Source organism: Ruegeria sp. CE8 (assembly GCF_056537465.1).
In genome coordinates this window covers 1-57671 of the sequence record NZ_JBQFRP010000018.1, presented here as the reverse complement: position 1 = coordinate 57671, position 57671 = coordinate 1, and the positions used below count along the sequence as shown (strand labels likewise).

Annotated in this window: 48 protein-coding genes and 2 pseudogenes (1 of these 50 running past the window's edge); 30 read left to right on the top strand and 20 right to left on the bottom strand. The window is 57.0% G+C overall.

Translation table 11 applies throughout. The annotated features are described in order from the left end of the window. Positions 1-603, top strand: the 3' portion of a protein-coding gene (locus ACR0AA_RS21965) for a LysR family transcriptional regulator (RefSeq protein WP_480665889.1). The gene continues 285 nt to the left of window position 1, outside the view; the window shows 603 of its 888 coding nt (coding positions 286-888); its start codon lies off the left edge, out of view; the stop codon is at positions 601-603. A 19-nt stretch (positions 604-622) separates the two neighbouring features. Here ACR0AA_RS21965 and ACR0AA_RS21960 read toward each other — a convergent pair whose 3' ends face one another. Next, positions 623-1516: a LysR family transcriptional regulator gene (locus ACR0AA_RS21960; protein ID WP_480665890.1), complete on the bottom strand. Its 894-nt coding sequence runs from the start codon at positions 1514-1516 to the stop codon at positions 623-625. 148 nt (positions 1517-1664) lie between these two features. Between ACR0AA_RS21960 and ACR0AA_RS21955 the strand changes: the two genes are divergently transcribed. From ACR0AA_RS21955 to ACR0AA_RS21895, 13 genes are all read left to right on the top strand, one after another. Beyond that, complete coding sequence (locus ACR0AA_RS21955; RefSeq protein ID WP_480757427.1) at positions 1665-2681, top strand: TRAP transporter substrate-binding protein; 1017 nt, start codon at positions 1665-1667, stop codon at positions 2679-2681. Positions 2682-2753: 72 nt separating this feature from the next. Further along, positions 2754-3359 carry a TRAP transporter small permease gene (locus ACR0AA_RS21950; protein WP_480665892.1) on the top strand — a complete coding sequence of 202 codons (606 nt, stop codon included), beginning with the start codon at positions 2754-2756 and terminating at the stop codon, positions 3357-3359. Continuing rightward, a complete protein-coding gene (locus tag ACR0AA_RS21945; RefSeq protein WP_480757425.1) occupies positions 3356-4636 on the top strand; it encodes a TRAP transporter large permease in 1281 nt (426 codons plus the stop codon). The genes ACR0AA_RS21950 and ACR0AA_RS21945 overlap by 4 nt, the downstream gene beginning before the upstream one ends. Before the next feature lie 22 nt (positions 4637-4658). Next, positions 4659-5624 carry an agmatinase gene (gene speB, locus ACR0AA_RS21940; RefSeq protein WP_480757422.1) on the top strand — a complete coding sequence of 322 codons (966 nt, stop codon included), beginning with the start codon at positions 4659-4661 and terminating at the stop codon, positions 5622-5624. Between the two features lie 298 nt (positions 5625-5922). After that, the gene (locus ACR0AA_RS21935) at positions 5923-8136 is read left to right on the top strand and encodes a hybrid sensor histidine kinase/response regulator (RefSeq protein ID WP_480757420.1); all 2214 of its coding nucleotides are present in this window, start codon (positions 5923-5925) and stop codon (positions 8134-8136) included. 138 nt (positions 8137-8274) lie between these two features. Continuing rightward, positions 8275-9381, top strand: a complete 1107-nt coding sequence (locus tag ACR0AA_RS21930; protein ID WP_480757418.1) for a cytochrome-c peroxidase — start codon at positions 8275-8277, stop codon at positions 9379-9381. An 11-nt stretch (positions 9382-9392) separates the two neighbouring features. Next, complete coding sequence (locus tag ACR0AA_RS21925; protein ID WP_480757416.1) at positions 9393-10580, top strand: cytochrome-c peroxidase; 1188 nt, start codon at positions 9393-9395, stop codon at positions 10578-10580. 5 nt (positions 10581-10585) lie between these two features. After that, complete coding sequence (locus ACR0AA_RS21920) at positions 10586-11155, top strand: arsenate reductase (azurin) small subunit (protein WP_480757414.1); 570 nt, start codon at positions 10586-10588, stop codon at positions 11153-11155. An 18-nt stretch (positions 11156-11173) separates the two neighbouring features. After that, positions 11174-13855 (top strand): arsenate reductase (azurin) large subunit, encoded by a 2682-nt coding sequence (locus tag ACR0AA_RS21915; RefSeq protein WP_480665900.1) that lies wholly within the window; start codon positions 11174-11176, stop codon positions 13853-13855. Between the two features lie 166 nt (positions 13856-14021). Beyond that, positions 14022-16229: a HEAT repeat domain-containing protein gene (locus ACR0AA_RS21910; protein ID WP_480757411.1), complete on the top strand. Its 2208-nt coding sequence runs from the start codon at positions 14022-14024 to the stop codon at positions 16227-16229. A gap of 14 nt (positions 16230-16243) precedes the next feature. Then, positions 16244-16732: a plastocyanin/azurin family copper-binding protein gene (locus ACR0AA_RS21905; RefSeq protein ID WP_480757409.1), complete on the top strand. Its 489-nt coding sequence runs from the start codon at positions 16244-16246 to the stop codon at positions 16730-16732. Continuing rightward, entirely contained in the window at positions 16725-17969 is a 1245-nt protein-coding gene (locus tag ACR0AA_RS21900; RefSeq protein ID WP_480757407.1) for a molybdopterin molybdotransferase MoeA, read from the top strand. Before ACR0AA_RS21905 ends, ACR0AA_RS21900 begins: the two co-directional genes overlap by 8 nt. Positions 17970-18075: 106 nt before the next feature. Further along, positions 18076-18825, top strand: coding sequence for a response regulator (locus ACR0AA_RS21895; RefSeq protein ID WP_480665904.1), 750 nt, complete (start codon positions 18076-18078; stop codon positions 18823-18825). A 31-nt stretch (positions 18826-18856) separates the two neighbouring features. On the opposite strand, the pseudogene ACR0AA_RS21890 reads toward ACR0AA_RS21895, so the two are convergent. Beyond that, positions 18857-19683, bottom strand: a pseudogene (locus ACR0AA_RS21890) (IS5 family transposase). Between the two features lie 63 nt (positions 19684-19746). Beyond that, positions 19747-20124: a YkgJ family cysteine cluster protein gene (locus ACR0AA_RS21885; protein WP_480665905.1), complete on the bottom strand. Its 378-nt coding sequence runs from the start codon at positions 20122-20124 to the stop codon at positions 19747-19749. Between the two features lie 172 nt (positions 20125-20296). Here ACR0AA_RS21885 and ACR0AA_RS21880 point away from each other — a divergent pair, with 172 nt between their 5' ends. After that, the gene (locus tag ACR0AA_RS21880; RefSeq protein ID WP_480665906.1) at positions 20297-20506 is read left to right on the top strand and encodes a hypothetical protein; all 210 of its coding nucleotides are present in this window, start codon (positions 20297-20299) and stop codon (positions 20504-20506) included. Between the two features lie 29 nt (positions 20507-20535). On the opposite strand, the gene ACR0AA_RS21875 is transcribed toward ACR0AA_RS21880, so the two are convergent. Both ACR0AA_RS21875 and ACR0AA_RS21870 read right to left on the bottom strand, forming a co-directional pair. Continuing rightward, entirely contained in the window at positions 20536-21234 is a 699-nt protein-coding gene (locus tag ACR0AA_RS21875) for a hypothetical protein (RefSeq protein WP_480757402.1), read from the bottom strand. Between the two features lie 418 nt (positions 21235-21652). Further along, positions 21653-24988 (bottom strand): adenylate/guanylate cyclase domain-containing protein, encoded by a 3336-nt coding sequence (locus tag ACR0AA_RS21870; RefSeq protein ID WP_480665908.1) that lies wholly within the window; start codon positions 24986-24988, stop codon positions 21653-21655. Positions 24989-25551: 563 nt separating this feature from the next. Between ACR0AA_RS21870 and ACR0AA_RS21865 the strand changes: the two genes are divergently transcribed. Both ACR0AA_RS21865 and ACR0AA_RS21860 read left to right on the top strand, forming a co-directional pair. Continuing rightward, positions 25552-26397, top strand: coding sequence for a trypsin-like serine peptidase (locus ACR0AA_RS21865; protein ID WP_480757400.1), 846 nt, complete (start codon positions 25552-25554; stop codon positions 26395-26397). Positions 26398-26424: 27 nt separating this feature from the next. Then, positions 26425-27174, top strand: coding sequence for a M35 family metalloendopeptidase (locus tag ACR0AA_RS21860; RefSeq protein WP_480665910.1), 750 nt, complete (start codon positions 26425-26427; stop codon positions 27172-27174). Between the two features lie 73 nt (positions 27175-27247). On the opposite strand, the gene ACR0AA_RS21855 is transcribed toward ACR0AA_RS21860, so the two are convergent. From ACR0AA_RS21855 to ACR0AA_RS21830, 6 genes are read right to left on the bottom strand one after another with little or no spacing between them, the layout of a single operon-like run. After that, positions 27248-28246 (bottom strand): hypothetical protein, encoded by a 999-nt coding sequence (locus tag ACR0AA_RS21855; protein WP_480757398.1) that lies wholly within the window; start codon positions 28244-28246, stop codon positions 27248-27250. Positions 28247-28269: 23 nt separating this feature from the next. Beyond that, the gene (locus ACR0AA_RS21850; RefSeq protein WP_480757396.1) at positions 28270-28608 is read right to left on the bottom strand and encodes a helix-turn-helix domain-containing protein; all 339 of its coding nucleotides are present in this window, start codon (positions 28606-28608) and stop codon (positions 28270-28272) included. After that, the gene (locus ACR0AA_RS21845) at positions 28608-29711 is read right to left on the bottom strand and encodes a hypothetical protein (protein WP_480665913.1); all 1104 of its coding nucleotides are present in this window, start codon (positions 29709-29711) and stop codon (positions 28608-28610) included. Before ACR0AA_RS21845 ends, ACR0AA_RS21850 begins: the two co-directional genes overlap by 1 nt. Before the next feature lie 34 nt (positions 29712-29745). Beyond that, positions 29746-30852: a hypothetical protein gene (locus tag ACR0AA_RS21840; RefSeq protein ID WP_480665915.1), complete on the bottom strand. Its 1107-nt coding sequence runs from the start codon at positions 30850-30852 to the stop codon at positions 29746-29748. A gap of 3 nt (positions 30853-30855) precedes the next feature. After that, on the bottom strand, positions 30856-32133 hold the full coding sequence (locus ACR0AA_RS21835; RefSeq protein WP_480665917.1) for a hypothetical protein: 1278 nt from the start codon (positions 32131-32133) through the stop codon (positions 30856-30858). Continuing rightward, on the bottom strand, positions 32118-33002 hold the full coding sequence (locus tag ACR0AA_RS21830) for a trypsin-like serine peptidase (protein WP_480665919.1): 885 nt from the start codon (positions 33000-33002) through the stop codon (positions 32118-32120). Before ACR0AA_RS21830 ends, ACR0AA_RS21835 begins: the two co-directional genes overlap by 16 nt. A 1135-nt stretch (positions 33003-34137) precedes the next feature. Between ACR0AA_RS21830 and phnA the strand changes: the two genes are divergently transcribed. Beyond that, positions 34138-35382 (top strand): phosphonoacetate hydrolase, encoded by a 1245-nt coding sequence (gene phnA, locus ACR0AA_RS21825; protein ID WP_480665920.1) that lies wholly within the window; start codon positions 34138-34140, stop codon positions 35380-35382. A gap of 14 nt (positions 35383-35396) precedes the next feature. Next, positions 35397-36845 (top strand): phosphonoacetaldehyde dehydrogenase, encoded by a 1449-nt coding sequence (gene phnY, locus ACR0AA_RS21820; RefSeq protein ID WP_480757390.1) that lies wholly within the window; start codon positions 35397-35399, stop codon positions 36843-36845. Between the two features lie 24 nt (positions 36846-36869). Here phnY and ACR0AA_RS21815 read toward each other — a convergent pair whose 3' ends face one another. From ACR0AA_RS21815 to ACR0AA_RS21780, 8 genes are read right to left on the bottom strand one after another with little or no spacing between them, the layout of a single operon-like run. Then, a complete protein-coding gene (locus ACR0AA_RS21815; protein ID WP_480757389.1) occupies positions 36870-37712 on the bottom strand; it encodes a fumarylacetoacetate hydrolase family protein in 843 nt (280 codons plus the stop codon). 17 nt (positions 37713-37729) lie between these two features. Next, a complete protein-coding gene (locus tag ACR0AA_RS21810) occupies positions 37730-38485 on the bottom strand; it encodes an SDR family oxidoreductase (protein WP_480757387.1) in 756 nt (251 codons plus the stop codon). A gap of 8 nt (positions 38486-38493) precedes the next feature. Then, a complete protein-coding gene (locus ACR0AA_RS21805) occupies positions 38494-39996 on the bottom strand; it encodes an aldehyde dehydrogenase (NADP(+)) (protein WP_480757385.1) in 1503 nt (500 codons plus the stop codon). A gap of 12 nt (positions 39997-40008) precedes the next feature. Then, on the bottom strand, positions 40009-41121 hold the full coding sequence (locus tag ACR0AA_RS21800) for a fumarylacetoacetate hydrolase family protein (protein WP_480665929.1): 1113 nt from the start codon (positions 41119-41121) through the stop codon (positions 40009-40011). Position 41122: 1 nt separating this feature from the next. After that, complete coding sequence (locus ACR0AA_RS21795) at positions 41123-41953, bottom strand: amidohydrolase family protein (RefSeq protein WP_480665931.1); 831 nt, start codon at positions 41951-41953, stop codon at positions 41123-41125. Beyond that, positions 41950-42378, bottom strand: a complete 429-nt coding sequence (locus tag ACR0AA_RS21790; protein ID WP_480665933.1) for an RbsD/FucU family protein — start codon at positions 42376-42378, stop codon at positions 41950-41952. Before ACR0AA_RS21790 ends, ACR0AA_RS21795 begins: the two co-directional genes overlap by 4 nt. Continuing rightward, entirely contained in the window at positions 42368-43420 is a 1053-nt protein-coding gene (locus ACR0AA_RS21785) for an aldo/keto reductase (RefSeq protein WP_480665934.1), read from the bottom strand. Before ACR0AA_RS21785 ends, ACR0AA_RS21790 begins: the two co-directional genes overlap by 11 nt. Beyond that, the gene (locus tag ACR0AA_RS21780) at positions 43417-44154 is read right to left on the bottom strand and encodes a GntR family transcriptional regulator (protein WP_480665936.1); all 738 of its coding nucleotides are present in this window, start codon (positions 44152-44154) and stop codon (positions 43417-43419) included. The genes ACR0AA_RS21785 and ACR0AA_RS21780 overlap by 4 nt, the downstream gene beginning before the upstream one ends. Before the next feature lie 84 nt (positions 44155-44238). On the opposite strand from ACR0AA_RS21780, the gene ACR0AA_RS21775 reads away from it, so the two are divergent. The 6 genes from ACR0AA_RS21775 (at position 44239) to ACR0AA_RS21750 (ending at position 52062) form a co-directional block, all read left to right on the top strand. Further along, a complete protein-coding gene (locus ACR0AA_RS21775) occupies positions 44239-45792 on the top strand; it encodes a UxaA family hydrolase (RefSeq protein ID WP_480665938.1) in 1554 nt (517 codons plus the stop codon). A 42-nt stretch (positions 45793-45834) separates the two neighbouring features. After that, on the top strand, positions 45835-47361 hold the full coding sequence (locus tag ACR0AA_RS21770; RefSeq protein WP_480665940.1) for a sugar ABC transporter ATP-binding protein: 1527 nt from the start codon (positions 45835-45837) through the stop codon (positions 47359-47361). Continuing rightward, on the top strand, positions 47358-48365 hold the full coding sequence (locus tag ACR0AA_RS21765; protein WP_480757380.1) for an ABC transporter permease: 1008 nt from the start codon (positions 47358-47360) through the stop codon (positions 48363-48365). Before ACR0AA_RS21770 ends, ACR0AA_RS21765 begins: the two co-directional genes overlap by 4 nt. Positions 48366-48410: 45 nt before the next feature. After that, a complete protein-coding gene (locus ACR0AA_RS21760) occupies positions 48411-49355 on the top strand; it encodes a substrate-binding domain-containing protein (RefSeq protein ID WP_480757378.1) in 945 nt (314 codons plus the stop codon). 200 nt (positions 49356-49555) lie between these two features. Next, entirely contained in the window at positions 49556-50197 is a 642-nt protein-coding gene (locus ACR0AA_RS21755) for a GNAT family N-acetyltransferase (protein WP_480665944.1), read from the top strand. A 95-nt stretch (positions 50198-50292) separates the two neighbouring features. Then, positions 50293-52062, top strand: coding sequence for a tetratricopeptide repeat protein (locus tag ACR0AA_RS21750; protein ID WP_480665945.1), 1770 nt, complete (start codon positions 50293-50295; stop codon positions 52060-52062). A gap of 218 nt (positions 52063-52280) precedes the next feature. Here the strand turns inward: ACR0AA_RS21750 and ACR0AA_RS21745 are convergent, their stop codons facing one another. Next, complete coding sequence (locus tag ACR0AA_RS21745) at positions 52281-52910, bottom strand: response regulator transcription factor (RefSeq protein ID WP_480665946.1); 630 nt, start codon at positions 52908-52910, stop codon at positions 52281-52283. A gap of 220 nt (positions 52911-53130) precedes the next feature. Here ACR0AA_RS21745 and ACR0AA_RS21740 point away from each other — a divergent pair, with 220 nt between their 5' ends. The 5 genes and pseudogenes from ACR0AA_RS21740 to glyA all read left to right on the top strand — a co-directional run. After that, positions 53131-54372: a pyridoxal-phosphate-dependent aminotransferase family protein gene (locus tag ACR0AA_RS21740; protein ID WP_480665947.1), complete on the top strand. Its 1242-nt coding sequence runs from the start codon at positions 53131-53133 to the stop codon at positions 54370-54372. Positions 54373-54400: 28 nt separating this feature from the next. Further along, complete coding sequence (locus tag ACR0AA_RS21735) at positions 54401-55597, top strand: malate--CoA ligase subunit beta (protein WP_480665948.1); 1197 nt, start codon at positions 54401-54403, stop codon at positions 55595-55597. Beyond that, positions 55597-56487, top strand: coding sequence for a succinate--CoA ligase subunit alpha (gene sucD / locus ACR0AA_RS21730; protein WP_239338317.1), 891 nt, complete (start codon positions 55597-55599; stop codon positions 56485-56487). Before ACR0AA_RS21735 ends, sucD begins: the two co-directional genes overlap by 1 nt. Beyond that, a complete protein-coding gene (locus ACR0AA_RS21725; protein ID WP_480665949.1) occupies positions 56487-57458 on the top strand; it encodes a 2-hydroxyacid dehydrogenase in 972 nt (323 codons plus the stop codon). Before sucD ends, ACR0AA_RS21725 begins: the two co-directional genes overlap by 1 nt. Positions 57459-57525: 67 nt before the next feature. Beyond that, positions 57526-57671 (top strand): annotated as a pseudogene (gene glyA / locus ACR0AA_RS21720) (serine hydroxymethyltransferase); the annotation flags it as partial.

Here is a 57671-nt window from a genome sequence, read left to right as displayed (position 1 = left end):
GGTGAAATCGTCCGTGTGCAATGCAACATGGCTTTCTCGGTGTTTTGGCTTACCCCGCGCCTGCATCGGCTGTATGCCCAACACCCCTGGCTGGTGCTTGATATCATAACGCCGATTTGGGACCCGGAACGGCATGCATCGCAAGCTGCGTTGGAAATTCGGTTCGGCCGCCCCGATGAGATGACCGAACCAGCTGAAAGGTTGACCACAGATCGGTTTTACCCGGTCTGTGCGCCCGAATATCAAGGCGGAGAAATCGATCTGGAAACAGCGGTTCTATTTGACTGTGCCGGCACCACGGGTACGTGGGAATCCTGGTGCCAGGCCAGCGGGGTTGCCTTTGAGAGGTCAGGACAGGTCAATCTGACGTCGACTTATGTCATTGCGATCAATGCGGCGCTGAATAATGCCGGAATTACCATGGCGCATGACACTCTGGTGTCTGACCTGTTGGCAAAAGGGCAACTCACGCGCCCATTTGCGGATTCAGCGGAACTGGTCGAAGGGTATTACCTCCTCCCACCTTCGCCCCATTCACTGACTCCCGCCCGCGAAGCATTTCTCAGTTGGCTGCGAGAGGAAGCTGAACTGACCGCGCTTTAGCCGAGAAACTGGGTTTCAATTACGCCGTTTTCGGTTCGGAACCACAGATATCCTGCACAAACAACTCGACCGCGCGGCGATGTGCCCGGGGCGCCCGGGTTGCGAGATAGAATGTCGACGTCCAGTTCAACATGTTTGGTGCAAGTTCTCGCAGTCTGTCGCGGCGCCCCCAGTTTTCGACGAAGTGAACCGGCAACATGCCCAGATAGTGCCCGGTTTCGATCATGGTCGCCATTGCTTCCATGTTGGCGACAACAGCCTTTGGATGTCTGGCCTGAAGTTCTGGCGAAACCAGCATATCGTAGTTTCTTTGGCACATTTCAAAGCCCGAGATAACGTCGAGATCGATCTGATCATTGGGCAATTTGTAAAGAGGGTGATCGCGGCCACAGTACAAGTGGTGCTCTTCGTGGCACAGTTCGGTGTAGACCAGATCAGCTACCTTATTTCGAAACGGCGCAATTGCGACGTGCAGGTCGCCGGTGATCAGGCGTTGCGTTAGTTCGGTTGGTGATGCCACCACGATTTCCAGCCGGACTTCGTTGGGCCGGTCTAGGAACCGCTTTAGCGACTTTGCCAGCTTAAGGTCCGCAAGTGTGTTGACCGCATCGACAAGTCCAATGCGCAGATCACCGGTTATGGTGTCGCGCAGTTCCAGCAGTTCCGCATCAAAATCACGAGCGCTGCGCAGGATGTCGCCAGCTTTACGATAGGCGATCTCACCCCGCTCGGTCAGGTGAAATCCTCCGCGGCCACGTTCGCAGATCCGGTATCCAAGCGCGGCCTCAAGATCGCGGATTCGGATGCTGATTGCCGACTGGGTTATGCCCAAAGCGTATTGCGCATCGGTAAACCCGCCGCATTCGACCACGGTCACGAAAGTCTCTAACAGAGTATTTCTGAGCAGTTTCAACGAGTATCCGCCCCACAGGAATTTCCACGCAGTTTACATGAAAAATCTTTATGTGAACATAATCAATATGATATTTTTTCGTGTAAATTTCTGTGTTGTCCTGCCTCTCGATCTCCAAACCGCAAAAGATCTATGGGAGGAAACCAACATGACATTTACCCTTAGGCAACTCAGGAACACAGCTGCAGTTGCTCTGCTTAGCCTGACGCCACTCACCGCTTTGGCCGAGGACTGGAAATTCGCCATCGAAGAGATTCCTGGCTCGATCATGGATGCCTATGCGCAAGAGTTTAAATCGCGCATCGAAGCCGCCACCAACGGCGACGTCACCGTCACTGTTTACCCAATGGGCACTTTGGGTACGCCGACCGAAACCGTTGAGCAAGCTGCCGACGGTATCATCCAGTTCACCAATGTTTCGATCGGGAACCTCGGAACCATCGTTCCCGAAAGCCAGGTCTTCTTGCTACCTTATCTGCTGCCGTCTGATCCGGTCGCGATTTCGGAGATCCTCAGCAGCTCGGAAACCATCTACGGCCCGCTGAACGACGATTTCCGCCAGCGTGGTCTGGAAGTGATGACCATGTATTCCGAGGGTCCTCAGGTCTGGACCACCAATCGTGAAATCCGTACGCCTGATGACTTCGAGAACTTCAAGATGCGGGTGATGGTGTCGCCGATCCTGCTGGAAACCTACAAGAACATGGGTGCCAGCCCGACGCCGCTACCGTTCGGCGAAGTATTTGGCGCGCTGCAGCTGGGTGCGGTCGATGGTCAGGTCAACCCGATCCCTACCATCGAAGAAATGAAGTTCTACGAAGTCACCAGCCACCTGATCTGGGCCGGCGAGCAGGAACTTGTCACCACCGTTGTTGCTGGTTCGGACTGGTTCGAAACCCTCAGCCCGGACCGCCAACAGTTGGTGCGTGACACAATGGCCGACATGACTGGGTTCATTGACGGTGTGGTCACGGATTTCAACCAGAAACGTCTGGACATCATCAAAGAAGCCAAGCCTGACATCGGTCTGGTCGTTCTGACCGAAGAAGAGCGGGACGCGTTCCGCGAGCGCAGCACCGGCACCTCGGCGGCTTATGTCGACACCGTTGGCGGGCGCGGTCAGGAATTGCTGGACGCGCTGCAAGCGGAACTGGCGGGCAACTGATCCCTACCCAAACCACTCACTCAACACGACCTCACGCGCCCTGCGCGTGAGGGCTTTCAAAGGGAGGACACCATGCAAAGCGGCACCGCCACTCCCTTCGGCTTTTTGGGAAAGATCGACGCCGTCATCGGACGGATCGAAGTCTGGATCCTGGGCTGGGGGATCATCCTGATGGCCACGAACACAATCGCCAACGTCTTTGGCCGGTATGTGTTCAACCAGTCCATCTATTTCTCGGAAGAACTGAATGAGTTCTTGATTGTCATCGTTACCTTCATGGGGCTGGGCTATGCCACGCGCAAGGGTATTCACATCCGCATGTCGGCGATCTATGACGCGCTGCCGATCAAGATACGCAAAGGTCTTATGGTCGTGATCGCGGCCACCACGGCGGTCGTGATGGCGGTTCTGGCCTGGTACGCGCTGGAATATGTGCAGAAAGTCGCCTCTCGCGGGCGGATCACCCCGGCGCTGCAACTGCCACTGTACCTGACATACGTCTGGGTGGTGGTTGGGCTGACGCTCGCCTCGTTCCAGTATCTGCTGACTGCGATCCGCAATCTGAATTTCGCCGAGGAAGACGTCTACGTCTCGTACCTCGAAGTCGACAGCTACGAAGATCCCGAAACCGCAGCCGCAATCCAACGCTACGAAGATTCCACGGAGGCAGACAAATGACCGAGTTGATGCTGGTCGTGATGATCGTCCTGCTGCTTGCAGGCTTCCCGATGAAAATGCCGCTGATCTCGGCGGCGGTACTGGGCTTCCTTGTCTATTTCCCCGACATGAACATGCAGATCCTGATCCAGCAGATGATCGGGGGTGTGAAACCTGCCGCGCTGATCGCGGTGCCCATGTTCATTTTGGCCGCCGATATCATCACACGCGGACATTCTGCCAACCGCCTGATCGATTTGGTGATGAGTTTCATGGGTCACATCAAAGGCGGGCTGGCGATCTCGGTCACGTCTGCCTGCGCGCTGTTCGGCGCGGTTTGTGGTTCGACCCAGGCAACCGTTGTGGCCATCGGCGGAGCGATGCGGCCCCGGATGCTGAAATCGGGCTATAGCGACAGTTTCTCGATCGGGCTGATCGTGAATGCCGCTGACCTTGCCTATCTGATCCCGCCTTCCATTGGCATGATCATCTATGGCGTGGTTTCCGGAACCTCGATCTCGCAGTTATTCATTGCCGGAATCCTGCCGGGCCTGCTGATCGTGGTGCTGTTTTCGGGCTATTGCATGGTCTACGCCTATCGCCATGACATCCCCGTCCTGCCACGCGAAGGCTGGGGGCAGCGCTTTACTGCATTGCGCAAAGCGCTGTGGCCGATGGGCTTCCCAGCTATCATTGTGGGCGGCATCTATGGTGGCATCTTTTCACCAACCGAGGCGGCCGCGATCTGTGTGCTCTATGCAGTCGTGCTCGAAGTGGTGATCTTCCGTTCGATCAAGTTAGGTGACCTGTTTGATATCGCGCTGTCCACGGGTGCCATAACGTCGGTGGTGTTCATCCTGATTGCCGCAGGTGCCGCGTTCAGCTGGACGCTCAGCTTTGCGCAGGTGCCACAGACCATCATCGCCGCGCTGGGTCTTGAACAGGCCGGACCGCTGATGGTGCTGCTTGCCATCAACGTCGCCTTCTTTGTCGGCTGCATGTTCGTGGACTCGATCGTTGTGATCCTGATCCTGGTTCCGATCTTTGCACCCATGATCAAGGCCAGCGGTCTTGACCCGGTTCTGGTCGGTGTCCTCATCACGTTGCAAGTCGCCATCGGTGCCGCCACGCCTCCATTCGGCTGTAACTTGTTCACAGCTATTGCTGTGTTCCGCCGACCCTTCGTGGAAGTTGTGCGCGGAGTGCCTCCATTCCTGATCATTTTGTTGATCGTGACGGGCTTACTGATAGCCTTCCCTCAAATTGCCCTGTTCCTGCCGGAACTGGCCTATCGCTAAACCATAAGAAACGGAGAAAATCATGTCGGGACATGGGTATGAATCTGGTCGTCTGAACCTGCCTTTTGTCGGCATCGCGACCTTTGGCAAGAAACCTTACGTCGAAAACTGGGACGCCATCGACGCCGATGTGGCGATCCTGGGCGCGCCGTTTGACTTTGGCTGTCAGTTCCGCTCTGGCGCCCGGTTTGGCCCCCGTTCGGTGCGCGAGGCCTCGACCCTGTTCAGCTTTGGTCATGCCGGGGCATATGACCACGAGGACGACGCCACCTATCTGGGCAGCGATGTACGTATCGTCGATCTGGGGGACGCAGATATCATCCACACCAAGACCGAAGAGAGCCACGCGAACATCGAATACGGAGTAAAAAAGATCCTCGATGCTGGCGCGATGCCGGTCACGATCGGTGGTGATCACTCGATCAACATCCCTTGCATTCGGGCTTTTGAAGAAGACTGCGCCAAGAACGGACCCATCCATGTGATCCAGATCGACGCGCATCTGGATTTCGTCGATGAACGCAAAGGCGTCACCGACGGTCATGGGAACCCGATGCGCCGCGCGATCGAGAAAGACTATGTTTCAGGCATGACCCAGCTGGGTATCCGCAACGTGTCTTCGACCGCGAAAGAGGGCTATGAAGACGCCCGCGCCCGTGGCTCGGACATTCTGTCGGTGCGACAGGTACGGAAGTTGGGAACCGAAGCGGTTCTGGATCGTATTCCCGACGGCGCTCGCTACTATGTCACCATCGACATCGACGCGTTCTGCCCCTCGATCGCACCCGGCACGGGGACGCCCAGCCATGGTGGATTCCAGTATTACGACGTGCTTGAAATTCTCCAGGGTCTGAGCAAACGCGGCGACGTCGTGGGCATAGATCTGGTCGAAGTAGCCCCGGCCTACGACCCGTCGGAAAGCACTCAGATCCTTGCGGCGCAACTGCTGTTGAACTTCGTCGGGTTTATCTTCCACAACAAGAAATAAGCTCCCTCCCCGTGGCATTCTTCAGGAGAGATTGCCAATCCCTGCCAGCTTGCGGTCCATCTGCGAGCTGGCTCTTTTGCCTGGTTTTGCAAATAATTGCGGTGTTCGTTATTGCGGTGCACCTCTGGTGGCGACGCGCAATCCATCAACGTCACTGAATCTTGTGGCTTTGAACGCGAGTACTGGTTTCAGAGCTTCTCTGATACCAAAGCAACACGGTTCAAACAGCCCAAACTGTCGCAGCAGATTTGAATCGATCCGGGTTGAGATTCGATCATCGGATGCGTTTAGTACCGAAATGACGAAATCTCAGGCTTCCTCGCCCAGCTACACCAAACGCGCTTATTCTGTCGCTTTTGGCATTGGCGTGGCCCTTGCCGTAATTCTGTCGGTGTTTCTATACATTTCGCGTGAGACGGGAAACCGTATCGGTGACATGCATGAGGCGTGGCGGGACTATTCGGCTGATACCACGCCACGGGGCTACTTGATTTCGGATATACGCGCGTACTTTGGCTACGGCGGCCTGATCCATAACTTCAAAAACTACGTGCTGCGCCACAGCCCGGAATATGGGCCGACACTCCGGCGACAATCGCGCAACCTGTTGACCACGATTGAAGCCTACCGTGGCACCACGCCTTCCATAGCCGAACTGCAAGCGCTGCTGCAGATCGAAGAGGTTGCGCGCGAATATACAGACAACATCCCTCGCATCGAGGCCGGTATCGCCGCCGGATTGAGCGCGGAAGAAATCGACGCCATTGTTCGCGTCGATGACAGTGACGCCTTGACCGCGCTGGCCGAGCTTGAATCCCTGTGGATCGCCGAGCGGGACCAGAGTCTGTTGGGCATGGTGCAAGCCTTCTCGGAGGGCGAACGTTTTGTCCGACACTTCTCGGTTCTGCTGGTCGGCCTGATTATCGTGATCGGTGTAATTGCCATTCTGACGACCCTTTTGATTTCTTCCATCCTACGCACAAACCAACGACTGAAATCTGAGCTTGCTTTGCGTGAACAGGTGGAATTGGCCGAACGCAAACTGGCCCGCGCGGTCGAGCAAAGCCCGGCGTCAATCATCATCACCGATACGGACCTCAAGATCGAATACGCAAACCGCAAGTTCTTTGAACTCAGCGGTTATGAGCCGGATGAGATCTACGGGCATACGCCGAAGATATTGCAGTCCGGGCATTCGGGGCGGGGTGTTTACAGCGAACTGCAAAGCAGCCTTCAAAAAGGTCAAAGCTGGTACGGTGTGTTTCGGAATTTGCGCAAAGACGGCAGCCACTATTGGGTGTCCAATGCGATTTTTCCACTGGTTGATCAGAATGGCGCTATTACGCACTACATCGGAATTGGCGAAGACCTGACCGAAAGCCGCCGCACCAATGAACAATTCGCTCAGGTCCAGAAGATGGAGGCCGTCGGCATTCTGGCCGGTTCAGTCGCGCACGATTTCAACAATGTCTTGATGAGCGTGACCGGCAATGCCGATCTGATCGAATTGGATGCCGCCGGAAACGAAGACATTCAAACATCGGTTGACCATATACGCATCGCAGCCCGCCGTGCTCAGGCGCTGGTGCGTAAAATGCTGACCTTCGCCCGACAGCGCCCGCGGAACCCTCAGCGCGGGGACATGGTGAAAGCGGCCAAAGAGGCGTTGGAACTTATCCGAGTCTCTGCACCGCCCAACGTGGAAACCCGTTTCGAGATCAATGTCGATACTGCCTTCGTGGATTTTGACGGCACACTGTTCTTCCAGACACTGCTGAACCTCTGTCACAACGCGTTCGAAGCGATGGGCGATAAATCAGGTGAGGTTGTTTTGCGCATCGGCCTTGCGGACAAGAGCGTTCTGGATGATCTGCCGGATGACGCAATCGGCGTTATCCGGCTGGACATCAGTGATACCGGGCCGGGCATGTCCAAAGAACTGCAGGACAAGGTGTTCCAGCCCTTCTTTTCTACAAAGCCGGTTGGAAAGGGTACGGGGCTGGGGCTGACCATCGTTCACAACAGTGTTGAAGAGTGCAGGGGACGTGTAGAGTTGCACTCTGAACCCGGAAAAGGGACCCGTTTCAGCCTGTACTATCCATTGATGCCTGCGCTTAGCCCGGAAGAGCAGGCGGACGTCGAGGCAGTCGCGGGCGACGAACATATCCTGCTGGTCGACGATGATGAGAACGTGTTGTACGTCACGCGCCGTCTGCTGACGCGCTTTGGCTATCGTGTAGAGGCATATTCTGATCCTGTACGCGCCATTGAGGCTTTCAATTCCAATCCGGATGCCTTTGACGCGATCGTGACGGACCTCATGATGCCAGCACTTGTCGGCACGGAACTGATCGAGGCCGCCCGTACGGTCAGAGCCGATATTCCAGCCGTGCTGATCAGCAGCTATTTCGAAAACGCACAGGTTTTGAATGCCGATGACGCTCCGGTCATGGTGCAAAAGCCGGTTGAAGTGCGAAACCTTGCACGGATCATTCGATCCCTGCTTGGCTGAGTCTTCGTTACAAAATTTAACATCTCTTCACAGACCTTAATCTGGATCAAATCACCACGAAACAACTGCCCTCTACAATTTGGACAACCGGTCCTCGGCCACCCGGAGAGACCGGTCCAGCGACAAAGGGGCATTTAGATGATGACCAAAGCCAGAACATGGTTCTCGGCGCTATCGACAGTTTCGCTGCTGACGATCTGTGCCGCGTTACCGGTTCACCAGGCCCAGGCGGAAGAACCGGGCCCGGTGGAAGCAATTGAATTTGATCCAGCCAAGGCGGCTCTTGGGAAGCGATTGTTCTTTGATCCACGCCTGTCCGGCGACACCGAGCTGTCCTGTGCCAGCTGCCACCAGCCGGAATTGGGTTTCACTGACGGGCAGGCTCTGTCGGACGCCTATGCAGGGAACCTGCATTTCCGCAACGTTCCGACGTTGATTAACAGCGCCAAGCGCGCGGCGTGGTTCCATGATGGACGCATCGGCACCAACCTCAACGACGTGACCCGCGAAAGCATCACCGAGACCTATTCCATGAACATGGACATGCGTCTGATGCAGGAACGCATCAAGCAGGATCCGGTTTATGTCGAAATGTTCGAAGCTGCCGGATTTGGCGAGCCTTCAAACGGTGGTGTCCGAAACGCGATCCCCGAATATCTGAAAACGCTGATCTCGCGTGGCGCACCCTTCGACACCGGCGAGATGTCGGAAGAGGCCATGGCGGGCTATGAACTGTTCAACGCCAGCGGCTGCAATTCGTGCCACTCGGGCGAGCGGTTCACCGATGACCTGCCGCATAATATTGGTGTTCCGGACAACCCGGACATTTGGGCGACGCCCGAACGCCACATCACTTTCGTGGCCATGATGAAGTTCCTCGGTGTTGCGAACTACATGAACCTGCGCGCCGATCCGGGCGCTTACATCCGTACCCACACCGCCGACACGTTCGGCACCTTCATGACCCCGACGCTGCGCGAACTGACCTACACCGCGCCGTATATGCATAACGGCACGATGGCGACGCTCGAAGATGTGGTGTCCTTCTACAACGCCGGTGGCGGTGACGATGAAAACAAGGACCCGCGCATCAAGCCGCTGAACCTGAGCGAGACCGAGCAAGCGCAGCTGGTGGCCTTCCTCAAGGCGCTGTCTGGCGAGCCGCTGACCGGTCCTGAATTCATCGCCGAGGACATCGATACGGACTATGCGCCGATCGAGAACTGGCAAGACGCGACAAACTGAGGAGTGGACCCATGAAAGACCTTAAGTCTTACCTTTCAGGTACAATCGCCACCGCTGCTCTGGTTGCCGCCCTTGGTTCGTACGCCTTTGCAGAGACCAGCATGGAGATTGAGGCCGGTATCGGCGGGGCAGACCCCGATCCGGATGCGCCATTGGTGGCGCTGGGCGAGCCTCCAATTCCGCTGGACAACCCCCAAACCGATGCCAAGATCGAACTGGGCAAGATGCTGTTCTTCGATCCGCGTCTGGGCGGCAATCCATCGACGCCCTGTTCGGCCTGTCACATGCCGGACGTCGGGTGGGACGTCGAAGCACCAATCTCGTTCGGATATCCCGGCACGACCCACTGGCGCAACAGCCAGACCATCGTGAACTCGGCCTATTACGGCAAGCTGTTCTGGGCGGGCTCAAGCAAAAGCCTGGAAAGCCAGGCCAAATCCGCCGCAGGCGGCGCGGTTGCCGGGAACGGCGAGGCCGACATGATGGAGGCCCGTCTGGCCTTCGTCCCCGAATATGTCGAACGCTTCAACGATGTCTTCGGTGACCAGTGGCCGCGCGTCGGCAACGCATGGCGGGCCATCGCTGCGTTTGAACGCACCATCGTCCAAACAGACACCCCCTTCGACAACTACCTGCGCGGGGATGATGCGGCGCTAACCGAAGAACAAAAACGCGGGCTGGAGCTGTTCACCGGCAAGGCGCAATGTTCCGAATGCCACAATGGCGCGCTGCTGTCGGATGAGAAATACTACAACACCGGCGTGCCCGCCTATGGCGGTTGGCAGGATGACGGTCTGGCACAAGTCACCTTCCGGTACGAGCTTTATGCCAAAGGCTCGACCGAAGAGATGTATCGCCACACCAAGGACGACCCTGGCTTCTATTTCCGCACCAAGGAAAAGGCCGACAGGGGCAAGTTCCGCACACCGTCCCTGCGTTACACCCTCTATACCGAACCCTACATGCATAACGGCATGCTAGAGACGCTCGAGGATGTGGTCGAATTCTACAACCAGGGAGGCGGCGAAAATGAATTCGCTGACAACAAATCCCCGCTGATCCAACCCCTTGGCCTGAATGATCAGGAAAAGGCGGATCTGGTGGCATTCCTGAAATCCCTGTCCGGCGAGGAGATCCTGATCGAGGAACCCGAACTGCCGGATTATCAGCCGCTTCCAGCGGCTGCCACAGAGGAGTAAGCGCTATGACAGATCATAACGCAACCGGATGCAGCTGTTCGGGCGAGGCCAAAAAGGCCTGCACCGTGAACCGCCGACAGTTCTTGTTCGCCTCGGGTGCAACGACCTTTGCCGTGATGGTGGCCATGCCCACCCGTCACGGTCAGGCCGAGCAAGTACCCGCCCTGGTGTCCACCTATCCGCGCAAGCTGATCGGCAAATTGTCCGAGCTGGAACAGGATGTGCCGGTCGAGTTCTATTACCCGGATGAGGGCGACTATTCGGACTCGATCCTGGTCAAGACCGGCGTGGAAAGCGGCGGCGGCATCGGTCCGCAGCGGGACGTTGTGGCATTCAACCTCACCTGCACCCATCAGGGGGGGTCGATGTTTGACAGCTACAAGCCGGAACATAAGGTGCTGGGTCCATGCCCGCTGCATCTGTCCACCTATGACGTGACACGGCATGGCATCCTCGTCTCGGGGCAGGCCTACCAGTCACTGCCGCAGGTCCTTTTGGAACTGGACGGCGATGACATCTACGCCGTTGGCATGTTCGGCCTGATCTACGGCCGTTACGACAATCTCATTGCATAAGGGGAGGGGAGACTGACAATGGCAACCCCGTATTACGTACCCGAAACCAACGTCCCGCTGCCGCCCAAGGGCGCCGAGGTCATCTCGACCGCCTGCGACTATTGCATCGTGGCCTGCGGTTACAAAGTCTATCGCTGGCCTGTGACAGCCAAGTCGGGCGGTCCCGGCGCGGATGAAAACGCATTTGGCGAGGATTTCCCCGTTGCCCCCTTGGGTGCATGGGTGGCTCCGAACCAGCATAATATCGTGCTGCACAAGGGCCAGCCGCATCACGTGGTGATCATCCCGGACAAGGACAACCAGACCGTCAATACAGACGGCGACAGTTCTTTGCGGGGCGGGTGTATTGCACAGAAATGCTATAACCCGCAGACGCCGACACGCGACCGCCTGAAGACGCCGCTGATGCGGATCTATGGCACGCTGATGCCGGTCCCGTGGGATCTGGCGCTGGATGTGGCGGCCGAGGTGGGCAACCACGTCATCGCCAAACACGGCACCAATGCCTATGGTGTGAAAACCTTCAGCTACCAGTATATCGAGAACACCTATGCAATCTCGAAATACGCGCTGCGCCATATCAACACTGCGAACTTCACCTTCCACGACACGCCGTCCGACGTGACATCGACACCCGGTTTCCGGGATGCGGGTTTCGATAACTTCGGACCGTCCTATGAAGACTGGCGCGACGCGGAAACCTTGCTGGTCTGCGGCACCGACCCGTATGAGACCAAGACCATCCTCTATACCCAGTGGATGATGAAGGGGATGCAGAACGGTCAGAAGGAAATCTATCTGATCCCGCGCCGGTCCGCCGGTGTGGCCCATGCTGAGAAGATGGGCGGTCTGCATATCGACGTTCTGCCCGGCACTGACCTGCTGGTTGTCAACGCCATTGCCCGCGTCATCGTGGAAAATGGCTGGGAAGACAGCGATTGGATCAAGAAATGGGTCAACAACAAGTGGGAGAGCTCCTCTGGCTTCGGTCAGGGCACCCGGAACACGCCCTGGCAGTGGCGCACGACCTGGGGCAAGTTCCAGACCAAAGGCTTCGAGGACTGGAAAGAGTGGCTGTTGTCGCAGGACGAATTCGCGCCCGAGACCGCCGCGGCCATGGCCCAGATCGACGTGCAAAAGATCTATACGGCTGCCGAATGGCTTGCCAAACCCAAAGAGGATGGCTCGCGCCCGAAAACCTCGATCATGATCGAGAAAGGGTTCTACTGGTCGAACAACACCGGCAACACACAGGCGATCTCCGCGCTGGGCATCATCTGTGGCTGTGGCGGTCGTCCAGGTCAGGTCATCGGCCGAGCCGGTGGTCACCAGCGGGGCGGCGTCAAGGGCGGGAAGTACCCGCGCAACAAATCGCCCGAGAAACTGCCGGGCCGCCGTCGCCGCGCCATGGATACCGACCGGTATCTGATCGCAGGTCATACCCGTATTGCCCACGTGATCGGCACCACCTGGATTCAGTCCATGTGCGGATCGCAGCAACTGGCCGACAAGTTCGAGGAACTGACCGTCCGCAATCCGCACCAGATCGCCAGCTTCGACAAGCAAGAGATGATCGATACGCTGAAGGCCCGCGCCGACAGTGGCGGCATGGTGGTGATCAATCAGGACATCTATCTGCAGGACCCGATCGGCAACCGATACGCCGACATCGTATTCCCGGCAGCGACTTGGGGCGAAGAGGATTTCCTGCGCGCCAACGGTGAACGCCGTCTGCGTCTGTATCAGAAGTTCTATGATGCCCCCGGTGCGGCGAAACCCGACTGGTGGATCATCGCGCAACTGGCACAGCGGATGGGCTTTGACGGGTTCGACTGGCAGAGTTCGAACGAGGTCGCCGAAGAGGCCGTGCGCTTTACCCGCGGGTCGCGCAAAGATTTCCACGCGGTCTATCGTCTGGCCAAGAAGGAAGGCAAAGGCCTGCACCAGAAGGTCCGTGAATTCGGCACCGATGGGGTGCAATGCCCGGTCATGCTGGATGCCGACGGTGTTACACTGATTGAGACCAAGCGCCTGCACGACACGACACGCACGCTGCCGGAGACCGGTGCAGCTGGGAAAGATGTGTTCAACAAGAAGCTGACGCACTTCAACAGCCAAACCGGTAAGTGCAACATCCAGAAATCGCCTTGGGGTCTGTTCTCGGACTATTGGGAATGGCTTAAACCAAACAAGGACGAAGGCGAGTTGTGGGCGACCTCCGGTCGGATCAACGAACGCTGGCAATCCGGTTTCGACGACCGCCGTCGCCCGTACATCGTGCAGCGCTGGCCGGAAAACTGGGTCGAAATCCACCCCGACGATGCGGCCGAGCGCGGCATCGAAAGCGGCGATTATGTGATGGTCTATTCGGAACGCGTTCCGGGTAACAAGACTACGCTGCTGGGTGTGGAAGGTGATGACTTCCAGTTCTCGAAACTGATGGAGAACGGGCATATCGAACTGACCAAAGCGGCGATCACCGCCGTGGCCATGGTCACGCCCGCCATCAAGAAAAGCGTTGTTTACATGGACTTCCTGCACATGCAGCAGCCTGCAAACGCGCTTGAGGGCCGGATCGTCGACTGGATCAGCGGCAACTACAACTACAAGATGGGTGTTGCCAAGGTCCGCAAACTGGGGCCGAGCCCCTACAAGACCTCGTTCCGTACGATGTCCTTTGCGCCGCGCGACATCGCCTGATGACAGCTTTCCGGGGGGCGGATGCCATGCCGCCCTTCGGGTTCGGTCCCACTGCAGAAGGGACCATAGGCCGGCGTCCCCGGCCTAACTGGAAGGCAGGTATCGGTTGGGAAACCTGCCTTCCACTTTCACCCAACCCGCCCAACCGCAGACATGGCAGCTTGATATGAACATGCATTCCGATACCGCCCTGCGCGACGAGGCCACCAGCCTGGTTTCCGAATACGCAAAATCCGATTATGACGTGATCCGCCTGCGCGCCATACAGGCCCTAACTGCTATTGGTGCCAAGAACAGCCCGGCCTTGGTCGAGGCGCTGCTGGATGATGACGAAGACGTCCGTCAGGACGCCGCTCAGGCGCTGGGCGCTTTGGGAGTACAGGAAGCCGCTTCGCAACTTCTGGAGAACCTGATCCACGATCCCTGTGGTGAGGTGAAGCTGGCCTGCGTGAACGCCTTGGCGGAATTGCAATTCGACGATGCCGCGCCTTACCTGCGCACCTTCGTGGCCGGGCGTGGGGATGAGGTCACGTGGGACGAAGACGAACTCCATCAGGACGAGTGGGACGACTGGCTGGACACCCAAATCGCTGCAATCAAGGCATTGGGTCAGTTGGGTGACGCTGCCGCGATCGAACCGATTGTCATGGCTCTGATGGACGAAGACGGGCAGGAATTGGGCGATGTCGCCTGCGAAGCGTTGGGCCGGATCGGCCAGCCTGCCGTTCCGACGTTGGGTGTGTTCGCTCAATCCTCGAACCGCCGCCTGCGCCACCGTGCCCTGAAAGCGTTGGCAGCTGTTGGTGGCACCGAAGCCGAAGGCATTTTGCGCAAGGTGCTAAAGGACAAAGACGGCGCAGTTCGCCTGATCGCCTATGAGGCGTTGATGCCCAATAACACGTCCTTGGTCGAGCAAGCCCTGACCGATGCGGTCGAAGACATCCGCATCGCCGCGCTGAATATGTCGGGATTTTCCGAAGCGGAACTGCTTGACCGCATGATGCGCGACCCGGGTGCCAAAGTGCAGTTGGCTCTAATTGACAGGCTGGACCGCGGTGCTCCGATTGCCGATCGAGAGGACCTGCGATGGCAGGTTTTGGACTTTCTGGCGACTGGACAGCAACCCGAAGTGTCAGCACAAGCGCTGGGTTTGTTGGCGGCTCTGGCCCCGGAACTCGTGGCGGATCGCCTGAACGCGCTGTTCTCGGTAGACGCAAGCGACCTCAAGGCTGAGCGTATGCAATGGGCCATCGTTGACGCGCTGGCGACTTCTCCTTCACGCGAAGCGGCGGAGTGGTTGCAGCGCGCGTGCCGTTCTCCGTTCCGATCCGTGCGGCTAAAGGCTTTGGCGTCGCTGGCGACGATTGTTGCCGACGACGCCCGCCCGCATGTGAACCAGCAGCAGGGGCGCGAGATGCTATTGTCTTTTGCCCTGGCCCCAATGCCGCTTGCTGTGGAACAAGACCCCGAAGAGGAAGCCCCTCGGACCGACATTGCTGCGCTGGAAGGGGCCGGACTGGATGTGTCGGAAGGTGGTGACAATGGCCCGACTTCAAGCCTCGGCGCGATCCTCGGCCACGACGCAATTGCTGCCGAGATGCAGCAAGAAGCAGAAGAGGACGTCGTGCAGCCGCTGACCCCACGCGAGCAGGCTTTGCTGGCCAAGGCCACACGACATCCGAAACGCCGTCGGGTCGCGCTGGACGATGATTCCGAGGCTCTGGCGCGTGAAACCCGCATGTCTGCCATTCGGCTGCTGGGCGAGGTAAGAGGCATGCAGGTCATGCTGGCGCAGATTGCACAGGATGCCGACACCGAAATTGCACAGCAGGCATTGTCGGCGCTGGGTGTATCTGTTGCCCGTCATGGGGCGGAACTGGACGACCGGCAGGTTGTCGAGCTGATTACACAGGGCTTGTCACACACGGATTCGAACCTGTCCTTGCAGGCGCTGAAACTCCTGCAATTGGCTGATCTGCCGCCGCAGGACGCGTTGCGCGGCAAGTTGCGGGCAATGCTGAAAACGGGCGACACTCCATTTCGTATCGATGCCATGCATATCCTGACCAAATGGAATGGCACGGCAGACGTCGCAGGCGGCCTGCTCGACGATCCGTCCGCTCCGGTTCGGCAGGCTGCGATGCGCCTGATTTCCGAGATCGCTCCGGAGCGGGCATGCGCCGAGATTGTGCCCTTCCTTCTTGCCAATCCTGAGCAGCGCATTCTGACCTATGTCAATGACAACTCTCCGGCAGTGGTATCCATTGGCCGCAAATTATTGGCCGAGCTGCGCGACCAGAACCGCCGCGGGCAATGGCCGGTAATGATCACTGCATTGGCCGATTTGTTGCGGGAGCCTCCGCGCTCGGTCTGAACCCGGAGGAATGGATGCTCCCGTCGTGCAAGACAATCGCGATCATGTTGGTCGCGGCAACAGTCGGACTGGCTTCGATGGCGCAGGCTGACGATGTGCCGGAGGTGGCCGTTGTCCACCAAATCATTGACCTGAACGCCGACACTCCGGCGCATGCTTTTCGGTTCGAACCCAAACTTTTGCACGTTCCTGCCGGATCGACCGTCCGGTTCAAAGGTTCGACGGGACGCCACACCGTTTCGGCAATCCTTCGCATGATTCCCGTTGGTGCGCGCAGTTTCGAAATCCGGGGCCAACCCACTATGGACCTGACTTTTGAGAAAGAGGGCGTCTATGGTATTCGCTGCCGCGTTCACGGTCGGCACGGAATGGTCATGTTGCTGGTGGTCGGTGATCCAAGTGTGAATCTGGAAGAGGCGAAAGCTTATTTGCCGAAACTCGGCGAAGCTGAACGCAAAGGTTTTGAAGAATTATTTGCAGAACTGGAGGGACAAAATGGCTGATGGATGTGCCTGCGACAGGCATGCTCACATGTATGTCTCGGTAGAACAGGCCTTGCGGCGTGGGTTGGAAGCGGCCCCCTGCATTGCGGAGACTGAAACTCTGCCTTTGTTCGATGCCATTGGTCGGGTTCTGGCGGAAGATTGCCTCAGCAAAGTCGACTTGCCTGCCTTTGATAACTCGGCAATGGATGGATATGCGGTTCGATCTGGTGAACTGACAGACGGCGACGTGCATCATCTGACCATCGCTGGTCGCGTTGCGGCTGGCGACAGCGGCGCGCATGAGGCGCCAGCGGGCAGTGCCTTGCGTATTCTGACAGGCGCACCGGTGCCAAAAGGATTTGATGCCGTTGTGATGCAAGAAGATTGCCAGATCAGCGATGGCGCAATTCGTTTTTCCCGCACGCCAAAACCCGGGCAGCATATTCGCCGTGCGGGCGAAGACCTCAGTTCTGGCGCGCCACTGCTGACACAGGGATGTGAAATCGGTTCTCGCGAAGTCGCCGCGTTGGCTGCGGCTGGGTACGGAGCGGTCACTGTCCGGCGCAAGTTAAAGGTCACGATATTCTCGACCGGCAGCGAACTTCGCGAAGCCGGAGAAGAGCTTGGCCCGGGCCAGATCTACAACTCCAACCGCTATATGCTGCGGGCGCTGCTGGACAAGCCTTGGGTCGAACTTGTGGATGCGGGACCTGTGAAGGATGATCCCGAGATACTTGAGCAAGTCCTGCGCAATGCTTGCGATACATCCGATCTGATAATCACAACCGGTGGAGTTTCGGTCGGCGACGAAGACCACATGCCGCGCCTGTTTGAGGAAATCGGTGGCGAGATCGATGTGATGAAAGTGGCGATGAAACCCGGCAAGCCGATCCTGTTCGGTCGTCGCGGCAACGCGCTGTATGTCGGCCTGCCCGGGAATCCTGTGTCCGCTTACGTTACCTGGCAGGTTATCGGATCGGAGCTTATGGCATCGCGCGTGGGCCTGGCACGAAAAAGGCTGGTTTCAGAGCAAGCAGTTTTGGCGGAACCTCTACAACGGCATAAGGGACGTCAGGAGTACCGCCCGGTGCGGATTGAGGGAGTATCGCCAGACGGTCGACCAAGATTGAGGCCGATGGCGGCGTCCTACAGTGGACGAGTTGCGATGTTGGCGCAGGCTGATGGATTGGCGGTTCTACCGGCTGAGTTGGAAAATTTGCCAGGGGGCCAAGCGCTGGAGTTCCTGCGGTTTTGACCACTCGCGCTAACTCCACGTAACGCTCAGCGTCATCCTTGCGTGCGCCAAGGCGCAGCGGATAGAGGTATTACGAGCCAGCTTTAACGCCTGCCGGGAACGCTTTATGGCCAATGATCACATCCTTGTTGTCGACGACGACCCGCAAATCACTTCGTTTCTAAAACGCTACCTCGAAAAGCAAGGGTGCGATGTAAGTTGCGCAGGCGATGGATCAGGCATGGATGCGATCCTTGCACAAACCGACGTGGATTTGATTTTGTTGGATATCGGTTTGCCGGGGCGAAACGGGTTCGACATCACCAGAGAATTGCGGGTCAACTCGGACATCCCGATCATCGTTCTGTCAGGCCGGGACGAGATTTTCGACCGGGTCGTCGGACTGGAATTTGGAGCCGATGACTACATTACCAAGCCCTTTGAGGCGCGCGAAGTTTTGGCGCGCATCCGAACCGTGCTGAGACGAACAAGATCCGAGCACAATCGTTCGAACCAGAAAGACTCAGATACTCCGCTGATCAAGTTTGGGGACTGGGTTCTGAATCTGAACGAACGCACTCTGACTGCAACAGGCGCGCACCAATCGACTCCATTGACGACGACTGAATTCGACGTTTTGCAAGTCTTTGTGAGTAACCCGCATATGGTGTTTTCACGCGATCAGCTTCTGGACAAAGCCCGGGGTCGGGAAACGATTGTCGGGGACCGAACGATCGACGTTCACGTCATGCGGTTACGCAAGAAAATCGAACCCGATCCTTCCGCACCGACCTACATCAAGACGATACATGGTATCGGCTATTGTTTTGCGTCCAATGTCAGCAAAATCGGCTTTAACTCGGCTCCGGGTACCTGAGCCTGTCAACCGATGCCGCTAGGTTCAGGACTCATAGCCAACAAATGACGATTGAGGCGAGAGCGATTTCTGACAGGAAGACCTTGGGCACCTGTCGTATCGGGTGGCTACGCGCCGCCAGTCCTTCAGTCTCCCGAACATGATCTCAATGCGGTTGTGCCGTTCATAGCGGCGTTTGTCGTATCGTATGGTGGTCTTCCGTTGCTTTCTGCCTGGGATGCAGGCGCATATCCCATTGTCTTTTAGCGCTTCTCTGAACCAAACTGCGTCGTAGCCGCGATCACCGAGAAGCCATTCCACCTTTGGCAAGTTGCCCACCAATTCCGGTGCGCCGATATACTCGCTGACCTGACCAGCCATGATGAACAGGTTCAATGGGCGTCATTCGCCATTGTGCTTGAACCAATGGCGCACCATGCCTCATCTGTCACAGATCGCGCGCAGCTTTGTGTTCATACCGCCCTTTGTACGACCTATCAGGCGTCCACGTCCTCCTTTTTGATGCCCAAACTGGTCGCGTGCGATGTGCCTTATGGTAAGTAGCGTCGATCATCACAGTCTTCTCTTCACCGTGTTCGGCGGCCAGACCGGCCATCATGCGGGCGAAGATACCTTGTTCGTGGCGGCACCCGAACCAGTGGCGTTTGCCACTCACCTCGACCGTTTCCAACGGTTGTACAGCGTCTTGTGCCGTCCATAAGCGGCGGGCGCGTCGCGCCATCTTAAGCCATTGCGCTTGATGAAGATAATACCACTCAAGACACGCCTGTCATCTACGCGAGGTTTGCCGTGGGACTTTGGAAAGAAAGGCTTAAGTCGCGACAATTGCTCGTCGCTCAACCAGAAGAAATCAGATATATTCCCCGCACTTTTAGCGAGCCATGAAACATGCCGCCTGGCGAAAATCTATGGGTCCTGACCCTAGAGGGATGGCACGTGGTCTTTATCGTCATGAAGCGCTCTTTCGAAAGACAGGAACTCAAAATATCCGCACTTTTCGCCATGCGGGTAGGCGCGGCAGGCTTCGGGTCTCGCGTCATAAACAGTACAGTGCCGCTGCTCGCCGTCAAAGAACGTGCAGATTTTGCTAAAATGGCGATCCGATTTATGCTTCAACATTAATGGATAGCGGCTGCGGCCCTGAAACATGCCGAGTTTTGTGTATTTTGTGATCAGCTTCTCTTCGGAAATGCCAAGGTGAGAACACAGTCGGTCAACGTCTTGGGGTGTCAAATCGATCTGGTCGTATGTGCAGCAGAACCCAGGACAGGTTGTGCAATCGAATTGGTTGTCAGCCACCATTTTGTCCTTTTCTGAAAATCGTTGTGCTCTGGTAAAAATTCACGATGTCCAGCCGCCACTATTTGTCGAGTTCATCTGCGCTGGTTCGGTCTGATGTCCCGCAGGGTATTCGAAAGACTTGACCGATTGGACGTTCAGGGCCATTCTCCCAAAAAACGAGGGGAATATTATGAGCGATCTGACAGTATTTGTACAAGAAGCCAATTTGAATGATTTGTCCGTTCAGCAACTCAACAAGATTGAGGAAATCCTTTTGCGCTCGCAGGATAGCGCTGTGCAGGAACTTGAAAGCATAACGACAGCAGTGAAAATGCTGAACGAAGTACGCCAAAGACGCGACGGTGACGGCCGCGTAAAGAAAAGCCCGAAAAAGGATTGAGTTTTTAACTGGCTTTTCAGCCAGTGGAATCACGTTTTTTCTCTGGCTTTGCGCAGGGCTTCTGCCGCGCGCGCAAAGCTGGGTTTAGTATTGACCATTTCCATAATGTCAGGATCAGACCAGTTGATATGATCCAGCGCGACGGAAACGGCATCGGTTCCAAAGTCGCGCTGCCTTTCGCGGTCGGCCTGTAGCGCTTTCTTCAACTCAGCAGATCCAAATTCAAGCAATTTGTCCGCATGTTGCCCTTTCTGGCCGCTGGCCACAGGGTCCCAAAGTGATCCGTGTGTCATCCAGCGCAGTGCGGTATGCAGAAGGTTGCTAAACCCGACATAGAAACTGCCAACGCCAATGTAGTTTTCCAGCGTATAGACCCGGTGCGTGAATTTGCCGGGAAGAAAAATGGTTTCGCCCGGTTTGACGACAAACCAACATGCGCTTTTCAATGAAAGGAAGGCTGCTGGATCGAAGCGGGCTTTTCCATTCAAATCAACACGTTCGACATCATCCAGTCCTGCATCAAGTCCTTCGTAGGTTTCCCAAGCCAGCCAGAGCTTGCTACCCACGCAGCAATGATTGCAGACCGCCATGTCATCGGAATGAGAGTCAGTCAATTTGCCCGCGGTGCTGAAAACGGCTGTCAGCATTTCCAGCTCGCGGATTTCGTCGGATGCGTCGGGCATCAGGTTCCAGGGCTTAAGGAAGTCTACATCAAAATATTCGGCCAATGGGCCGTTTCGAACCGGTAGGTCGGTGACACCCAAGACCACACCAGATTGCCGCCAGCGCTGCAGTATTTCAGCAATTGTAAGCTGTCGTTTTTCATCACCGGTTCCCAGTCGCACTCGATACGTGTCGGGCGCGGTGCACCGTGCCAGATGGGCCGCCAATTGGTCGGGGGGGCAAACAAAGCTCCCGTCGGGACCACGAGCCAAAGGTTGCGGAAAGTCACTATAAAGAACTGGCTGCTGTCTGGCGATGCTTTCGAAAATATGGCTTTTGTCGAAAGGAACTGGTTTCAGTTCTAATTCCCGAAGCCTTTGTCCCGAGCCTTCGGGGAATTGCAGGTTACGGTCCAGGCGACGGAGACTTCGGAAAAATAACAGAACCGCCTCGTCAGAGTCGGGTGTGTTTGCCTCGAATTTTCTATGCAACATCTGGTGAATGCCCTTTGAACTGCTCAAGATATTTGCCAGCTTTTATAAGGTCGAAAGAACCGCTAGTATGATCAACGCCTGCAATTGCCTTTTTCAAATACTCAACGGCTGGCCCGTTCGGACCGAGTGCCGGTGCGTTTTCCGCAATGCTGAGCGCAATTTTTAGCATAAAGCTTGCCGCGCCCTGCTGCTCGGCCAGAGAAAAGGCATCCAGAAAGCAGCGGTGGGCGGCGTCGCTATTGCTACCTGACCCAAGCAACAATAGTTCACCTTTGACCCGTTGTGCTTCGGGGGCAAGCCAAGGTTGCTTGGAAATGACGTCGTCGATCAAGCCGAGCCCCAGGTCTTTTTGGCCGGTTTCCAAGTAGACCTTCGCTTGCAGCATGGTTGTAAACCCCTGCCGCCAGGCATTCGATAACAGGTCTGCGCCTTCGTCGTGCTCACCTTTTTTGGTCAGAGCCCAGCCTTTCAGGTTGCGGCCCCATTCAACAAAGAAGGGATAATTGTGGATTTTGGATTGGCTGATAATTTCCTCGGACACTTCAATAAGTTCGTCATATTCCGAGCTGAAATGCAGTAGAACGCCGCGCATCGCCAATGAATAAACCAAGGATTGCTTGTAGGCGATTTCCTTTGCCAGTCTTAGCGAACTGTCGGCAAACTCAAGCGCGGCCTTCGGTTGTCCCATGAACCATTTGTTGAGCGAACTATAAGACAGGCTTTCGACGCCGGGATCTTCGCCGGTTCTGATTGCAAGCGACTGGAAGCGGGAAGGGTCATAGATTTCCACAGATTTCGAAAGGTGCAATTCAGCCCGTTTGTGATGCCCTCTCAGCGTAGATGTCACTCCGCCAAGGTTATGAGCAACAAGCTTGGTAACCTCGTCGTCTTGCTCTTCGGCAAAATCGAGACAGACATCCGCGAGTTCCTGCGCGCGAACATAATCCGAGCCGACCTGCGCAGAGTTCCACATCCCGTAGAGGATCTCATGAAAGCAGGTCTTGTCGGCTCCGGAATTGGACAACCGCCACGCGTCTTCATAGGCGCGCACGGTCTCTGGTGCGGTGTAACCTTTGACGCTTGTCAACGCGGCGCCATAAGTCGTCTGGAGCGTGATCTTTCGTCGTATCGTTTCTTGTTCGACCGGTTTTTCGTCAATGACGGATAGCGCTTTCTCAATATGGGTAAGCGCCTCCATTGTCGCCGAATGCTCCATCGCAAGGCGGCCTGCGGCTTCCCAATATTGGAGGGCCTTGGCTTTGTTATTCGCCCGAGCGAAGTGTTGTGCCAGGATCTCTGGTGACTTCTTGACGGTGTCCGAGCTGGAGTTTTCAAGAACGAAAGCAATACGTGAATGAAGCTCGCGCCGGGCTTTGCGTGTCAATCCGTCATAAATGGTATCTTGCACCAAGGCGTGTTTGAATTGAAAAACGCCGTCTTTCTTTCCCGGATCATCAATCAGCAGGCCCGCATCAATGAGTACGGACAGTATTCGCCGCGTCTCGTCCCGTTTGACCCTTGAAATCCGGGACAGAAGGATTTCGGAAAATTCCCGACCGATCACTGCGGCGCAGCCAACCAGCTTACGAGCTTCGGGAGACCTGTCCAAACGGGACAGCAGCGAGTCATAGAGTGTCGCCGGGATCGTCACGTAAGTTTCCGGCGGCACATTATCCTGTTTTGTGCGCGTGTCAGAGGCCATGTTGGCACGCACGGTCTTGGTCAATTCTTCCAGGAAGAACGGAATGCCGTCCGCTTTGTTCAAAATCTGTTTCTCAAGACCTTCTGACAACACGACGCCTGGCGACCAGTTGCGGATCACCCGCGCCGCTTGCGATCGAGACAATCGGCTCAGTCGAAGGCTGGAAACGTTAGGTTGGCTTTTCACCAGCCTCGTCTCGTCTTCTCTGGTTGTGATGATCAAAAGAACGTTCCGAGTGCGGATTTCACTGACCAGTGCTTGCAATAGCTCCAACGACGTAGGGTCAGCCCAATGTGTGTCTTCGAAGAGAATGATTTTTCGTCGCGAATCCGCCGAGTGCAGAAGCAGTTTGACGATGCATTTTATCGTCTCTGCCTTCTGCCTCTCAGACGACATTGAGCGATATTCGTCAGAGCCGGTCTCGAAGAACAGCATGTTTGCGATCGTGGCGTGATCGCTCGTGTTGTGAATGCCTTTGAGATTCAGGAAAGCGTGCAGCTTTTCCAGCTTTTGTTCCGGTGTGTCACCATCGGCTATCTGGGCTTTAGTGTTCACGTAATCAATAATGGGGTGCAGATAGCTGTTGGAGTAGTAGGATCGACATTCAAGCTTCAGAGTCTCGGCCTCCATCGGCTTGACCTGATTCAGCAACTCGTCAGCAATCGCAGATTTTCCGATCCCAGCTTCGCCGGATAAAACAATTACCTGCCCGTCACCTTGTGTTGCGGCTTTCCACCGGTCATTCAGTATTCCAATTTCATGACTGCGGCCGATTATTTCGCTGCGAACCTGGCCAATCTGGTGCTTTGGGCTTTCGCTGCTTCCAACTTTGCGCAGCACTTCGTAGATGCACAGCGGACCTTCTATCCCCCTCAGATTCACGCCGTCATGTGCCAGAAAATGAAACCTTTGCCATGCCATAGAAGCGGTGGTCGAACTAACGACGACCGAATTGGGGCTTGCTGCCCCCTGCAGCCGAGCGGCAAAGTTCGGTGTGAAGCCGAGAACATCGATTTCTTCCGATTCCGCCGTCGATTTCTTGTTCAGAAGAACCTTTCCGGTTGCAATGCCAACCCGAACCGCGAGCCTGCGCGCAATTTCGGACGCGGATTCATCGCGAACTTCCCTGACCGACTTCACTATATCGAGGCCAGCAAGAATTGCGCGTTCAGCACTGTCTTCGTAGGCCTGCGGGTGACCAAAGAAGGCCATCATCCCATCCCCAAGCCGGAATGCGACGAACCCGTCATAGCGTTCGATGGCTTTCGTCCACCGTGCGCGGCAATCGGAAATAATCTCACTAAGGTCTTCCGAGTCAAACTCGGTGGAAAGAGCCGTCCAGCCGACGATGTCGCTGAAAAGAACTGTTATCTGCCGATGCTCAGTCGTCGTTTCCGAGATTGAAGACGCTCTGGAGTCTAATGTGTCGCGTGCCAGCGAGGCCTGAAAATGTCGGCGCAGGCGCAGGCGATCACCGATGGGAATTTCTAGCTCAATAAAATCGGCCTCGGTGAGTTCGCCGATCATATCAATATCAATCGCAGCCCTTTGCAGAACGTCAGCGTATTTCCCCAATCCAGCTTCTTCCAGCCAACTAGAGAGAGAAGAAATACTCTGTGCCATGTTAGGATCGATCCTGGAATTCTTAATAGGTCAGTGTATTTGTCGCTGCGTTGCTCGCGCCATGCATTGGAAATTCCACGCTGGTATAGCACTTTCCTTTCGTGGTTGCACTCCTGACCGTTGAAGTGTTTCCAGTGCCAGATCATGGCCTAAACAATCGTAAGTGACTATAATGAAGTTTTTAATACGCGAGTACTGATCTTTGAGATTGCCCTGCAAACAGTCCGCCGAGCCGGCTCATCGTGTCCGCTTGGCATCGGTTCTGGCGAGTTCTGTCGCGATGTTTGGTCTTAACGGCCAGTTTGATTGATGTACTGACAAGAGGCTGTGGTCACGATCCGAAAAACGCCATTTCTGGTCCGTTTCAAAGTTTCGTGACTGCCGCTGTTCAAAGGTAGAAGCATGCCCGCTCAATGGTTGGGGTGTGATCAGAATTTCAGATTTTGCACACCTCGAAAATCAATGCGAATCCCGGCTGTGTAGCTTGGATGTGCGACTTGTCCGCAACCGCTGGGCGATGAGAAAATCCAACCAATGACACGTCTCTAAGGAGGTTGAGTCTCATGGATTTTCGCGATCTTTCGTTCGAAGCGCCGCCATTCAATGACATCGCCAAAGAAGGCTTTGGCCCTACCGAAGCCCATAAAGTCGCGCGAATTGGCCGGGTAGAGGCCGGAACATTCCCTTTCCGTTGGATTTGCGCGCTTGAATTCACGCCGATCCACAAACGCAAGCGGAGGCGCAGCAAGGGTATTCTTGGCACTGGCACCCTCGTTGGGTCACGCGCGATCCTGACTGCCGCACATGTCGTCGAGGCTTTTGCAGCGGGTGGCAGGAGGCCTGCAGCTGATTTGCGGATCACGCCGGGCAGGGCTGGGCGTAGCCGACCATTCGGGACACGCCAGGCTACGCGCGTGATATTACCTGCTGCCTGGATCGCCGACCCAGTGCCGGGATCGCCCGCAGATTTTGCGATGGTCATAGCGGATGGCGATTTCTCACCAGCGCCCGGCCATTGGGGTATGACCCGGGCGACCGGCGATGCGCGCGGGTCGCGTTTCGGGGCACTTCGTGGTTGGCGACCGGGCCGCTTCAAAGTCAACCATTCCGGATACGCGTCACGCGGGCGCGGGTTTCAGGATCATTGGTTCGCTGACACTTTCGACACCGGTGGTGTGGCCAGTGATCTGTTGTTCATCGACAGCCGCTCACGCCGAGGTGAATCCGGCAGCCCCGTTTGGGTCAGTCGGCACCGTTCGCTTGGGGGGCGTCATCTTTGGGCAATGGTTATTTCTGCCCCTGACAATCTTGCTCCCGGTGGACGAGCGCACGAGGTTGAAGCGCTGATCGCGGCTCCGGGCAGCGATTTCCTTAGCTTTATCGATGCACACAGAGGAAGGACCTCATAGATGGTTTGCAAATGCTGTGACAGTATCGTGCCGCGACACAGGGTGGTGCTGCAGGCCGAACGGCCACAGACCACGCCACCATTGCCAAAATTCGGACAATTGCGTCGGCACGCTTTCGCAATTCCATGGTCCGAGGATGACAAGGATTATGTCATTGATGCCTGGCCTGTTGCCTTTAGGATGCTCTCTGAAAGCGTCCGGTCATTGAATGCGATCCGCGCCGTTCCTAGGAAGCGCCGCGAAGCTGCGTGGAACGCAAGTCCCGCGCGCAAATGGTTCGGTACTTACCGTCGGGCGCATCTGGATATCGCGCGGCGCTATGCCAGACGTGCGCATCGGAAAATGCTGCGGGGTTGGGTTATTTTCTTCCGCCTGGACCTGCCAGACGCTGGCTCGGCATCACGGGGCGCGCGAGCGATCAGGCTGAAGAACTCTTTTTTCAGACCTGGGGAGCTTTGGGATTGCGACACCGCACCGCCGTCAAATGTCAGCTACACGTCGACGCTGCGCAATGCGGATACGATTGTGCATGAACTGATTCACACGGTTGGTAAAACACTTGGGACGCCGAACGAACGTTACGGTCGCGACGCGTTGCGACTGCCCGCGCATAAGGCGATCCGCAATGCCGCGAACCACGCAGGGTTCGCAATGGAAGTGTATGTCGACGCGGCGTTTGCTGCCAAGCCGCTGCGTTGGCGCACGTGTTTGAGGACGGTTTATCTGAACGCAAACACCCCCGTGGAATTTACCACGCGGGAGCCGTCTTTCATCTGATCCGAACCCGGCTGCAGGTCAAAAAAATTGGGGCCGATACATCTGCCGGCCCCTTTTCCTAGTCTTGTTGGGATTAGTATACGAGTTCCTCGCGGTTGCGACCGCGGCGACGGCGATTGCGTGACCGCATGCGACGGCGACCGCCTCTTCCGCGGCGCAGTGACATCATAGCACGGCGGCGGTTGGCGAGGACCCAGGCGGTTTCGCGTGACATTGCCACAACGATAGCTCTCCGGTCGATTTTGCGGGCGCGTGCAAGCCGCGTCAGCGTGCGGCGAATGATCAGTGGGATCGCACGGATCGCCCAGCGGGTTTTACGATTGGCGCGGAACGTTTTGACCAGCGCAAGCGCCGCGCGGACGACATGCGGGATCACAGGGCGCAGGCGGCGATTGTGGCCGAATAGCCGGCTCACCATACGTGCCAGGCGACCAAAGCGGCGGTTGACGCGCCGTTCGCTTTCGGTTTCGGCCATCACTTCGGCTTCATCCATCATCGCCTCGAACACTTCGGTATTGCCACCGGCGGCTTCGAATTCAATCTCGCTGCGTTCGAATTCGGCCTCTGTTTCTCCGGCGCTTTCGATCTCACCCTCGCGCAAAATGGCGCTTGCGATCGTGCCGCCGATCTTGGCGCCGGCGGGGCCGCCAATAGCGCCGCCGACAATACGCGCGGCGATCGGGCCAAGCGTCTTCAGCAATGGCCCCACGACCTTGCGAAGGGCACGCGCACCTTTTTTGACAAGGCTGCCGATACCCCGGCCAATCTTCTTTATGAAACCGAAGATCTCTTCATCGTCGTCCTCAAAATACTCGTCATCATCATCCGCGGTCAGATCGAACTCGTACTCATACTCGTCCTCTGAGATGGCATAACCGCCGTCTTCAAAAACATCGTCATCCTCAAATTCCTCGGGTTCATCCAACTCGTCTTCAACCTCGGGAAACTCCAGCTCTCCGGCGACGTCATCACCCTCGAGACTGGGCTCATATTCGAAGCCATCATCGCTACCTTCCAGCTCGAAAAGTTCCTCTTCCAGTTCGAAATCATCGGTTTGATAAGTGCGGTCCATTGCAATTCTCCTTTCGGGAAATGTCAGCGCGCGTCGACACGACGCGATTCAATTTGCCTGGGCACCTGCATCCTCCGGGCGAGGGCAAGCACCCTACGGCGCTCGGCGGCGGCAACTATGTCCAGAACGCGGCCGACCATTGCGACTTTGGAATGCACGTCGAGCTTGCCGAATATTCGGCGCATGTGAGTCGAGACGGTCCACTCGCTGATTTCCAGCACGGCCGCGATCTCTTTGTTCGTTAATCCGGACGCCACCAGACGCGTAACTTCGCATTCGCGCGGTGACAGCGGCAGGTCAGCGGACCAATGGGCGCTTGAGGTCAGAAGCGAGGCGCGATCCGGGATACGGGTGATCTGCATCAGACGGTCCTCCGGCGCATGGGAACCACGTTGCCGCCGGGTTTTGCGCGGGGCGCGGAGGGTGCATTCAGTTCCCCCAACGATGCGGCGACTGTAAGCCATTCTTCGGCATCTTCGGAAATGTCGTCGAGGCTGGCCTGAAAGACAGCGCGGTCGCGCATGGTTACATGGGGTGCGGCAAGCCAGAGCAGCATGTTCTCACCTGCTTCCGCAAGCCGCAGTCGTTCTGATACGCGAACCTCCGTTCTCAGGTGCTGACGCAGCACCTGCTCCATGGTTTCCCAGACGTCTTCGGTGCCGAACAGGTTCTGCACATCCGGCGCGCTGAGAATGTCGACGCAAACGGCTTGCAGCTGGAAGACTTCCTGTCGCAAGACATTCACATAGCCATATGATGCTGATTTGAGGTTGTTGCGAAGTTCGATTCCGGCCCGACGAACGGTAGCTATACTGCCGAAATTGCCGCGCTGGTTGTCGGGCCGGATAACATCCGAAACACGCCGGTCTCGGTTGAACTTCACCACCGAGCGGATGAAGGTCACGAACAGCTTGTGAAAGGCGGGGTTTGGTTTGGCTCCGGTAGGGGGCGTCACCCGCGTATAGCCAAAGACTCGGGAATAGGCCTGCATCCGATCGCGCGCTGAATACCGGGTGAGGCGCGTGCGGTCTATCTGGTACAAAAGTTGCGCGCCGCGACCACCAGAAAGCCGAACCTCGCCTGAGTTGAACAACTCAACTAGCTTTGCGACCGAGCGGAACAAGCCGGCTTTTTCGATGTTTGCCAGAAAATACAACTGCGCAACTGCAATCAGGCGCTGATAGCTGACATTGTCGTCGTATCCGGGCGGCCGGTCCCCCGAGGGCAGTTGCTCCAACCGATCCGCGTCGGATTCTGCCGCAATGCCAAGTGTCCCGATCCTCACAGGGCTCAGCGAATTGCGGTCAGTCCCAAAAACGGCTTCGTCCAGCGCGTTTAACCGTGACATCAGAAGGGCTTGTGCCTGCGGGTCGTTGGGATGTTCCTCAGCCAGCTTTCGCCAGGCTTCGGTCTTGAGTTCCTCAAGGTTCCTGCGGCGTTTGTCGAATTCTTCGAATGTGGACATGGGAATCTCCAAATGCTTGGGTTCTCAAAAATGCTCAGCCGTCGAGTAGACGACCGATCTCTGTTGATGCCCGCTCCAGTTCACCGACGAAGAGCGCAACAAGGCGCGCGATCAGGGGCTCGTCCTTGCCTTTGGCGGGCGGTTTCGGTCGATAGCTCTGGGCTTTGGCGGCAATCCGGTCGATTTCGCTGCGGATCAGGCGCGCCCCTTGCTTGCCGTCGCGGTCAAGATTTTCGAGCCAGTCTCCGGACTCTGACCGGACGCGGCGCAAAAGCTTGAAAAACTCGCGGGCGCAAGGCGCATCGGGTTCCGTGGGCGGTTCGGAATAGACGTCGTCCTTTTTGCCATCCTCGGCTTTGGTCGGCTTCTCCGGCTCACCTCCGCCGCTAAACTCGACGCCCGGAATGGTGCCAAGTGTGCAGTTTTCGGCCATTCCGAGCTCTGCCAGTTCGTCGGACAGACGCCGTTCGGTTTCGCGCGCGCAACGCAAGGCGCGTTCGGTGCCGTCGAGAGACTGACCGACGTTGCTTTGACCTTCCGGTTCCGTGGTTGGCGTGTCGCAGCTCAACCCAAACCGACAAAGCTGCGCCGTAAAGGCGCGGATCGCGGTGTAGTGGATTACCTGCCGCTCATCCTTGCGGTCGTTCACATGGGCTGGGACGAAATTGCCCGCCTCGCGGAGCTGGTCGAACAAGGGGCGTTCGCCTCCAAAAAGCGTACGATGGATGTTTTCCAACACTTCGCGGTTATTGTCGCCGGCATATTCATCCCGCAGGGCACCAAGCTGTTCGCCGACTTGCCTTCGAGCCGTCGAATACTCGGTGGGCGTTTCGCCCTCCATCAGGTCACTTTCGTTGTCGGGCAGGGGTTCAAGCTTGTCCAGATGGGCCAATGCCGCTTTGATTTGGACCTCTGCGCATAGGCCACGGGCAGCTTCCCAGGCGCTGCGCGTGTCGCCATCCGGCACTTCGGGTGTGGGTTTCTGATCTGTGCCAGGCGCGCGACTGCCGATCGCTTCGATCGCCGCGTTTCTGCCGGTTTCGCTGAGCAAGTCGTAGTTCCGGCCGATCAGCTCAGCCAGAATTTGGTCAACTTTGGCTTTGGGGTCTTCGGCTCGTAAGGACGTGTCGGCACGCTGCATGGGTCACCTCCGTTCAAATGCCTGATAAAAATTTGCAACAATGCGGCCGGGAGGCGCCAGTCGGCGTTCCAACGCGATACGCGAAGCGCCAATCAGGAACCGCTCGGGAAGGATGCCGGGATCGGTCCCGGCGGCAAGGCGTGCGGCCGCTTCCTGGGTCATTGCGGCCTCGCGTGGGCCAAAGCTGACGACCTGTGAAAGCGCGCGTCCGCCAAATTGGGGGTAAGGCGTATAGATCAAAGCCTCGATTGCCGCGCTGGTCGCCGAGCGGGCGGTGGCGCGCAACTCGGATGGAAGACGCCGAGCCACCGCGGCTGGGTAGAGCCTGCGCCAGATCGACCCCAGCGCACGTGCCTCGGGGCGGAACCCCATCCTGGCCAAAAGCGCAAGCGAGATCGGGATACGCATGATGATCGGCGGGTGGACGTTTTTTGGATGAAACCGCGATACACGTCGTGGCTCACGGGCCATTACGTCAATAAGAGAGGCCACCATAGCCGGGCCGATAAGGAGAATACCGGCAAGGTCCGAGAACAGCTCGGAATGCCAGCGCGCCCAGATATTTGCAACGGGCCGGGGTGCACCGGTCGAAAGGACACGCCGCTCGATTTCTCGCGGAAAGGCTTGCCAAAGGCCCAGGTCGGCTTGCAAGTTATGTCCGATTTCATGCGCGACCGCGCCAAGTGTCCATGGGTTTAGCAGCCGGTGATGCGGCAATTGCACAAGTGGGAAAGGGTTGGGCAGTCGGCCCAGATGAGCAACCTGTATGCCTCTGCGCCAGGTTGCGGGACCAAGCCCCGAAGCCATGAACGAGAACGGCGGCGGGGTTGGGATCGACCGCGCAGTTCCCAACCCTGTATAAACGTTTCTGTAGCAATCCAGAGCGATCTGGTCCGCAGCATGAAGCCTGAGGCCAACACGAGTCTGACGTTGGCTGAACAGGCGGTGATAAAAGTCCCAGACAAGCTCGGCGGCTTCCACGATCTGCTGGCCGCGATCTTTCAACAGCGTCAGCCGGTCGGTTGCGGTTCCGCCGCCGCTTGAGCCCAACGCGTCGATACGGGCAAGGTTCGTGCGGATCTCTGATCCGAACCGGCTGAGCAGTGCATTGACGGCAGAAAGGTGTGCTCCCATCGGCTGGGCAAGGCCTGTTCCAAACTCGCCTGGCTGGAACGGCGCCAGCCCGAAGGCGTGCCGTGACAAGTTGACCCGCTGGATGCGCGTCCATTCGTCCGGCAGCCCACGGGCCGGGACGGGTAGGGATATCAGCTCCGTACCCATGCGCGGATTTGTCTGAGGATTGCGGGGGTAATCGCGACGCCGCGATTGGCAACGACAGAGGTTGCCGAGTCGTCCCGCGCCACGTGCACTGCAACGATAGTCCGGGCCGAGCGATGCCGCAGCCATACCGGGCTGCCGCTTTGTCCGCCGGCCGTGTCGTGCAGATATTCGATCCGTGGCCCGCGAACGCTGACGACGCGGTTGTAGGTCCAGTACATATGCTGGCCGCCCTTGTCTCCGGGGTAACCCGCAGTGTTGAGCTTGATCCGCAACAGTCTGGATGGCGACAGCGCCGCGATGCGGGACCAGTAACCAATTCTTCGACCGATGGGCTTGTCGAGCGTTATGACAGCATAGTCATGCGGCCATGCCTGCCCGTATGTCGACGCGCTGGCATAGGCGCTGGGGTAATTGATGCGGACTGCACGGGCTGATCCGAATGGTTCCCGCGACCCGTTCTTGCCGGGAATAACGCGAATACCGGAGTACCGTCGCTTGTTCGAACGGTTGTAGACACAGTGGGCTGCTGTCAGCACTTTATTTGGCGCGATCAGCGTGCCGGTGCAACCCGGAGGTGTGATCTTGACGATGTGGCGCCAGGGCACCGACCGGGTATTGCCGATACGCTTTCGTGTATCTGGACCGATGACCTGAAAATCAGGGCCCGGGTCAAACTCGTCGGTAAGTTCTTCGACCAAACCACCTGCCGGATCTGCTTCGAAGCGGCCGAAACTCTCGATGTCTGAGAGATCTTCGGTATCCAGTTCGAATTCTGCGCTCAGGTCGTCTTCAAAAGACGAGCCCTCGCCGAAAAACTCCAGATCGTCATTGAGTTCCAGGTTCAGTCCTTCGGAGTCCTTGAAGTCCATTGTATCGGCCCTCTCGATTTTCCTACGACTCTTGAGACTCAAGGATACAGCCATAAGGAGAATCGCTATAGTCGCACGTTTGTGTGACCCCCACACAGGCAAGTCAGCGCGCAATCAGCGGGCAGGGCGGTTTGGTAGGTAATGTCGCATTTAAGCTGCCAGCCCAGGGGCCGTGTCCTTGGCGTGTGCTAACATTCTGCCGCAAGAGCAGCGAACGGCGAATTTCGGCTCGGCCCGGATCAATCAGACAACTCTCTCAAACCAATTGCGCTTGACCGGTGGCGTGGGTTTGCTGCTTACAGAAGTGACCGAGTTCACCTCGGCTTAGGTTGATTTTCTGGGCAACGAGTTCAGCAACTCACCAAGCTATATACTGGCATTGTGAGCAGACTGAGATTTTGCGCGCAAAACCTTCTGATTGTTAGCTTTCGGAACGGGCTAAGCTTCAAGGGTTTGGCCCAATTTGCATACGGCTTGGGGCCCTTTGATTTCCGAACGGTTTCGTGGATCACGGCTCACAGAACGACCGGTAAGCCTGTCTGGTCGTTTCTGGATATCTGACGCCCAGATGTCGGGTCATGAGTGGTATCAACTTTTTCGAACACTTCGAAAACAGTGGGTCGCGGTGGCAAGATGCGCTTTAGTAACATGGCCCGCAAAAGGCGTTAGACAACCATTTGAAGCGGCAGTGTGACACGGGATGTTTGCCCAAGTCGCGACAGGTTCGGCGGCAAATCTCGTAGATGAATAGACCGTGACGATTGATGCGACCTATCTGACGCCACTCCGAACAGCGTCCGGCTTGGGTGCAAAAAAGGGGACTCGGAAGGCTGATCATACCCACTAAGGGCGGCATTAACACCAAGCTGCAGGCGCCTTGCTCAGCAGCTTGCTAGATGTTGATGGGTTCAAAGAAACTTCGAAAGATAATGGGATACGCACTTGCATCCCCGGCAAAACATCAGGAGCATTTGTGCAGTATGACAACCGGCGCTACTCGTTGCGACAGGTGTCCTAGATTCCTCCGTTGGACTGATAGACGGATTCACTCTGGCTTTCGACCACGCTCGGCAGATTTGCCAGAGTGCATTCTGCGTTAGGCAATATGTTGGCGCTTGAACTAAGGTCCATAATAATGATGTCCCAAACTCCGATCTCTGCGAACGAGCGGATCTACCCGATACCCAAGGTTCCAGCGGTTGTGATCTGCCTTGATGGCTGCGAGCCGGAATACCTGGACAAGGCAATCGCGGACGGCCTTATGCCTACGCTTCAGCGTATGCGGGAAACCGGAACAGGTCGAATTGCGCATTCGGTGATCCCGTCCTTTACCAACCCCAACAACCTGTCGATCGCGACTGGGCGGCCTCCGATCGTGCACGGAATTTGCGGCAACTACCTGATCGATCCCGAGACCGGCGAAGAAGTCATGATGAATGACGTGCGTTTCCTGCGCGCGCCGACTGTTCTTAGAAAATTCCACGATGCTGGTGCCAAAACCGCCATTGTGACGGCCAAAGACAAGCTGCGTGCCCTTTTGGGGGCAGGACTTTCTTTCGGCGATGATCGAGCGAAGTGTTTTTCGGCCGAGAAGGCCAGCAACTCGACCGCTGCTGAACACGGTCAGGACTGCGCCAGCGCGTGGCTCGGTCTGCCTCAGCCCGAGGTTTACTCAGCGGAGCTGTCAGAATTTGTGTTCGCCGCTGGTGTCAAGCTGCTGAAGGAGTGGAAGCCGGACCTGATGTATCTGACGACCACGGACTACGTGCAGCACAAATACAGCCCTGATCAGGCCGAAGCGAAGGCATTCTACGCGATGTTCGACAGATACCTGACTGAGCTGAATGCAACCGGAGCCGCCATTGTTGTGACTGCCGATCACGGAATGAATCCAAAGCATCACGCCGACGGCTCGCCCAACGTGGTTTATGCACAGGATCTGTTGGACGAATGGCTGGGTCGAGATGCTGCCCGTGTGATCTTGCCGATCACTGATCCGTATGTTGTTCACCACGGCGCATTGGGCAGCTTCGCCACGGCTTACCTGCCTGACGGTGCGGATCGGGCGGATATTGTCGCGAAACTCCGAGGGATAGATGACATAACACATGTCCTGACCAGAGAAGCGGCGATTGAGCAATTTGAACTGCCCGGCGATCGCATCGGGGATATCGTGATGGTCTCAGGCAAAAACACCTGTATCGGCACTTCCGAAGATCGGCACGATCTGGCGGCACTGGACGAACCTCTGCGCAGTCATGGTGGCGTGACCGAGCAGGAAGTTCCCTTTATCATCAATCGCGTGATCGATTTGCCATCACAGCCAAAGCTGCGCAATTTCGATGCGTTCTACTACGCGACCACAGCGGCGGCCCTTTGAAAATGGACGGTACTATGAGCACAATCGATATCCGCAATGAAGGCATGCGCATTGGTGGAGAGATCGTCTTCACCGAAGCCACGATTCCTGTGCATTACCCCTATACAAACGAAGTCGTAGGGACCGTTCCTGCGGGCACCGCCGAACACGCGCGTAAGGCTTTTGAGGTCGCGGCCAGTTATACCTCGAAACTGACCCGCTTTGAGCGCAGTCAAATCCTGCAGCGCACCGGCGAATTGATCGGCGAAAAACGAGAATATCTTGCAAAGTGGCTGACGCTGGAACTGGGTATTTGCCACCAGCATTCGATTTACGAAACCAAGCGCGCGCAGGACGTGTTCCAGTTTGCCGCCGCCGAAGCGTTGAAGGATGATGGTGAGATATTCTCGTGCGACCTGACTCATAACGGGAAAGAGCGTAAGATCTTCACCAAACGCGAGCCGGTCAAAGCCATCAGTGCGATCACACCGTTCAACCATCCCTTAAACATGGTCAGTCACAAGATTGCGCCGTCGATTGCGACCAACAATTGCATGGTGTGCAAGCCTACGGAACTGACCCCTTTGACGGCGCTGACGCTCGCCGACATCCTTTACGAGGCAGGGCTGCCGCCCGAGATGTTTCAGGTCGTCACCGGTTGGCCGCAGGACATTGGTGACGAGATGATCACCAATGACAATATCGACATCATCACTTTCACAGGCGGGGTTCCGGTGGGCAAGATGATCGCGTCCAAAGCAGGCTACAAACGGCAGGCTTTGGAATTGGGCGGGAATGATCCTCTGATCGTCCTCAACGACCTGAGCGATGCTGATCTTGAGAAGGCCGCCACCATCGCCGTGGCTGGTGCCACCGGAAACTCCGGGCAACGCTGCACCGCAATCAAGCGCATTCTGGTGCAGGAAAGCGTTGCAGAGAAATTTGTGCCGCTAGTTCTGGAAAAAGCGAAAGCGATCCGGTTCGGAGACCCTCAGGACCCAGAAACGCAACTGGGGTGCGTTATCCACGAGCAGGCCGCAGAACTTTTCGAAAAGCGCGTGTTCAGGGCCGCTGAAATGGGTGCAGAGATCCTCTACCATCCTGGCCGGCAAAGCGCTTTATTGCCTCCGATTGTGATCGATAAAGTGCCCCATGACAGCGAATTGGTCATGGAAGAGACTTTTGGCCCTATCGTGCCCATCGTCCGCGTGCCGGATGACGACGCACAGGTCATTGAAATCTCGAACGGAACTGCGTTTGGTTTGTCTGCGGGCGTGTGCACCAACGACCTCAACCGTGCGATTGCTTACATCAACGGCCTGAACGTTGGCACCTGCAATATCTGGGAACAACCGGGCTATCGGATCGAAATGTCCCCCTTTGGCGGCATCAAGGACAGCGGCAATGGCGTCAAGGAAGGTGTCATCGAAGCGATGAAGTTCTTCACCAACGTCAAAACTTACTCGTTGCCCTGGCCGGGTTAAAACCTTTTGGCGGCAGAGTGCAGGTCACCCCTGCACAACATCCTGCCTCTGAACGCCCAAACCTTCGATGCCCAGTTCCATCCGATCACCGGCTTTCAGGTAGGTTTGCGGATCTTGCCCCATGCCAACCCCTGGCGGCGTCCCGGTCGAAATCACGTCACCCGGCTGAAGCGACATGAATTGCGACAGGTGAGAGATCACTGTCGCCACGTCGAAATGCATCGTTTTGGTCGAACCGTCCTGATAGCGGTGGCCGTTCACTTCAAGGTACATCGGCAGGTTTTGCGGATCGGGCACCTCGTCCCGAGTGACCAGCCACGGACCGATCGGGCCGAACGTGTCTGCCGATTTGCCTTTGACCCACTGGCCTGAGCGGTGCAGTTGGAAATCGCGCTCGGACAGATCGTTTATGACGCAATATCCTGCGACATGATCCATGGCGTCGGCTTCAGAGACATACTTGGCCTCTTTTCCGATAACCACGCCCAACTCAACTTCCCAATCCGTCTTGACCGACCCGCGCGGAATTTCGACCGTGTCATTCGGACCAACAATAGCGGATGTCGCCTTGAAAAAGATCACCGGTTCTACTGGCAGTTCCATCCCGCTTTCGGCCGCGTGATCGGCGTAGTTCAGTCCGATGCAGATGAACTTGCCGACATTGCCCACGCAAGGGCCAATACGCGGATCGCTATCAACCAAAGGAAGGCCTGCAACGTCCAGTGCATTCAAGCGTGCAAGCGTTTCGTTACTCAGCGTATCGCCCGAAATGTCATCGACCACACCTGACAAATCACGAATTGCGTCATCCGCATCCAGTACGCCGGGTTTTTCAGCGCCCTTGGGGCCATAACGTAGCAGTTTCATTCCGTGTCCCTTCCTGCTCAGATTGTCCAGCCGCCATCAATGGCAAAGGGCTGTCCCGATGTGTATTTGCTGGCATCGCTGGCCAGATAGAGCGCCAATTCTGCGATTTCTTCAGCCGTTCCGATCCGTCCCATCGGTTGGCGCGCGATGAAATCTGTCATGGCCTGTTCGTAGTCGCCTGTGGCACGCAGACGGTCATGCAAACTGGGGCTGTCGACGGTGCCTGGGCAAATCGCATTGCAACGAATACCCTGAGTTACGAAATCCGAGGCGATCGATTTGGTCAGTCCGATGACCGCCGCCTTTGAGGCGCAATAGGCAAACCGGTTCGGCACACCCTTTATCGATGACGCTACCGACGACATGTTGATGATCGACCCGCCACCATTGGCCAGCATCGCGGGCAGAGTCAGTCGGATCAGGCGGTACATGGCTTTCACGTTCAGATCGAAACTGAAATCCCAATCACGCTCCTCGCATTCCAGAACGGAACCGTTTGCGACATAGCCGGCACAGTTGAACAGCACATCCAGTGGCGGCAGGTCCGCCGCCGCGGCCTGGACCGCTTCAGCGTCTGTTACGTCCAGCTTGAGTGTTGTTATCCGGTCGATTTGCTCCAATTCAGCCAAAGCGTCTGAGTTTATGTCGCTGGCGATGGCCTTGGCGCCTTCGGCTGCAAACAACTCGGCCGTAGCGCGGCCGATTCCTTGCCCCGCCGCTGTGATCAATGCCGTTTTGCCGGTCAGGCGACCCGTGGCTTCCTGGGGTTTCATAGGCGGCCTCACTCCTGTTCCGGCAGCAAGCCTGCTGGGATATCCTGATAACAAACGGGGCGCAAAAACCGCCGGATCGAAAGGGTTCCAACCGAGGTTGCTCCAAAATTGGTCGAAGCCGGATAGGGGCCGCCATGCACCATGCTGTCGCAGACCTCCACCCCGGTCGGGAAGCCATTGGCCAGCAACCTGCCTGCTTTGCGCTCCAGCACTGGAACCAGTTGACGGGCGAATTCTGCGTCATCGTCAGTTAGATGTATAGTGCAGGTCAGTTGCCCTTCGATAGAGCGGGCAAGCTGCAGCATTTGGTCGGCATCGCGGACCCTGACGATGATGCCCATCGGTCCAAAGACCTCTTCATGCAAGGTCGCATTGGCCAGCCAGTCGTCACCCGAGACCACAAACAGATTTGGCGCTGCACCGCGCGGGGCGCTTTCCTTGGCCACAATCTGCGCGACATCGGGCTGCGCCGCGATTTGAGCGACGCCTCGTCGGTAGGCATCCGAGATTCCATCGGTCAGCATGGTTTGCGCGTCCACCTGTTCCAATGCGCCTTGCGCAGCGGACTGAAATGCATCCGCGCTTGGCCCGTCTATGACGACCGCAATTCCGGGGTTGGTGCAGAACTGCCCTGCGCCCATCGTGAGGGATCCTGCCCATCCCGTCCCGATTTCGGTTGCGCGTTCGGATACTGCCGCCGGTAGCAGGAAAATGGGGTTGATCGAACCCAGCTCTCCGAAGAACGGGATTGGCTCGGGACGGGTGGCGCATAGATCAAACAAAGCGCGGCCGGCCCGCTGAGACCCAGTGAAACCCACTGCGCGGATCAAGGGGTGGCGGGCCAAGGCGGTCCCGACTTCGATGCCATCACTTTGAATTAATGAGAACACGCCCGCAGGCGTGCCAGTCGCCTTTAGTGCCGCGTCAATGGCTTGCGCGACGACTTCTCCGGTTCCGGGGTGGGCCGGATGGCCTTTGACCACAACCGGGCAGCCCGCAGCCAGGGCCGCAGCTGTGTCCCCACCCGCAACCGAAAAGGCCAGCGGGAAGTTTGAGGCTCCGAACACGGCGACAGGCCCGAGCGGGCGCTGGATCATCCGCAAATCCGAGCGTGGTAGGGGCGCACGGTCCGGCATCGCGGGATCATGGCGTTGATCGAGGTAGTCGCCTTTTTCGATGTAATCGGCGAACAGGCGCAATTGGCCGACCGTGCGTCCGCGTTCGCCTTGCAGGCGAGCCTCGGGCAGGCCGGTTTCCTGACTGCCGATCTCAGTGATCGCGTCGCCGCGGGCGTCAATTTCCTCTGCGATTTTGCGCAGCAAGGCGGCTCTGTCGTCACGCGAGGACCAACCGAATGTGATAAAGGCCTCTTCAGCGGCCCGCACAGCGGCGTCGACATGCGCTGCAGTTCCGGTCGCGAAGTCGTGGCTTGGCCCATGGGCAGGTGCCGAGGCAAAAGTGGTGTCACCTTCGACCCATTCACCGGCGATCAGGTGTTTTCCGATCAACATCTTCGTTCTTTCTTAAAGCAGGCCGCGTTGGGCCAGGTTTCGCATGAGATGAGACGCCCCGAACCGCCATTCGGGGCACTCTGTCGAGAGGTGCACTGAGTTTGTGAGTGTGCCCAGTTTGTCGTTTGCTATCGTGACGATGTCGCCCAGTTTGTGAGTAAACCCTCCACCCGCGGTATCCCGGTCTTGTGTCGGTGCGAAGAGGGTTCCCAGAAACAGCATGAGCCCGTCCGGGTATTGGTGATGTCGTCCAATTGTTTGCGTGACCAGATCGGCGGGGTCGCGGCTGATCTGCGACATTGAAGAGTGGCCGTTCAGGACAAAGCCATCCAATCCGGTCACAGTCAGAGACAACTCGGCCGTTCGGACATTTTCAAGCGTATAGGACTCATCGAACAAGCGGATCATAGGCCCGATGGCACAGGATGCGTTGTTGTCCTTGGCCTTACCGAGCAAAAGCGCCGAGCGCCCCTCAACGTCGCGCAGGTTGACGTCATTACCCAACGCTGCGCCCTTGATCGCACCGGTCGAATTCACGGCCAAAACAACCTCGGGCTCGGGGTTGTTCCAGGTTGAGATCGGGTGCAGGCCGACATCCGCGCCGAAGCCGACCGAAGACAGGACTTGTGCCTTTGTGAAGACTTCGGCATCCGGCCCGATACCGACCTCAAGGTACTGGCTCCACAGGTCTTCCGCGATCAGCGCCTGTTTGACCTGTGCGGCGGCGTCGGAACCCGGAACAATGTTTGAGAGGCTGCTACCAATCTTGTCTCCGATACGGACACGGATTGCTTGTGCCCTTGCGGGATCTCCGGCGGCCTTTTCTTCGATGACCCGCTCGACCATGGACCCGGCGAAAGTGACTCCGCACGCTTTGATCGCCTGCAGATCACACGGGGCCAGCCAATCGTGCGCTGCATCAAGCGGTCCGATCCTGGTTCCCTCGGTCTTGCGGACATATTCTGCGGCATCTTCTCGCTCGAGAACATCGCGTACGGTCGGAGCCGATGTAGATGTGATATCAACAATCTGCCCGGCGCGCAGCGTCACAACGCAAGGACCTATCCCCGCGCGTTCCACGCGACCCAGCCATAGCCCGTCAGAGTCCAGTTTCGGATAAGCCATTTCAATCCCTGAGTTTATAGGCTCGGGTAGCGTTGCCCCCCAGAACCGCTTGTCGTTCAGGCTTGGTCAAGTCGTGCAGCAAAGCATCAGTGGCTTCAAGCCAGCGTTCGTATGTGCAGGCCAGCGTGCAAACCGGCCAGTCACTGCCCCAAATCAGGCGGGACGGACCGAACGTGTCCAGCAGGTGGTCGACATAGGGGCGCAGATCATCAACGGCCCAGTTCTGGGCAGCTTCGGTCACCAACCCGGACAGTTTGCACCAGGTGTCCGTCTCTCGGGCAAGCGCTGCCATGTCCTCCGCCCAGCCATCGATCAAACCATCGCGGATCAGGGGTTTGGACCCGTGGTCGATGACAACGCGCATCCGAGGATGACGCGCGAGAAGCTGTCTGAGGGGGCCAAGATGTTGAGGCAATGTAAGCGCGTCAAAGGTCAAATCGCGCTGTTGCAATGCGTCAAATGCTGGGGTCAAGGCATCACCGATCATCCATTCGGGATCAGCTATGTCTTGAATCATGGGCCGCAGCCCAACTAGCGCCGGATGGGCAGCCAACGCCGTTATCTGCGCAGGGGCATCGGGGGCTTCGAAGTCAGCCCATCCAACGACACCTTTTATGAGTGGGGTGTGATCCGCCAGCGACAACATGAATTCTGTCTCGGCGACTGTCGGAGCGGCCTGAACCAGAATTGAACCTTCAATCCCGGCTGCTTCCAGCAGGGGCGCGAGATCATTTGGCGCAAAGTCGCGGTAAATCGGTGTCAGCTCTGGCGTCAGCCAGCCATAGTCGCCACGGGACAAGGTCCAGAAATGCTGATGGGCGTCGATCCTCATCCAATGACGCCTTTTTTGAGGATAATGTTACCGTAGAGCCTGCGCTCACCGGTTTGCACTATGACAAAGGCATTGGCTGCGCGCTGGTAGAAGGCAAAGCGTTCCACCGCCTGTATCTGTGCCGGGTTGTCAGCCACTTGGTTGATGATGTTCTGAAAATCAGTAACCGGCTCCGGAATGGCATCCGGGTCCTCGACCATCTGCATAGTCAGCGCCGGATCCGAAACGAACGTGTCCAGAGGCATGACAGATACTACCGCCCGCAGGATTTCGCTGGCAGTGGAACCATCGGCCCGGATGCAGTCCGGTCCACAGCTGGAGCCCGGAAAGTTCGCGTCTGCAATCACTATTTCGTCCCCGTGCCCCATGGCCCGCAACGCGTATAGCAGTTCGGGTGAAAGGATCGGGTCGATGTTATGCAGCATTTGCAGCCTCCTGAGGCAATGGCGCGTCCGGACGGATCAGGCTTTCGCTCCTCAGATCGGACCAAAGGACTGCCGGGATATCGTGTTCCAGAAGTGCAACGTTGGCCGTTACCTCAGCCGCGTTGACTGCACCGGGCACTACGGTCTTGACACAGGGATGTCCAAGAACAAATTGCAGTGCCGCAGCAATCAAGGGCGTATTGTGCGATTTGCAGACCGCTTCAATCTTGCGGACGCGGTTCAAAATCTCTTCCGGAGCATCGGAATAATTGTACTTGGCACCCGGAATGGCGCCTGTCGCCAGAATGCCCGAGTTGTAGGGGCCACCAAGGATGATCCCCACATCCCGCTTTTCACAAAGCGGTAGAAAGCTGTCCAATGCCTCCTGTTCCAGCAACGTGTAGCGTCCAGCCAGTAAGAATCCGTCGAAATCCCCCAGCCCCAGCAATCGCTCGCAAACCTGCCATTCGTTCACGCCCGCCCCGATGGCGGCAATCTCACCCGCGTCACGCAGTTCAACCAGCGCCTTGTAGCCGCCGCCGTCAAACAACTCGCGTACTTTGGCGTCCGACATTTCCTGGCTGCCCTGACTGAACACGCAGACGTCGTGCACAAGAAGAATGTCCGTGTTGGTTACACCCAGCCGGTTCTGGCTGGCTTCGTAGGATCGCATGACACCGTCATAGGTGTAGTCAAATACAATGCGTTTCTGCGGAACGTCCACGAATGCCTCGGGCGTGACTTCATGCGGCTCGCAGTCCAACAACAGTCGGCCAATTTTGGTCGACAGCTGAATATTGTCGCGCCCAAAGCGGGCGATAGCTTGGCCAAGCCGGTGTTCGGACCGACCCAACCCATACTGAGGTGCCGTGTCAAAAAAGCGAATGCCGGCATCGTACGCCGCATGCAAAGCGGCCTGCGCATCCTCATCGGTCACCTTGCGATAAAGGTTCCCCAAAGGTGCACCGCCAAAACCCATCCGGGTCAAGGGAACAGGTCGGTGTGTGCGGCTGTTCAAAAGCTCGGTTTGTGAAACGGTCATCCTGCCTCTCGCGTGTCCTTAGGAGTGATATTGAACAGTTGCGGCTTTTCCTGCCGTAGGACTTCGATACGAGGCATCAGTTGGCCAAGATGATGGCGCATCGCTTCCTGTGCGCCCTGTTCGTCGTGACGGCTGACCGCCTCAAAGATGGCCCGGTGTTCGGCCAGAGTTTCAGAAACTCGCCCTGGGGTTGGCAGCAGCAGCATCCGGGCGCGGCTGACCTGCAGGGAGACGGTCTGAGCGACCTCTGGCAATCGTAGAAATCCAGTGAAATCCATAAGCAGGGCGTGGAAATCTTCATCGGCCTGATAAAACCCGGGGATGTCTTCATCCTCGATCAACAATTCCTGCATGCGCATATTGCGGCTGAGTTTTTTGCGCTGATCCTCAGTAAGGTCCCGGGCCACCTTCGCGACCGTCGCCAGCTCCAATGCTTCGCGAAGGAACGCGCCCTCGCGGATTTCAGCCATCGAAAAGTAGGAAACACGCGTGCCGGATTGCGGGACGACGTCAACCAGACCATCGGCTGCCAGTCGCGCAATAGCTTCGGAAACGGGCGCACGCGACACGCCCAGACGTTCACAGATGGGCGCTTTTCTGAGGTTGGCGCCGGGCGGGAAATCAAGGGCCAGAATGGCGTGCTTGATTGACTGGTAAACCCGTTGAGCCAGCGACCCTTCGATGGTGGAAATGTCCGGCAGGCGGGTTGCGTCAATATCTTGAGGTCGGTTCATAACTGCGGGTCTATCATTCTAACATGTTAGTTGACAAGAGGGTAGTTTTCGACGTAGCTGTCGGGGCAAGCAAGCGGGATAGCAATGCAAGCACGTGATCAAATCAAGGCCCGTCAGGGCGCGCAACGCGATACGGTCAGGCTGAATCCGGATGACAATGTCGTCATCGCTTTGCGCGACTTGGCGTCTGGTGAACATCCGAATTGCCTTTCGGTTCCGCTTCTTGGGGCAGTGTCGCGTGGCCACAAGATTGCAACGAAGCTGATCGCCAAAGGTGAAAACGTCATTCGATATGGTCAGATCATCGGGCAGGCCAAGTCAGATATTTTTCCAGGTGAACATGTCCACGTGCATAATCTGGGCATGGGGGAGCATCAGCAGGACTATGCCCATGCCTCTGCCAACGCACCGCTGCCGGAAATTCACAAAGCCCGCAGTTTCCAAGGTTATCACCGTTCAGACGGCAGGATCGGAACCCGCAACTACATTGGCATCCTTACGACGGTCAATTGCTCGGGCTCCGTCGCGCGCTTTATCGCTGAGGCTGCGGAAAAATCGGGTCTTCTTTCCTCCTTTCCAAATGTCGACGGTATCGTTCCGATCGTCCATGGAACCGGATGTGGCATGTCCGCAAAGGATGAAGGGTACGCGACGTTGTTTCGAACCCTTGCGGGATATGCGCAGCATCCAAATTTTGCGGGGATCTTGTTGATTGGATTGGGATGTGAAGTCATGCAGGTCGCTGATCTGGTGGGTGGCCGCCCGATCCGCCCGGATGGCACGCTGCGATACATGACCATCCAAAACGAGGGCGGGACGCGCCGCACAATTCAGCGCGGTTTGGAGGAGCTTCGCGGCATTGCTGAGCTGGCAAACCAAGCTGCGCGTGTACCCGCGCCCGTTAGCGCGCTTACGGTTGGTATGCAGTGTGGCGGCTCGGATGGGTATTCCGGGATCACCGCCAACCCAGCCCTAGGTTACGCATCGGATTTGCTGGTGCGCCATGGCGGCACAACAATCCTTTCTGAGACGTCGGAGATTTATGGGGCTGAACACCTGCTGACACGTCGCGCCGAAACGCCAGAAGTCGGAGAGAAGCTGATCGAGCGCGTGCAATGGTGGGAGGATTACACCGCGCGCAACGGCGGCGAAATGGACAACAACCCAAGCCCGGGGAACAAACGCGGCGGGTTGACGACCATCCTTGAGAAATCACTGGGCGCTGTCGCCAAGGGCGGCACCGCGCCCTTGCGGGATGTGTACAAATTTGCCGAACCGATCGACAAAAACGGGTTCGTATTCATGGATAGCCCGGGTTTTGACCCGTGTTCGGTCACGGGGCAGGTGGCCTCGGGCGCGAACCTGATCGTCTTTACCACCGGTCGCGGGTCGGTCTCGGGCTATCAGCCGACACCCTGCGTCAAACTCGCCACGAATTCCGAAATGTATGCCCGTATGGCCGACGACATGGATCTGAACTGCGGCGACATCGTCACCGATGGTGTCAGCATCGAGGCCAAAGGCGAGGAGTTGTTCGAAATCCTGATGCGCGTCGCCTCGGGCGAGCAAACAAAAAGTGAGGAACTTGGATTTGGGGGCGTGGAATTCGTGCCCTGGCAAATCGGTGCGGTGATGTAATCCGCGCGCTGCCCAAGGGGAGAGGGGCACATGGGAGGAGAAATGAAAAAGCTGGTCGACATGACGGGGATTGATAAACACTTCCCCGGCGTGCACGCGCTGAAATCCGTGCAATTCGATCTGTATGCCGGTGAAGTCCACGCATTGATGGGCGAAAACGGCGCCGGAAAGAGCACGTTGATGAAAATCCTGTCCGGGATTTATCAGCGCGATGGTGGTGATCTTGAGATCGAAGGCAAACCGGCGAGTCCAACCACCCCACGCGAGGCGCAGGATCTGGGTATTGGCATCATCCATCAGGAATTAAGCCTGATGAACGATCTGACGGTTGCTCAGAACATCTTCATCGGGCGCGAACCCCGCAAGAGTTTTGGGCGACTAGATGAGGCCGCGCTGAATGCCAGAACGGCCGAGATTTTCGCCTCGATGAATCTGAACCTTGATCCCAAAACTCTGGTCGGCAGCCTGACGATTGCGAAACAGCAAATGGTCGAGATTGCCAAGGCTCTATCCTACCAATCCTCAGTTTTGATCATGGATGAACCAACCGCGGCTTTGAACGACGCTGAAATTGCGGAGCTTTTCGTGATTATTCGCCGCCTCAAGGCCGAGGGTGTAGGCATTGTCTACATCAGCCACAAAATGGATGAGCTAAAGCAGATTGCGGACCGCGTGACCGTGATGCGGGACGGCGAATATGTCGGAACGGTCGACGCCGCAGAGACTCCAATCAGCGCGATCATTGCGATGATGGTCGGGCGCGAAGTCAACGAGGAACCGTTGGACGTGCCTGATCTGGGCGATGCTGAGGTGTCGCTTCAAATCACGGGGCTGAACCGGGGGAAGGAAATCAGCGACGTCAGTTTTTCGGTTCAGCGCGGTGAGATCTTGGGTTTCGCCGGTTTGATGGGGGCGGGCCGCACCGAAGTTGCTCGGGCCATATTCGGCGCTGATCCGAAAGACAGTGGCGATATTCGGGTACACGGCAAATCAGTCTCGATCAATTCGCCGAAGGATGCGGTGCGTGCCGGAATCGGATATCTGTCCGAAGATCGCAAGCATTTTGGCCTCGCGACAGGGATGAACGTGCGGGACAACATCGCGCTGGCTTCGATGGACATGTTTACCGGAAGTGGAGGTGTTCTGAATGATGGCGAAATCAGTACCACCGCCAAAAGCTATATCAAGCAGCTAGGTATCCGCACGCCGTCAGACGCTCAGGAAGTTCGTCTGCTATCTGGCGGAAACCAGCAAAAGGTCGTCATCGCCAAGTGGCTTTTGCGCGATTGTGACATCCTGATTTTTGATGAACCCACACGCGGCATCGATGTGGGAGCGAAGTCTGAAATCTACAAACTGCTCGAAGAGCTGGCTGAACAGGGCAAAACGATCATCGTGATCTCATCGGAACTGCCCGAAATCATGCGCCTGAGCCACCGCATCGCCGTGATGTGCGAAGGCCGGCTGACCGGAATTCTGCCCGGGGGCAAGGACACCACTCAGGAAGACATCATGCATCTGGCCACCCAACGCTCGGCGGCGATGCTGGTAACAGGGACAGTGCAATGACCACAGCAACGGATATCGACAAAAAGAAACCCCTCGCGGGTCTGTCGGAAAGCGGCGCGTATCAAAAACTGCTGGCCTTCGCCAGTTTGATTGCCTTGCTGATCGGGTTCTCGATCGCGTCGCCAAACTTCATGCAGACCTCGAACATGATCGCTATTTTGCAGGCGACTTCGGTCAATGGGGTCCTCGCAGTTGCGGCGACCTTGATCATCATCACGGGCGGTATTGACCTTTCGTTGGGCACGCTGATGACATTTTGCGCCGTGATCGCGGGGGTCGTTCTAACCTATCTGGGAATGCCGCTGCTTTTGGGTGTGGCTGCGGCCATAGCAGCGGGGGCATTCTGTGGCCTCTGTTCCGGAACGTTTGTGGCCAAAATGAAGATCCCCCCATTCATCGCCACCCTTGGCATGATGCTGATCCTCAAGGGTCTTTCGCTTGTGATCTCTGGCACCCGGCCAATCTATTTCAACGATACACCCGGCTTTGATCAGATATCGCGCGGGTCGCTGATCGGAGAAATCTTCCCGGCATTACCGATCCCCAATGGCGTTTTGATCCTGTTCCTTGTCGCGATTGCGGCTTCGTACATTCTGGGGCGCACGGTGCTGGGCCGGTACACCTTTGCGTTGGGATCGAATGAAGAGGCCGTGCGCCTGTCCGGTGTGAACACCGACATGTGGAAAATGCGGATCTATGCGTTGGCCGGAGCGATCTGCGGAATTGCAGGCATTCTGATCGCATCCCGCCTCAACTCGGCGCAACCTGCGCTGGGACTGGGTTATGAGCTGGAAGCCATCGCCGCTGTGGTGATCGGGGGTACATCCCTGTCCGGCGGGCGTGGCACCATTCTGGGCACTCTGATCGGCGCGTTGATTATGGCGGTGCTGACGAATGGCCTGCGCGTTTTGTCCGTAGCACAGGAATGGCAGACCGTTGTGACCGGCGCGATCATCATTCTGGCCGTCTACGCCGACATGGCCCGGCGCAAGAAAAGCGGCTGACCATTTCTGGAAACGAATAAAAACGACCAACTGGAGGAGAAAATCATGTTTACACGTCGTTTCATTCTGGGGGCACTGACCGCAGCCTCTCTGGCAATGCCCGCTTCTATGGCCACGGCCGAGGATGTCTACATCCCGCTAGTGTCGAAAGGGTTCCAGCACCAGTTCTGGCAGGCGGTGAAGTCCGGAGCCGAACAGGCAGCGGATGAATACGGAGTGACCATCACATTCGAAGGGCCGGACAACGAAACAATGGTCGACCGGCAGATTGACATGTTGGCGGCGGCGCTGGCCAACAACCCCAAGGCCATTGGCTTTGCCGCGCTGGACAGCCAGGCGGCCATTCCCCTGTTGAAGCAGGCCAATGACAAAGGCATTCCGATTATCGCTTTCGACAGCGGTGTCGACAGTGACATCCCGGTTTCGACGGCCACGACGAACAATCTGGCCGCTGCGGGGTTGGCTGCCGACAAAATGGCCGAGAAGATCGGCGGAAAAGGTAAGGTTGCCGTGGTTGCCCATGACCAGACCAGCCGCACTGGAATCGACCGCCGTGACGGGTTTGTAAACCGGATTGCCGAGAAGTACCCGGACATAGAAGTTGTCACTGTTCAGTACGGGCAGGGCGATCACCTCAAATCGACCGAGGTGACGAAAGCTATCCTGACGGCCAATCCCGACCTAGACGGTATCTTCGGCACAAACGAAGGGTCGGCAATCGGCGTGGTCAACGGTGTGCAGGAACTGGGCACCCAAGGTCTGGTCATCATTGGGTACGATAGTGGCAAGGCCCAGAAGGACGCGATCAAAAGCGGTTTGATGGCAGGTGCCATCACCCAAAACCCCGTCGGGATTGGATATGAAACCGTCAAAGCAGCCGTTGCCGCAATGAAGGGCGAGGACGTCCCGGCTCTGATCGACACGGGTTTCTACTACTACGATGCGTCCAACATTGACGATCCCAAGATCGCCGCAGTTCTGTACGACTGACACTTGTTTATCTGTAACTGCCCGGCCCGCCTGTTAGGTGGGCCGGGCTTTCGTTGGGGATCGGCGAGCAGTAAAAATATAGGTATTACAATTATTTACAGGTTTTGCTCGGGGCGGGTTTTTCTCATTTCGTAAACATAAAATTTTTGTGCTACTGTCTGATTAGATTTTACTGATTTCGTTCAAAGGTAAGTTTTCTCGTGCCTGATAACGCAAAGAGTACGTTCAGATTGCGCCCGATGGAGCGGGCGGATTTGGAGGCAGTCATATCCTGGTTTCAAGATGTCGAAGACCTTGCACGCTTTGACCGAACCACACGTGTTCCTCTGAATCTTTCCCATGCCGAAGATATGTGGAAGGACACATTCACGTCGTGCGATGCCGGTCGAAAATGTTGGTTTGTGATTGAATCCAGCAGCGGTGAGGCCGTTGGACTGGCAGGGTTGGAGGCAATATCCAGCATCAATCGCGATGCGGTAATTGCTATCTTTATCAACAAATCAGCCCGCAGGTCGGGTGTTGGGCTTCGCGCGACTGCTTTGCTGATGGACTTGGCCTTTCGGCAGTTGGGACTGAACAGGTTAACGTCTTACTACCGCGCAGATAACCACCACAGCCGGGATCTGGTGGCTAAGGTTGGTTGTCAGATTGAAGGAACAATGAGGCAGGCATGGTTCGCCGACGGAGCGTTTCACGATATGATCGTGGTCGGGGTTTTGAAAACTGACTGGATGGCGCGCCGTCAGGCTTTGGCCCAGGAGTTGGACAGCAAAACAACCGTCATTTTTGGTCCGAACGACTGTGCCGCCTGGTCATGGCCGCCTCACATCACGGCCAGTTGACCCGCAGTAACAATAGAGGTCTTCGGTCGTCAAAAGCAATTTTTGCTATATGTTGATCCTGGGTCCGATCAGAGTCCTAGAAACGAGTAGCACCTGTGAGCACAACGATTTCGAACGTTCCAATAACCCAGAGACTTGGCGCGGTCCTTTTCGCCGATGTCGTGGGTTACTCACGGCTCATGAGCGAAAACGAGCTTGATACCTACAACGCATTGAAATCGCTTCTCGCTCTGCTCGAAGCCTCATGTGCCAAGTACCAAGGTCGCGTCGTCGAAGTGCGTGGCGATGGGGTTTTGGCGCTGTTCGAAACAGCAACCAGCGCGGTTGAATTCGGTGTGGAACTGCACCAGATCGCAAGCGAGCACAATCAAACGCGGGCACAGGACCAGCGAATCAAGTTTCGCGCGGGGATTCACCTTGGGGAAATTCTGATAGACGAGCGCGGAATACACGGCGACAACGTGAACATCGCGGCGCGATTGCAAGAGATCGCCGAGCCTGAACGCGTGTACGTCAGCTCTGCAGTTTATGACCAAGTTTGCAATCGACTGCGTTATGGGTATGAATTTCTTGGACCGAAGCAACTAAAAAATATTCTGAACCCTGTCTCCACCTATTGCGTCCGCAGTGAAGTGGCCGGCGCGACCATGGCCGGGACAATGCGCCCTGATCTGCAGGGGAATATTCTCGAACGGCCAGATACCCCATCGGTGGCGGTCTTACCCTTTAGCAGCAGTGGCGGTGACGAATCCGACAGCTGGATTGCCGAAGGCTTGACGGATGACATCATCATGAATCTGTCCAAGTTTCGGAACCTGTTCATCATCGCCCGGAATTCGTCGTTTTTCTTCAAGACCCAATCGATGCCGCCGAAAGAGGCCGCGCAAAAGCTGAATGTTCGCTACATCGCGCGCGGTAGTGTGCGTCGTTCTGCCAGCCGCATTCGAATTACTGCCGAATTGATAGATGCCAACAGCGAGCGGACGATTTGGGGTGAGCGGTTCGACCGCAAGATTGACGACATATTCGATATTCTTGACGAGGTAACGGAGTGCATCGTCGCTGCCACTGCCGTAATGATCGAGTCCCATGAAAAACAGCGGATGATTCAGGCGATACCATCCGACCTTGAAGCGTACGGCTCGGTGTTGCAGGGCCAGCATCATATCTTCAAATACACGCGCTACGACAACCGCATTGCACAAAACTTCTATCAATCCGCGCTAGAGCGAGATGGGGGCTATGCTCGGGCTGCGGCCGCTTTGTCGCGGACTCTGAACATCGACTGGCGCTATTCGTGGGCCAAGGATCCTTCGGGCGCACTGGAGCAGGCTCTCAATTTGGCGCAGCGCGCAATCGAGCTGGACCCGACTGATGCGCGCGGCTTTGGCGAGTTGGGTTATGTGCATCTTTACCGCAAAGAGCATGATGCGGCGATCCAATCCTATCAACGGGCTTTGGCGCTGAACCCCAATGACGCGGATATGCATTCGGACTATGCGGATGCTTTGGCCCATTATGGCGACAATGAAACCGCGATTACGCATATTCAGCAGGCAATGCGCCTGAACCCGTATTTCCCGGATCAATACCTGTGGCATCTGGGCGGGGCCTACTACAATCTCAGGCGGTACGAAGACGTCATTGAGACCGTCAACAAAATGAACAACCCGACCGAGGGGCAGCGGATGTTGGCGGCCAGCTACGCACAGCTTGGCCAAACGGACATGGCTCGCTTGATTACGGATAAACACCGCGAGGCGCATCCCAACTTTTCCCTGGCGCGGTGGACAACGGTCCAACCGGACCGGCTTGAAGAAGACACGCAGCATTTCGTTGAAGGCTTGAAAAAAGCCGGATTTTGAACGACTTAAACGAATAGCGCGTTGGTTTCATACTGAGAAAACGCTCCAATAAATTGAATGATATGTGTCCCCGTGGGCGGCGATGCCGAGGATTGAGTTGTTAAACCTGATAGACCTGAGCGCCGTCTCGAGCTGGGTCGATTGTACGCCAAAACTGTGAGTAAGGACTGATCGGTCCCATTTGAACTGGACCGTGTTGTCAACTCTGGGCGATAAATTCAGTCCCGGGACATCTGCGAGGAATAGTAATAGGCGATGGCTTGGGTTCGGTTCTTCACAGCCAGCTTTTCATAGATATTGGACAGGTGGAACTTGACGGTGTTGGTGGATATCTGCAGTTCCTTTGACAGGTCTCTGTTGGACATGCCCTGCGCCAGCGCTTCGAGAATGGCTCGCTCTTTGCGGGACAGGCTTTGGATCGGGTCCTGCTGCATTTTCCGAACGTCGATGAACGGAAAGACCATCTTACCGGCAGCAACATCGGCACAGGTCTTTAACAAACCTTCAACCTCGCCAGAGCGGGCGGCAAACCCGGCGGCTCCGGCCTGCATTGCGAGGCGTGGAATATCGCCTGCCGTATCACCATAGACGACAAAGCGCGGGGCATTTGCCTGTTCGCGCAGGACTTCGATCAGTTTTGCTGCGCCCAGGATGGGAAGATTCCAATCGACCACGCCAACCTTGACGGGGACCCGCATCACGGTTCCCAGAAACCCTTCGGCCGTTGCCGATGTCGCCACAAGCGAGAATCGTGAGTCGCGCTCAAAGATTTCGGACATGGCAGAGAGGACGAGCGGATTGCTGTCGGCCAGCATGACGTCGATCGGGGCTTGTGGAGTTTCAACCATTTGATTTTCGCCCTGTTTTGCAGTTTCCCACCCGTTTGGGTAGGTTGATTTTCGGTATACTTTGGTATTTTTACCAAATTGGGTGGGTATTTCCCCATACTTTTAGCTGTCCAAAAGCAGTAGTAAGTTACGTTGCGTCATAGGGCAACCCCGCGTTTTCTACCCGGCAAGTTACCACAACGGGCCGATGCGCCCCGCCAACAGCCGAGGTCGTCCAACCATGACATTCCAGATTTTCCCTCCGCTTGAGATACCCGAGACACTGGCCGCGGGCCCGGGACCGGGCAATACCGACGCCCGTGTTCTGCAAGCTTTCGCCAATGCCGGCGTCGCCGATCACATGCAGGGCGATGTCCTGAGGGGCATGGTCGAATGCAAGCATATGCTGCGCAAGATTTGGGGGACTAAAAACGCCTATACCTTCGCTGTTGCCGGTACAGGCTGGAGCGCCCTGGACACGATGTTCTCCGCCGTAATGCCCGGCGATAAGGTCGTGGCTTTTGCCAACGGCACGTTTTCCGAGATTGATGCGCTGACATTGCGGATCAAGGCTGCCACACCCGAAGAGCACGCGGCCAGCCCACTTGACCCTCAGGCAGCCTGCGTCACAGTAATTGACGTGCCACACGGCCAGCCGGTCACTGGTGAAATGGTTGAGGCCGCGCTGGAGCAACACAAGCCGAAGTGGGCCTTTATGGCGCATTGGGAAACCGGTTCCGGTCGCATCAACGATCTGCGCGGTTTCTCGGACGCGTGTCAGCGCCATGGCGCTATGGGCTTGATCGACGCCGTCTCGTCGTTGGGCGTCGATGAATTTTCGATCGACGACTACCCAGGGATTGCTGGTTGGGCGTCGTGCCCGCAAAAGGGCCTATGCTGTCTGCCGCTGACCTATGCGCCTGTCAGCTTCACGGATGCGTATATCAACTCCCTGAAATCTTCAGGTGCCTACACCTACGTCCACAATCCGATTTTCGAAGCCCGCCACTGGGGGATCGTTGACGGCGCAGACGTCGAGAAAGGGACATATCACAGAACCCATTCCGGTTATGCCGTCGCTGCATTCCATGAGTCCTTGCGCCTGACTTTGCAGGAGGGATTGGCCAGGCGGTCGGCGTCGTACAAGACGCACGAACGTGTACTGCGCGATGCCGTGACAGCAATGGGTTGCGAGGTGACCTCGGACATGCCCAGCCTCGTGGTGCTGAATTTGCCGCCAGAGCTCGCCGGGCGCGAGATGGAACTGGTGCAGAACTGTAGGGCGCGGGGTTTTGGTATTTGGCCAACGCTCAGCGCGCCTGTGCAGGTTCGGATCGGTATTCTCAATCAACTGAACCGTCAGGCCATCAGCCGCATCGTGCGCCTGTTCGCCGAAGCCATGCGAGAATTGGGCGGTCAAGTCGATGCCGATGAGATCGAGGCGCTGCTCGAAAGCCGTTACGGCACGTCGATTGCCGCTTAATCACACTGCATGAACGGGAGGATTGCAGATGGATATTCATGAGTATCAGGCGAAAGAAGTTCTTTCGAACTTCGGAGTCGCTGTTCCGTCGGGCGCTTTGGCCTACAGCCCGGAACAGGCGGCCTATCGTGCGCGGGAACTGGGGGGGGATAAGTGGATTGTCAAAGCCCAGGTTCATGCCGGGGGTCGCGGCAAGGCGGGCGGTGTCAAGCTGTGTAACACTGAAAATGAGATCTACGAGGCCTGTGACGATCTTTTTGGTCGCAAGCTGGTGACCCATCAGACGGGTCCCGAAGGCAAAGGCATCTACCGCGTTTATGTCGAAGCCGCCGTGCCGATCGACCGCGAGATCTACCTGGGGTTCGTGTTGGATCGGTCCAGCCAGCGGGTGATGATTGTCGCTTCGTCTGAAGGCGGGATGGAGATCGAAGATATCTCGGCCGAACGCCCGGACAGCATCGTCCGGTCCATTGTGGAACCTGCGGTTGGTCTGCAGGAGTTTCAAGCGCGCGAGATCGCGTTCCAGCTAGGACTGGAACCGCGTCTGGTACAGCAAATGGTTCGCACTCTGCAGGGATGCTATGCAGCCTTCAGCGAGTTGGATGCGACGATGGTCGAGATCAACCCGCTGGTCGTGACCGGTGACGATCGGGTGCTGGCCTTGGACGCAAAGATGAGCTTTGACGACAACGCCCTGTTCCGTCATCCGCAAATCGCCGAATTGCGTGACAAAAGCCAGGAAGATCCACGTGAAAGCCGGGCTGCCGACCGTGGCCTGTCTTACGTTGGGTTGGACGGCAATATTGGTTGTATCGTCAATGGCGCTGGTCTGGCGATGGCCACGATGGACACAATCAAGCTGGCGGGGGGCGAACCTGCCAATTTCCTCGACATTGGGGGTGGCGCATCGCCAGAACGGGTCGCCAAAGCGTTCAGGCTGGTTCTGTCCGATAAAAACGTTCAGGCCATTCTGGTGAACATCTTCGCGGGGATTAACCGCTGCGATTGGGTCGCCGAAGGTGTGGTGCAGGCTCTGAAGGAACTGGACCTCGACATCCCTGTCGTTGTGCGACTGGCAGGAACAAACGTCGAAGAAGGCCAGAAAATCCTCGCGAAATCAGGCCTGCCGATCATCCGAGCAACAACTCTGATGGAGGCCGCCGAACGTGCCGTAGGTGCGTGGCGCAACGATCTGTCCCAAAACACCAAGATGAGGGCTGTGTAATGAGCATTCTTCTCGACCGCGAAACACGCGTAATCGTGCAAGGCATCACCGGACGCATGGCGCGCTTTCACACCAAAGATATGCTGGCCTACGGCACCAACGTGGTCGGCGGAGTCGTACCCGGCAAGGGCGGCGAAACCGTCGAAGGCGTGCCGGTCTTTGACACCGTCAAACAGGCCGTCGAAGCAACCGGTGCTGACGCCAGCCTGGTCTTTGTGCCGCCTCCGTTCGCCGCAGACTCCATCATGGAAGCAGCCGATGCAGGCATCCGTTACTGCGTGTGCATCACCGACGGCATCCCGGCGCAGGATATGATCCGCGTTAAGCGCTACATGTACCGCTATCCCAAGGAAAAACGCATGGTGCTGACCGGGCCAAACTGCGCAGGCACCATCAGCCCCGGCAAAGCCTTGTTGGGGATCATGCCAGGCCATATCTACCTGCCCGGAAATGTCGGGATCATCGGCCGCTCTGGCACGCTCGGGTATGAGGCCGCCGCCCAGCTCAAGGAACGCGGGCTTGGAGTTTCGACCAGCGTGGGTATCGGCGGTGATCCGATCAACGGGTCTTCGTTCCGTGATATTCTGGAGCGATTTGAACAGGATGAAGGGACAGAAGTCATCGCCATGATCGGCGAGATCGGTGGCCCGCAGGAAGCTGAAGCCGCCGAATACATCCGCGATCATGTGACCAAACCCGTTGTGGCCTATGTTGCGGGTCTGACCGCACCCAAAGGAAGGACCATGGGCCATGCCGGTGCGATCATCTCGGCCTTTGGCGAAAGCGCGTCCGAGAAGGTCGAAATCCTTTCGGCAGCAGGCGTCACGGTTGCTGAAAACCCCGCTGTCATCGGCGAAACCATCGCCCGCGTCATGGGAAAGGCAGCGTGATGGCAAAACCTTCGGTTCTTGTTACCCGTCGCTGGCCCGCCGCCGTCGAGGCGCAGCTGGCCGAAAACTACAACGCGGTGCTCAATACCGGGGACAAGCCAATGTCCTCGGCTGAGATACGGGAAGCGTTGAAACATTATGACGCCGTGTTGCCCACGGTCACCGATACTCTGAACGCCGAGGCATTGGATGTCCCGGCGGCGCAGACCAAAATCCTTGCCAATTATGGAGTCGGATACAGCCATATCTGCGAACCGTCGGCACGTGAATTGGGCATGACCGTGACTAACACTCCTGACGTTTTGTCTGAATGCACCGCAGATATCGCTATGACCCTGATGTTGATGGTCGCGCGCCGAGCCGGAGAGGGTGAGCGTGAACTACGGTCCGGTAACTGGACCGGTTGGCGGCCCACGCATTTGGTGGGCACGAAGGTCAGTGGCAAGACCCTGGGCATCATCGGCTATGGCCGCATCGGGCAAGAGATGGCCCGTCGGGCTCATCATGGGTTTGGTATGGACATTCTTGTCTACAACCGCAGCCAAGTGTCGTCTGATGTGTTGGCGTCTTGCAATGCGACCCAAGTGGATACGATCGATGATCTGCTTCCGCAGTGCGATTTCGTGTCGCTTCATTGCCCCGGCGGGGCCGAGAACCGGCACCTGATCAACTCCCGCAGGTTGAGCCTGATGAAGCGCGACGCGTTTCTGATCAATACCGCGCGCGGTGAAGTGATCGACGAATGGGCTCTTATTCAGACCCTGATGTTCGACATGATCGGTGGTGCCGCATTGGACGTTTTTGATGGTGAACCCCGTATCAGCCCGGATCTGTTGCAATGCGACAACCTCGTGATGCTGCCGCATCTTGGCAGTGCAACGCGCGAGGCACGTGAAGCGATGGGCTTCCGCGTTCTGGACAACCTCGGAGACTTCTTCGCAGGCCGTGCGCCGCGTGATCGTGTGATCTGATCCAATCCCCACTTGGCTGCTCACCGGCTTGGTCCGGTTGAGTGGCCTCTTTTCAGGAGATTTCAATATGAACGCCCCCCACCGTATCGACGGATTTTTCAACCAGTCTTTGTCTGACCGTGATCCCGAGCTGTTCGGCTCGATCACGTCCGAGCTGGGCCGCCAGCGTGACGAGATCGAACTGATCGCGTCCGAGAACATCGTCTCTGCCGC

What these genes read in the sequence shown, in the direction of transcription:
- ACR0AA_RS21740 (WP_480665947.1), top strand. Translation starts at nt 53,131, where the DNA reads ATGACATTCCAGATTTTCCCTCCGCTTGAGATACCCGAGACACTGGCC.
- ACR0AA_RS21950 (WP_480665892.1), top strand. Translation starts at nt 2,754, where the DNA reads ATGCAAAGCGGCACCGCCACTCCCTTCGGCTTTTTGGGAAAGATCGAC.
- ACR0AA_RS21895 (WP_480665904.1), top strand. Translation starts at nt 18,076, where the DNA reads ATGGCCAATGATCACATCCTTGTTGTCGACGACGACCCGCAAATCACT.
- ACR0AA_RS21920 (WP_480757414.1), top strand. Translation starts at nt 10,586, where the DNA reads ATGACAGATCATAACGCAACCGGATGCAGCTGTTCGGGCGAGGCCAAA.
- ACR0AA_RS21955 (WP_480757427.1), top strand. Translation starts at nt 1,665, where the DNA reads ATGACATTTACCCTTAGGCAACTCAGGAACACAGCTGCAGTTGCTCTG.
- ACR0AA_RS21775 (WP_480665938.1), top strand. Translation starts at nt 44,239, where the DNA reads ATGCAAGCACGTGATCAAATCAAGGCCCGTCAGGGCGCGCAACGCGAT.
- ACR0AA_RS21910 (WP_480757411.1), top strand. Translation starts at nt 14,022, where the DNA reads ATGAACATGCATTCCGATACCGCCCTGCGCGACGAGGCCACCAGCCTG.
- ACR0AA_RS21785 (WP_480665934.1), bottom strand. Translation starts at nt 43,420, where the DNA reads ATGACCGTTTCACAAACCGAGCTTTTGAACAGCCGCACACACCGACCT.
- ACR0AA_RS21770 (WP_480665940.1), top strand. Translation starts at nt 45,835, where the DNA reads ATGAAAAAGCTGGTCGACATGACGGGGATTGATAAACACTTCCCCGGC.
- ACR0AA_RS21810 (WP_480757387.1), bottom strand. Translation starts at nt 38,485, where the DNA reads ATGAAACCCCAGGAAGCCACGGGTCGCCTGACCGGCAAAACGGCATTG.
- ACR0AA_RS21855 (WP_480757398.1), bottom strand. Translation starts at nt 28,246, where the DNA reads ATGGACCGCACTTATCAAACCGATGATTTCGAACTGGAAGAGGAACTT.
- ACR0AA_RS21915 (WP_480665900.1), top strand. Translation starts at nt 11,174, where the DNA reads ATGGCAACCCCGTATTACGTACCCGAAACCAACGTCCCGCTGCCGCCC.
- ACR0AA_RS21935 (WP_480757420.1), top strand. Translation starts at nt 5,923, where the DNA reads ATGACGAAATCTCAGGCTTCCTCGCCCAGCTACACCAAACGCGCTTAT.
- ACR0AA_RS21725 (WP_480665949.1), top strand. Translation starts at nt 56,487, where the DNA reads ATGGCAAAACCTTCGGTTCTTGTTACCCGTCGCTGGCCCGCCGCCGTC.
- ACR0AA_RS21930 (WP_480757418.1), top strand. Translation starts at nt 8,275, where the DNA reads ATGATGACCAAAGCCAGAACATGGTTCTCGGCGCTATCGACAGTTTCG.
- ACR0AA_RS21905 (WP_480757409.1), top strand. Translation starts at nt 16,244, where the DNA reads ATGCTCCCGTCGTGCAAGACAATCGCGATCATGTTGGTCGCGGCAACA.
- ACR0AA_RS21840 (WP_480665915.1), bottom strand. Translation starts at nt 30,852, where the DNA reads ATGCAGCGTGCCGACACGTCCTTACGAGCCGAAGACCCCAAAGCCAAA.
- ACR0AA_RS21795 (WP_480665931.1), bottom strand. Translation starts at nt 41,953, where the DNA reads ATGAGGATCGACGCCCATCAGCATTTCTGGACCTTGTCCCGTGGCGAC.
- ACR0AA_RS21745 (WP_480665946.1), bottom strand. Translation starts at nt 52,910, where the DNA reads ATGGTTGAAACTCCACAAGCCCCGATCGACGTCATGCTGGCCGACAGC.
- ACR0AA_RS21925 (WP_480757416.1), top strand. Translation starts at nt 9,393, where the DNA reads ATGAAAGACCTTAAGTCTTACCTTTCAGGTACAATCGCCACCGCTGCT.
- ACR0AA_RS21760 (WP_480757378.1), top strand. Translation starts at nt 48,411, where the DNA reads ATGTTTACACGTCGTTTCATTCTGGGGGCACTGACCGCAGCCTCTCTG.
- ACR0AA_RS21870 (WP_480665908.1), bottom strand. Translation starts at nt 24,988, where the DNA reads ATGGCACAGAGTATTTCTTCTCTCTCTAGTTGGCTGGAAGAAGCTGGA.
- ACR0AA_RS21830 (WP_480665919.1), bottom strand. Translation starts at nt 33,002, where the DNA reads ATGGACTTCAAGGACTCCGAAGGACTGAACCTGGAACTCAATGACGAT.
- phnA (WP_480665920.1), top strand. Translation starts at nt 34,138, where the DNA reads ATGATGTCCCAAACTCCGATCTCTGCGAACGAGCGGATCTACCCGATA.
- ACR0AA_RS21780 (WP_480665936.1), bottom strand. Translation starts at nt 44,154, where the DNA reads ATGAACCGACCTCAAGATATTGACGCAACCCGCCTGCCGGACATTTCC.
- phnY (WP_480757390.1), top strand. Translation starts at nt 35,397, where the DNA reads ATGAGCACAATCGATATCCGCAATGAAGGCATGCGCATTGGTGGAGAG.
- ACR0AA_RS21900 (WP_480757407.1), top strand. Translation starts at nt 16,725, where the DNA reads ATGGCTGATGGATGTGCCTGCGACAGGCATGCTCACATGTATGTCTCG.
- ACR0AA_RS21805 (WP_480757385.1), bottom strand. Translation starts at nt 39,996, where the DNA reads ATGTTGATCGGAAAACACCTGATCGCCGGTGAATGGGTCGAAGGTGAC.
- ACR0AA_RS21800 (WP_480665929.1), bottom strand. Translation starts at nt 41,121, where the DNA reads ATGGCTTATCCGAAACTGGACTCTGACGGGCTATGGCTGGGTCGCGTG.
- ACR0AA_RS21945 (WP_480757425.1), top strand. Translation starts at nt 3,356, where the DNA reads ATGACCGAGTTGATGCTGGTCGTGATGATCGTCCTGCTGCTTGCAGGC.
- ACR0AA_RS21815 (WP_480757389.1), bottom strand. Translation starts at nt 37,712, where the DNA reads ATGAAACTGCTACGTTATGGCCCCAAGGGCGCTGAAAAACCCGGCGTA.
- sucD (WP_239338317.1), top strand. Translation starts at nt 55,597, where the DNA reads ATGAGCATTCTTCTCGACCGCGAAACACGCGTAATCGTGCAAGGCATC.
- ACR0AA_RS21735 (WP_480665948.1), top strand. Translation starts at nt 54,401, where the DNA reads ATGGATATTCATGAGTATCAGGCGAAAGAAGTTCTTTCGAACTTCGGA.
- ACR0AA_RS21835 (WP_480665917.1), bottom strand. Translation starts at nt 32,133, where the DNA reads ATGGGTACGGAGCTGATATCCCTACCCGTCCCGGCCCGTGGGCTGCCG.
- ACR0AA_RS21845 (WP_480665913.1), bottom strand. Translation starts at nt 29,711, where the DNA reads ATGTCCACATTCGAAGAATTCGACAAACGCCGCAGGAACCTTGAGGAA.
- ACR0AA_RS21765 (WP_480757380.1), top strand. Translation starts at nt 47,358, where the DNA reads ATGACCACAGCAACGGATATCGACAAAAAGAAACCCCTCGCGGGTCTG.
- ACR0AA_RS21880 (WP_480665906.1), top strand. Translation starts at nt 20,297, where the DNA reads ATGAGCGATCTGACAGTATTTGTACAAGAAGCCAATTTGAATGATTTG.
- ACR0AA_RS21850 (WP_480757396.1), bottom strand. Translation starts at nt 28,608, where the DNA reads ATGCAGATCACCCGTATCCCGGATCGCGCCTCGCTTCTGACCTCAAGC.
- ACR0AA_RS21865 (WP_480757400.1), top strand. Translation starts at nt 25,552, where the DNA reads ATGGATTTTCGCGATCTTTCGTTCGAAGCGCCGCCATTCAATGACATC.
- ACR0AA_RS21790 (WP_480665933.1), bottom strand. Translation starts at nt 42,378, where the DNA reads ATGCTGCATAACATCGACCCGATCCTTTCACCCGAACTGCTATACGCG.
- speB (WP_480757422.1), top strand. Translation starts at nt 4,659, where the DNA reads ATGTCGGGACATGGGTATGAATCTGGTCGTCTGAACCTGCCTTTTGTC.